Genomic DNA, 56459 nt, shown 5'->3' on the forward strand with positions numbered 1-56459 from the left:
GGCGTTGCCGTCATCCGCGTCGGCGGTGCGACCGAGATCGAAGTCAAGGAAAAGAAGGACCGCGTCGATGACGCCCTTAACGCGACCCGCGCGGCCGTCGAAGAAGGCATCGTTCCCGGCGGCGGCGTCGCACTTCTGCGCGCTTCGCTGGCCATCACCGTCAGCGGCGCCAACTCCGACCAGACCGCTGGCATCGCCATCGTGCGTCGCGCGCTGCAGGCTCCGGCTCGCCAGATCGCGGCCAACGCCGGTGCGGAAGCATCGATCGTTGCCGGCAAGATCCTCGAGAACACGGGCCCGACCTTCGGCTTCAATGCCCAGACCGGCGAATATGGCGACATGATCGCCATGGGTATCGTCGATCCGGTCAAGGTCGTGCGCACAGCTCTCCAGGATGCGGCCTCGGTCGCCGGCCTGCTGGTCACCACCGAAGCCATGATCGCGGAGGCTCCGAAGAAGGAGTCGGCTGGCGGCGGTATGCCTGCCGGCATGCCCGGCGGCGGCATGGGTGGCATGGGCGGTATGGGCGGTATGGATTTTTAAGGTCCACGCACCTCAACAATCTCGATGGGCGGCAGCGATGCCGCCCTTTTCTCTGACGCGGAGCCAAGCCGGATGCCACATCCACAAGGCTACATACGGCGGCACTTTCACGGCGGACACCAATGACTGACTTCATTCTGTTCGCCATTGTCGGCTTCCTCGCCCAGGCGGTTGACGGCGCGTTAGGCATGGCCTATGGCGCGATCTCCTCCACCGTGCTGCTCTCCTTCGGTGTTCCGCCGGCGCAGGCTTCCGCCGCGGTACACGCGGCGGAAGTGTTCACCACGGCCGCTTCCGGCACGGCGCACCACTACCACCGCAATATCGACTGGAAGCTGTTCTGGCGGCTTGCTCCTTTCGGCATTCTCGGCGGCTGCCTCGGCGCCTTCGTGCTGACCTCGTTCGACGGCGACATGGTGAAGCCCTACGTCACGACCTATCTCGCTGTGATCGGGCTCTGGCTGTTCTTCCGGTCGTTCCGCAAGATCCCCAGCAATCCGGTTCCTACCCGTCTTGTGGCGCCGCTGGGCACTGTCGGCGGCTTCCTCGACGCTGCAGGTGGCGGCGGATGGGGCCCCATGGTCGTGACCGGATTGCTCGGCGCCGGCGCGCCGCCCCGCTACGTGATCGGCACTGTCAATGCGGCCGAGTTCCTGATCACGCTAGCGGTGTCCGTCACCTTCATCGTCGCGCTCGTCAGTGGGCACTGGCAGGAAGCGGGGGCGCTGTCGACACATGCAAGCTCGGTGCTGGGGCTGATCGTGGGCGGCATAGTCGCCGCTCCGCTTGCCGGATGGGTGCTCAAGGCGATTGCCGAGCGGACGCTTTTGCGGCTCGTCGGCTGCCTGATCATGCTGCTCGCTTTGTTCCAGACGGCCCAACAACTGGGATTCGTCTGACCTGAGCAAGCGGACTACCCTTCTAAGCCTTCGCTTTGCTTCCGGACATCATGATCGGCGGAACCGAAGTGAATCACGGACTGGAGGCGACTTGCCACCCTGGAAAACCTAACCTGCGCCACGAACAGCGTGTGGCACGCCAGTGATCAACGCGTTTCCCATTCCCGCCTCGCCCGGCCCATCGGTCCCTGCTCGATGCAGTGACTGATGACGGCGGCGACCAAATAAAGCGCTGAGACAATACCTCTTCGGGGCGACATTTATGGCCTGCCGCGGGAAGCTGCCGCCTCTGCGTGCAGGGGCAGCGATTACTCCGGCGAATGAGACTCTCTTTCATCGCGCAAGGTCCAAAGCTGCTGGTACGGTTTCATCGCCTAAGCATGGCCGAAATGCCATGCCGCATAAAGGGAACATGTTGGGCAAACCGAAGCCCCACATGTCTTGCAAGCCGTGCCGCCGGGTGCTCGCTTGAGTAGAGTCCGACGACAATGTTCGTGCCATGGAAGAGCGGCGCCGCTGACAGGCGAAGCCACCTTTCGTATCCGTGCAGCATGTTGGGATCGGCAATCTCGCGACCGTCGCGACATGCTGCTAGGATTCCGTAGGCGAGTTGCTTCTGGCTGCTGATACCGATGTTGAAACCATGCGCAGTTACCGGGTGCATGCCGATGGCAGCGTCGCCGATGAGTGCGGCGCTGGGAGCTCGGAATTTGTGCGCCCAAGTCGTGACCAGCGGATAGGCATGGCGCTTGCTTACCAAGGTCATTTTTCCAAGGCGCCCTCGACACCGGTTCGTCAATTCCCTCAGAAACAAATGGTCGCTGAAGGCAAGCAGTCTATCGGCCTCGTTTGAGCGCAGGGTGAGCAGCAGCGACGACACGCCCTCCGCCAAGGGCAACATCGCTATCGTCTGATGGTGATCGAACCATTCGATTGCCACCTGGTGGTGGGCGCGCTCATGCCGTACCCGGCATATTAGCATGGAGTAGCCAAGCCGATTGATATCGGCGCCTATGCCGAGCAGATCACGAGTGGCCGACAGACGTGAATCGGCGGCAACCACAAGGCTAGCGTTCAACTGCACGCCATCAGACAGCGTTACGACTGCTCCTGTCTGGCTGGTTGTTGCATCTACGACCGAGTGGCCGCACAGCAGCCGCGCGTGATTCTGCAAGTGGATGGTCTTGAACAGCGCGTCGCGAATTCGGCAATTTGGGACCAAAACTCCGAGGGGTTCGCCAGACCCGCTGGGAGGATCGAAACGCAGAGCGAAAGGGCTCGAACCGTTGAGCACGCGGGCGCCGTGAAGCGGTGATTTGTCCGAAGCGGGGATGGCATCCCAGGCGCCGATCTCGCGAAGGATTCTGATCGAGGCGTGGGTCAGCGCGATTTCCCGACCGTCAAAAGGCGGATTGGCGAGAGTATCGATTGAGTTCTGTTCGACAACTGCGACCTTGAGTTGGCTTTGAGCGAGTGATGCGGCGAAGGAAAGGCCGACCGGCCCGGCTCCGACAACAACGATATCGAATCTGTCATCAGCGCCGCCCATCAGCGTGCCATCGCGGCGGCTATCCTCGTGAGACGCTGGTTGAGTTCAGCCTCCTGTCGTGCGCTGCGTTCCAATGCCCGCCGTATCGCCTCAAGGCGCAGGGCGGGAAAATCCGCATGTATCAGCAACGAAGCAGGAAAACGCCTCAAACTCGTACGCGGGTGATCGGACCAGCGCTCGCGTCCGCGCAGCCAAGCACATACCCAGCTAGCAAGCGAGATTGTCACGTCGGCAGTTTTTGACCGACGCGGCGCCCTTATTCCCCTGTATGCAGGGTCGGTTCCAATCAGGTCGTGGAACTCGTCAACCAGAGCACGGACCGGTGGACCGCCCGCCGGACGAATGAGAATATCTGAGGCTTCTGATGACTGCATCTTGTCGGCATTCATTGGTTGAGAAGTGGCCTCCCATACGGCGCTGAATTCAGCTTTCCAGCAGCCACACTTGCATCGAGCCTTTCGCCCGATTGTTCCAGAGATAATATGGCAGAGCGGTTAGCCGGCAGCCCGAAACGATCGGGGGCGCATTCCTGTACAGGCTGTCTCCCCACCCTTGGTCTTCGATACGCTCTGCGGAGGCGGTCAGCGTGACCACGCCATCGAAGAGATCGCCCCGTTCCACCGTTTCGATCCTGGCGTCTCGCGGCAGTTTGAGCTGCTGCACCGCCCCCCCGGGATTGTCGACCTCTTCAACGCAATAAACCAACGGCCCGCGCTTGAGCGCCACCCGGCCGATGTCCTGCTTGACCGAGGGATGAGCATAGATGCGCTTGGGAGAAATCGGTAGCTCGAGGGCGATGATGTCTCCGGCATTCCATAGCCGCGAGATCGCAAGATAGCCATTTCTGGTGCATGCCGTCACGTCGACTGCACATCCCCCGACCGAAGCTTCGGCTTCATGAGCCCAACCGGGAATGCGGAGGTTGATAGTGAACTCGGCCGGTGCGTCAGGGCTGACCTCGATCCTGATCGAGCCGAAAAATGGATAGGCGCTGGTTTCCCGCAGGAACACATTGCCCGTAGCGAGTTGGATGTTCGTCGAAACGCCGCCGTAGAGATGGAAGGCGATTGCGTTTTCACTGGCCGAGACGAAATAGCCTCCGATCGAAGCAATCAGGCGAGACGAATTCATCGTGCAGCATGGGCATGAGTGCCAGGCCCATCTGCTGCGTCGCCCATCGCTCTCGAGCGGATTGGAGTAGAAATAGCGCTCGCCATCGCGCGAAAGGCCGGTCAGCGCGCCGTTGAACAACGCCTGTTCCAGAACGTCGGCGTATCGGCCGTCGAGTTCGAGATGCAGCATGCGATGTGCCCAGAAGATCAGGCCTACCGAGGCGCAGGTCTCCGCATACGCCGTATCGTTCGGCAGGTCGTGATCCTCAGTAAAGCCTTCATTCGCGGCAGCCGGACCCAAGCCGGACGTGATGTAGATTTTCGAGGAGATGACGTCGGCCCAGAGCACCTCGCATGCTTTCTTGAGGCTGTCGTCATTCAGTTCCGCCGCGAGGTCGGCCATGGCAGAAAGCATGTACATCGCTCGGACCGCATGTCCGACCACCTTAGTTTGCTCGCGCACCGGCCTGTGCGACTGGTTGTACTCATATCTTTTCGCCCTGAAATCCCTGGGGTTCTCCCCGCGCGCGACCGCTTCCTGATCGAAGTAGTGCGGCTGACGCCCGCGCTCATTCATGAAATAGGCCGCGAGGTCGAGATGCATTCTGTCTCCAGTCAAGCGATAGAGCTTAACGAGGGCCAGCTCGATTTCCTGATGGCCGCAATAGCCGCGCTTCTGGCCGGGGTTCGGGCCGAATGTCTTGCGCACATGGTCAACATACCGCTCAAGGATGTCCAGGAGCCGGCGCCGGCCCGTCGCGAGGAAGTAGGCGATACCGCCCTCGAGCAGATGTCCAAGATTGTAGAGTTCGTGATTGTCGCGCAGGTTGGTCCAGCGCTTGTCGGGCTCGCGCTGCAGGTACCAGCAGTTCAGATAACCGTCGGGAGCCTGCGCCTTTTCGAGATCATCGACAATGTTTTCGATCCATGCCTCGATGTCGGGATCACGCCTGTGTGACAGCGCGTAGGATGCTGCTTCTATCCACTTACCGGCGTCGGAGTCCCAGAACACCTGCCCGAAATCGTGCTCGTTGCCTGGGACGCTCAGTGGCAGCGACTGGTTCGGCAGTGTGAGGGACAGCAATACACCTTGCTTGCCAAGCTGGACGTGCTGGCTGGGGATGGTCCGTGTCAGCACCGTCTCCAGCCGCTCGCGCCAGAATTGCCCCTCCAGCGCGACATCAACGAACCGAACTGGCTTGAACTCGCTCATTCGAACGCATCGGCTCCTGCAATGACGTGCGCCGGCCTGCTAACGGCTTCGACAATGCCGGCGCCCCCGGCGAACACGGCCAGCACCTGATGCCGCTCAGCTTCCGTCCGGCTAGACATGCGTTCTCCCCTTGAAAAGACTCCTCCATTGAATCAGGGCGATGAGGAGACAGCACTGATCTGGGTCAGCCAGACACGACAAACCCGTGCCGCCGGTCTATTCGCTCCGTTGCACTTGGAACAGGTACATCGCCAGCGTTCTCCGGCCGTGCGAGGTACTTCGTGGCATCAGCTTGCATGGCGGAATGGGCGACGCAGGCCCTTGAGCGTCGGAATCAGCGTTCCGGCCTCTCGTCCCGGTCAATGAGGATACGCTCGGCGGCTCCGTCGAGATCCTCGTATTGACCACTCCTCAAGGCCCACAGGAAGCCAGACAGTCCAAGCCCGCCCAACAACAGAGCCACCGGTATGAGATAGACCAGGATTGTCATGAGGTTTGCGTCAATGTGCCGGTGTGGGAGCGGCTATCAGGCGGAGCAAGTTCTCCTTGGCACGTCTGGCACAAAACCTTGCAGCCTCGACGCATTGCCAATGACAAGCAGTGATGAGGCCGACATCGCGATTGCCGCAATCAATGGTGTTACCTGCCCCAAAATGGCGATCGGGACGGCAATGGCGTTGTAGACAATCGCGATGGCGATGTTTTGCCGGATCAGTCGTCCGGCCTTTCGCGAAACGTCGAGGGCAAGGGAGACGGCCGAAAGGCTTTCGTGCAGGAAAACGAAATCCGCAGCTTTGCGGCCGACATCGGCCGCCGTGGCTGGAACGATCGAGACATGTGCCGCGCCCAGCGCAGGGGTGTCGTTGAGGCCGTCGCCAACCATGAGCACCTTATGGCCGTCCTTCGCCAGGTTTTCAATATACTTGACCTTGCCCGAAGGAAGCAGCGCCGGAACAAAGTGATGTATCCCCAACGTCGTCGCGATCTCGCCGCATGCAGTCCCGGTATCGCCCGACAGCATTTTCACGGAAACTCGGGCGTTGTTCAATTGCTCGATTGCCGCCCTCGCGTCCGGACGCAGCGCGTCCCTGAAGACAAAGGACGCCACGATGATCCCGTCTTTGGTCAGAACCGTTCCGCCGTATCTGCTTTCGCCACCGGTTCGAGCCTTCCATGCAGCCCAACCACGCCGCCCCAGTCGCCAGGTGCTCCCCCTCGCGGTGGCTTCGATGCCGAATCCGGGGTGTTCGCTGACAGCCTTGAGCTTTGGCTGACCGGCGAAACCGGCAGACCTGGCAATGGCCTTCGAAAGCGGGTGACGGGAGTGCGCGGCCATATCGGCTGCGACTGCCAGGAGAGTCGGATCGATGGAAGACGCGTTGACGAGTCGGGGCTCACCGAGCGTAAGCGTGCCGGTCTTGTCGAACACCGCCGTATCGATCGCCGCCAGGCGCTCCATCGCCGAACCGTCCTTGACCATCACGCCATTTTCGAACAGGCGGCGCGCGGCGACCACCTGCACGATCGGCACGGCGAGGCCGAGCGCACAGGGACACGTGATGATAAGGACGGCGATGGCGATCGTCATTGCCCGGTGCCAGTCGCCGGTGGCCACCATCCAGCCGAGGAAAGTCACCAAGGCGGTCAGATGGACCACCGGAGCATAGAGCGCTGAAACGCGGTCGGCGATCCTGCGATAATGCGCGCGACCGCCCTCGGCGGCTTCCATCAGCCGGACCATTTCGGCCAGGAAGGAATCCTTTGCGGCGGCTGTCGCCTCGATGGTCAGCGGGCCTGTGAGATTGAGCGTGCCGGCCTGCACGGTTTCCCCTGACGCCACGGTTCTGGGTGTGCTCTCACCGGAAACCAGTGAACAGTCGAGATCGGAAGAGCCTCGAATAACCTTGCCATCGACGGGAATCCTTTCGCCGGCGGTGATCAGCAGCTGCAAGCCGGGTTTGATCTCCTCAACCGGCAGGTAATCGCGCGAACCATCCTCGCGAAGCACCATGGCGCCCCGCGCCGCCAGCCGTGACAGGCCGTTCACCGCGGTCCGGGCACGCTCGCGCATCACGTGATCAAGCGTGCGGCCGATCAGCAGGAAGAACAGCAGCGATACCGATGCATCGAAGTAAGCGTGGTCGCTATGGTTGATGGTTTCGTAAAGGCTCATCGCATAGGCGAGCGAGACACCAACCGCAATCGGCACATCCATGTTCATGCGGCCGTGACGCAATGCGTTCCATGCGGAGCGGAAGTAGATGCCACCAGCGAAGGCGAGCGCGGGGATGGCGATCAGTGCCGAGACCCAGTGGAACAGGTCGCGGGTCGCACCTTCAGCGCCGGACCAGACCGACATTGAAAGCAGCATGATGTTGCCCGCTGCAAAGCCGGCAACCCCCACGGCCCGGATCAGCTCCGATAGCGTCTTGTCCTTCTCCCCTGCCTCGGGCGCGAACAAATGCGCTTCGTATCCCAGCCGTCCAAGCGCGGCGACAAACGGTGGAACCTCATTTCCGCGCCACCGGATCGCAACCCGTTTCGTCGACAGGTTGACACGTACACCCTCGACGCGATCGAGTTTTCCAAGCGCCCTCTCGATACTCTGCATGCAGGCTGCGCAATGCACCGTCGGGACCGAGAGATCGGTTTGGTGCAGATCGCCGCCAAGCGAGCGGCTCGCCAGCCTGACCTCCTGGTTTGATGGCAGGACGGATATGCTGCTTTCCAGATCCAGCGCTGTTTCGGCGCCCGGTGCACAACAGCTCATTGTAGCGCTCCATGGGAAATTATAATTCGACGGACGTCGCGATAGGGTTCTGCGAGACCAGCATCGGCGTCGACTTGGACAATCCAGACGCCGTCCCTTGGCGTATGCTGGGCGGAAAATTCCTGGCTCGCGGCGAGCGAAAGCATGACGGCTTTGTCCTCGGCCTCGTAGGCGGGATGACGGAACAGGAGCCTGACGCCGTGCAACTGGACCGCTTTGCCGGCGGCATCGCTGAGGCCGTAGCGGACCTCGCCCCGTGCGATGGTCAGTTTGCCGGTCCAGCCGAGTGCGGCCTGCGCGCGCCCTTGCTCGGCTATCCGGTTGAACTGCTGGCTCGCGACATAAGTATTTTCGACGACAAGGCCGGTCCAGCTCGTGCTGGCGAGTGTTGCCATGGTCAGGTTCACACCAACGATCACGCCGAAAAAGCTAAGGATGATACGCAACATATGCCTGCCGGTGAATTTGCGGGGCCTTCGTGCATTGACGCTCATCTAACGATCTCCGGTGCGTTGAACGTGGCCGTGTATTCGTCCGACTCGAAGCTCGCCTTGTCCTCGACCCGGAACTTGAACGTCTGCGCTTGGGCATTGATCTGTTCCGCCGGCTGGCGGACGAAAACCTTCAACGTCTTCAGCCGGTCCGGTTCGACCGGAACGGAGAGGGAGCGATCCGCAGGCATGTCGATCCCGACGACGCTCATCTCGGCATTCGCCAGGCCCTGCATGGTGACGACAATCGTTCTTGGCTCTGGGATCATATTGAGCAGCTTGACGGTGTAACCATTGCGGATCGAACCATCGGATAGCGTGACGAACTGCGGATTGCGGTCGTGCAGAACGTTGACCTCGAGCCGATCGCGCGTCAGCAGCGAGTAGAGCAAGGCGAGACCGACCGCCGACCACGCACTCATGTAGACGAAGGTGCGCGGTCGAAAGATCTTGCGGACATGGAAATGGGCTAACCTGTCGGAGAAAGCGCTGCCGTCTGTCCGCACCAGCGACGGATTCACCGAGCAAGCGCCCCCTGCGGTCGCCGCCGCCATGTTGGCGTTGTAATCGGACAGCGTCGCATACGAGATTAGCCCACGGTCCTTGCCGAGTTTGTTCATTACGCCGTCACAGGCGTCGATGCAGAGCGCGCAGGTGATGCATTCGAGCTGCTGGCCGTCGCGGATGTCGATCCCCATCGGACAGACCGCGACACATGCATTGCAATCAACGCAGTCTCCAACCGGCTGCCCTGCGGCAAGAGCATTCTTGGCATGGCGCGAACGGGGTTCCCCGCGCCAGTCATTGTATGTCACAGTGAGCGAATTCTCGTCGAGCATGGCCGCCTGGATGCGCGGCCACGGGCACATGTAGGTGCAGACCTGCTCGCGCATCAGTCCACCGAATGTGTAGGTGGTTGCCGTCAGCACGCCGATGGTGATGTAGGCGAGTGGCGCAGCGGTGCCAGCGAAGAGCTCGCCAATCAGACATGGCGCATCGGCGAAATAGAAGATCCAGGCGCCGCCGGTCGTTGCCGCTATGGCCAGCCAGATGGCGTGTCTCGATACACGCAGCACAAGCTTGCGCGCAGTCCAGGATCCCGCGTCGAGCTTTATGCGAGCATTGCGATCTCCCTCGATCGCACGCTCTACAGCTAGAAACAGATCGACCCATACAGTTTGCGGGCACGCATAGCCACACCACGCTCGGCCCACCGTGGAAGTGACCAGGAAAAGGCCGATGCCGGCCATAACGAGAAGGCCGGCCACATAGTAGAATTCCTGCGGCCAAATCTCGATGAAGAAGAAATAGAAGCGGCGGTTGGTAAGATCGATCAGCACGGCCTGGTCCGGTGCAAACGGACCTCGGTCCCAGCGCAGCCAGGGCGTCAGATAGTAGATCGCCAGCGTGATCGCCATCACCAGCCATTTGAAGCGACGGAAATTACCCGAGATTCGCTTCGGGAAAACCTTCTTGCGCGGGGCATAAAGCGGCTCACGGGTGTTGGGGGAGTCGATCGCTTCTGCTCCGGGCGGTTCTGTCTGCGTTTTATCACGCACGTAGCATCTCCAGTCCCGCTGCCGCCCGTCGAACAGCCTCACCGTAGGCGGTCCGCCCCGTGTTGATGCAGGTCGAAGCCGGAATGGTGTCGAGGCCCGGCTCGCGCCGGGCCTCGTCGCTTGGCAGGGGGAGGGCCGAGAATAGGCTTCCGTTCCTATTCTCCGCCGCCAAGCGAATGGACATAAACCGCAAGTTCCTTGACCTTGACCTCGCCGAGACGCCCAACCCAGGCCGGCATGACGCCTTGCTTTGGCGCGCGAACCTGCGCGGCAATAGCCGTCTCGCCCGCCCCGTAGAGCCAGATCGCGTCGGTCAGGTCGGGTGCGCCAAGCTCCGTGTTTCCCTTTGCCTTATCGCCATGACAGGCGGCACAATTCTCGGCGAAAACATTGGCGCCGGGTATGACCAATGCTTGATCGCCAACAGCGCCGGAGAGACTCGAGACATAAGCGCTGACCTGTCTAATCTGCTCGGGCGTAATGATGTCACCAAAGGCCGGCATTTCCGAAAGGCGCGTGTCGGGGTCGGAGGCAAAGCGGATGCCGTGCGCGATTGTCTGCTGGATCTGCTCGGCCTTGCCACCCCACAGCCAGTCGTCATCATTCAGGTTGGGAAAGCCCTTCGAACCCTGGGCGCCGGAGCCATGACACTGAACGCAATTGACCTTGAACGCGGCGCCACCGGCCGCGATAGCGAATCCGCGCAACACATCGTCGGCAGCAATCTCGGAGACGGTCTTCGCCTGAAGGGCGGCAACATACTTGCCCTTGGCGACCTCGGCCGCTGCCAGCTCATTCTTGACATCGTTGCGGCTGGAATAGGCGAGCACGCCTCGGGTGGCGGAGCTCAGCATAGGCCATGCTGGATAAGCGATAGTGTAGGCGATCGCCCAGACGATGGTGACGTAGAAGGTGATCACCCACCAGCGCGGGAGCGGATTGTTGAACTCCTTGATCCCGTCCCATTCATGGCCGGTGGTCGAGACGCCGGAGACTTCGTCAATGTGCTCACCGCTCATGATCAGTCGTCCTTGAGAGGGATTTGACCAGCTTCGTCGGCTCGGGTCCTGCTGCCGGGACGGAGCGCAAAGGTGATGCATCCGACGAAGAACAGCACCATAACGAGGAGGCCCCAAGTGTCGGCAAACGCCCGCATGAAGTTGTAGGTCATCACCATTTTCCTCAGCGGTAACCGGCGGCTTCGTCGTAGTTTTTGAAATCGACCAGAGTGCCAAGCATCTGGAGGTAAGCGACCAGCGCGTCCATCTCGGTGACCTGTTGCGGATTGCCATCGAAGTCACCGAGCTTGGCCTTCGGATACCGCGCTTCAAGACCGGACGTGTCGACGTTGGGATCGGCCTGCGCCATGAGATCGGCATTCGCGCTCGCGATCATGTCGTCGGAGTAGGGCACGCCCACACGGCTGTTCGCGATCAGGTGCGTCGAGAAGTCCTTCACCTCGATCCGCGTCTCCCTCAGGAACGCGTAGCTCGGCATAATCGATTCCGGCACCACGGAGCGCGGGTCGGTAAGATGCTGGACGTGCCATCCATTCGAATAACGGTCGCCCACCCGCGCGAGATCCGGTCCTGTGCGCTTCGATCCCCACTGGAACGGGTGGTCGTACATCGACTCGGCCGCCAGGCTGTAATGCCCATAGCGCTCGACCTCGTCGCGGAACGGCCTGATCATCTGACTATGGCAGAGGTAGCAGCCCTCGCGCACATAGATGTTGCGGCCGGCGAGTTCGAGCGGCGAATAGGGCCGCATGCCTTCGACCTTCTCGATCGTATTGTCGAGATAGAAGAGCGGCGCGATCTCGACGATGCCGCCGATCGTCACCACCAGAAGGGAGCCGACGAGAAGCAGCGTGGCGTTCTTCTCGATGGCGGCATGTTTGTCCATCAAGCCCATTTGCTGGCTCCTGATCGCGCAGGTCGGACGGCGGCGGTGGGACGCGGCATCGGTTTCTCCTCGCGCTGGTAACCGAGGATTGTCATGGCGACGTTCCATGCCATGATAAGGGCGCCGGACAGGTACATCGCGCCGCCGATGGCACGCATGATGTAGAACGGATGCATGGCGGCGACAGTTTCGGCGAACGAGAAAACCAGAAAGCCCTGCTCGTCGTATTCGCGCCACATCAGGCCCTGCATGACGCCGGAGACCCACATCACCGCGGCGTAGACGACGATCCCCAGCGTTGCCAACCAGAAGTGCCAGTTCACTAGTCGCAGCGAATAGAGCCGCTCGCGGTTCCACAACTTCGGCACCATGAAATAGACCGCGCCGAACGAGATCATGCCGACCCAACCGAGTGCGCCCGAATGGACGTGACCGATGGTCCAGTCGGTGTAGTGCGACAGCGAATTGACGGCCCTGATTGACATCATCGGGCCTTCGAAGGTCGACATGCCATAGAAGGCTATGGCCATGACCATCATGCGGATGATCGGGTCCGTCCGCAGCTTGTCCCAGGCGCCGGACAGCGTCATCAGGCCGTTGATCATGCCGCCCCAGGAGGGCATCCAAAGCATGATCGAGAACGCCATGCCGAGCGTCTGGGCCCAGTCCGGCAGGGCGGTGTAGTGGAGGTGGTGCGGGCCGGCCCAGATGTAGAGAAAGATCAAAGCCCAGAAGTGGATGATCGACAGCCGGTAGGAATAGACTGGCCGGTTCGCCTGCTTCGGCACGAAATAGTACATCATGCCAAGGAAGCCGGCGGTGAGAAAGAAGCCCACGGCATTGTGGCCGTACCACCACTGCGTCAAGGCGTCCTGGACGCCGGAGAAGGCTGAATAGCTTTTTGAACCCACGAACGAGACTGGCATCGACAGGTTGTTGATCACATGCAGCATCGCGATGGTCACGATGAAGGACAGGTAGAACCAGTTGGCGACGTAGATGTGCGGTTCCTTGCGCTTCAGGATGGTGCCGAGGAACAGGACGAGGTAGGCGACCCAGACGATGGTCAGCCAAAGATCCACGTACCATTCGGGCTCGGCGTATTCGCGGCTTTCGGTGATGCCGAGCAGGTAGCCCGTCGCAGCCATGACGATGAACAGCTGATAGCCCCAGAACACGAACCAGGCGAGATTGCCGCCGAACAGCCGGGCGCGGCAGGTGCGCTGTACGACATAAAGGGACGTGCAAAGCAGCGCATTGCCGCCGAAGGCAAAAACCACGCCGGATGTATGCAACGGCCGCAAGCGGCCAAAGTTGAACCAGGGCTCGACGCTGAGATCGGGATAGGCAAGCTGCAGCGCGATGACCACACCAACCAGCATGCCTACGACGCCCCAAAACACCGTCGCGACGGCCCCGTAACGGATTGGACCGTCCATAAAAGCGGCGGGGTCTATCGGAACTGCAGGCTTGAACTCCGTATTGCGCAACAGGATCGCGGTGAAACCAGCTACGGCGAAGAACAACACCCACATATGCTGGCGGAAAGGTTCATCTACCCCGAAACCGGCAGCCACCAGGGCCGCAAAAGCAAACAGGCTTAGAAGCACGATCTCTGTGCCGAATTTCATCGCAAATCCCGATCTCGAATCCGGCGGACGCCAAATCCGCTGTGCATCAATTGCGCAGCCGCCGCCTGCTCGCCCTGATCCATGTCAGGGCCGCCCGTTTTGTTTCGGGCAGCATCGAGTTCGGCGCAATCAGATGGTGGCGAATGAAGAGGGAACGCAGCGCGGGCTTGCCCGCTCATGGACAAGTGGGGTGGGCTCGGAGCCGGGGCGGGCGTGGAGACGGGCGACACAATGAGGCGTGCCCATTCGTAAAAGCTGGGGCTCTGCGACGAGCTGAAAAGTACTGTCGTGGCTTGCTAAACCTCGCTCGCTTCGAATGGCTCGGGACGGCCAACGCAATCGTTGAGTTGCTTCGTGACGTTCACAGGTTCGAGGAGGGGCAATGTTGCCTCCACCAGCCGATTGCGCGTCGGCCACCTCGGGGATCAATGCTTCGCCGGCGAGCTGTCCGAAACACTCCTGGCGATTGTCAGGTGATCCGAGAGCGAGCGCGGAAGCTATCGGGTTCATGCTGCCGCGGCATCACGAAGGTTGGCGACACATTGCATTCGAACGGGCGTGTCCCTGCCACTAATCGGAGTTGGCGACGCAGACCCCGCAGCTTGGGCCTATCTAAACTGCCGCGCCATTCGGCTGCCGCAACGCTGCTCCAGCCGGCTCATGCTGTCCACGATCACGCGGCGTTTGTTCTCGATCCGGATCACGCCGTCAGCTCGCAATCGCGTCAGCTGGCGGCTCACGGTCTCGTTCGTAAGTCCAAGGAAATCGGAGATGTCGGCACGAGTCAGCGGCAGATCGAACGACGCTGACCTGGCGGCCGGGTCAACACTGGAATCGATATTCCGGGCGATCATGACGAGAAAACTCGCCACCTTTTCCGATGCCGTCTTGCGCCCCAGCGTCACCATCCATTCGCGTGCTGCGTCGAGTTCGTCCAGCGTCTGCCTGAGCAGGCGATGCTCGAGTTCCGGTGATTCCTTCATCATCCGTTCCACGGCTGCCTTCGGAAACGAGCACAGCGTGACAGCTGTTGCCGCTTCCGCACTGATCTCGCTTTCCACCTTGAAGGGGCGTCCCAGAAAATCCGGCGCAAACCGGAGAGCTACGATCTGCTGGCGCCCGTCCGAGAGGCTCTTTGTTAGCTTCACCACGCCTGAAAGCACATTCGAATAGCTGTCGACGGCCTCGGCATCGCCGATCAGTTCGACTCCCGGCTCGATCTTGTGCCGCGACGAAGTCTTGGCGAGCCCAACCAAACGGTCTGGATCGAGCGCACCGCAGACACCACGACGCCTTGCCTCGCAAGAGAGGCAAAGAACGGGAACGCCGGAACTGTGAATGTCTTGCCGTAATGTCATGCCGTTGCTCTACCCCTCTCCCAAGCGCCGACAGGGTAGCAATCTGAGGTAGAAAAATCCTTGCGGCAGTTTGTCCGAGTTGCTGACCGAAATCAGGGCTTTGGCTTGCCAACAAGCCCAGAATTCCAGCGATGCAAACATGGTGGACCACGACATGCAGTCCGAATTAGCTGCCCAGGTTGGCGAGAACGTCCCGCGCTATACCAGTTATCCGACTGCACCGCATTTCCACGCGGGCGTCAATCCGGCGGTTTATTGTGGCTGGCTGGAGGCGCTCAAAAGTGGCGGCGAGATCTCGCTCTATCTGCACATCCCCTATTGCGACAGACTCTGCTGGTTCTGTGCGTGTCATACCAAGCAGACGCGCCACTATGAGCCGGTGACGGCCTATCTGCGCTCGCTACACTCGGAGATCGCGACGGTTGGGGGTCTCGTCAGCGGCAAGGGCCATGTCCGCGCAGTCCACTTCGGCGGCGGTTCGCCCACCATGCTGAAGCCCGAGGACATGGTGGCGCTTGGCGCGATTTTGCGGGACAGCTTCGATTTTGTCCCGGATACAAAAATCAGCGTCGAGATCGATCCAAACGACATGGATGAGGCGCGCCTTGATGCGCTAGCCGAAATCGGCATGACCAGGGCGAGTCTCGGCGTCCAGGATTTCGAGCCAAAAGTGCAAAAGGCAATCAACCGCGAGCAAAGCTTTTTGCAAACGAAGGCTGTCGTCGACGGAGTTCGCTCCCGCGGCGTCGGTTCCGTCAATCTGGACCTGCTCTACGGATTGCCGCACCAGAGCAGGGAGAGCGTCTGTTCCACCGTAGCGCAGGCGCTGACCCTGGAACCGGACAGGATGGCGCTGTTCGGCTACGCGCATGTGCCCTGGTTCAAGAAGCATCAGACGATAATCAAAGAGGCGTGGCTGCCTGGCCCCACGGAGCGGTTGGCGCAATCGCAACTCGCTGCGCGAGCGATTGTGGACAAGGGGTTTGAAGCAATAGGGCTCGATCATTTCGCCAAGCCAGGCGATGTCTTGGCGATAGCGGCCCGCGCAGGGGCTTTGCATCGCAATTTTCAGGGCTACACGGAGGATTGCTGCGAGACACTGATCGGGCTTGGCCCTTCGTCCATCGGCCGTTTTCGCCAGGGCTACGTGCAGAACAATATTTCAACCGCCGAGTACGGAAGTATAGTCGCGCATGGCGGGCTGGCGGTTGTCCGCGGTATCGCGCTTTCCGACGACGACCGCGTTCGCGGCTGGATCATCGAGAGGCTAATGTGTGATTTCGCCTTCTCGGCAGTCGATCTGGTGGAACGCTTCGGCAAAGCCGGCCAGAAGCTCCTTCTCGAGTCGAGTACGATGGCTCTCCACGATCCCGTTCGATTGCTTGAACTGGATGGCGACCGTTTCGTCGTGCCGGCTGAAAGTCGCCCATTCGTCCGAAGCATCGCGGCCAGGTTTGACAAATATTTCCAAAGCGGAAGGGCCAGGCACTCGGTTGCAGTTTGAGCCAAAGAGTGCGGTCGCGGTGACGTGCTCCGCTGTTTGCCTCCATTTGGGAGTGAGCCTGTTCACGTGTGATCTTTGACGGATCGGGTTACATATTCAAGCGGAGTTAGCCCATCGAGGCTCGTGTGCGGGCGGTTCACTCATGCCTCGGTTACTCGGAATCTGAGCCTGCCAGACGCCGCGACTTCTCCGGCTTGCTGGACGTCGGCAACCCTTCTTTTCTGGCCTTGGCAAACGCTCGGTCGCCTTCCAGAAACCCCGCCAGCATGAAAGGGATGAGTTCCGCCACCGTTTCAGACTCGCCATAGGTCTGACGATAAAGGGCAGCATACTCCTTGAGTGCTTGGCCCAACTCCGCGCTGACGGTGATGGTAATCTTCGAAGGTGTTCGGTCTGGAAGCTTTCCAAGTTTCAAGTTGGCCATATTCACTCCCGCTCAACTCGCGTATGGCCGTAGCACCAGATCCTTGTGCACGATGACGCGCAGTGGCCAACCTGGGCGGATGGTGATGGTGGGCTGAACATTGAGGTTCTTCTCGGTGATGCGCTGGCCGGCTTGACTGACGTTCTGCTGAGTGGATTCCCGGATCGCTTTGACCAGATCGCTTTCGTTTTCTCCAAAACTTAACTCGGTGCCGACGCCCAGCAATGTGGCCAGCGCGACTCCCTTGATCAGCTGCCAGGTGTGGAAATCGACCTTGTCCTCGAGCCCGGCATAGCCGGCAGTGTCTGTCGCCGGCAGATTGTCGATTTCGATCGAAGAACCGTCTGGCAGTATTATTCGCCGCCAAACCAGAAGCGCCCGTTTTTGCCCAAAAGCGACGACGCTGTCATAGGTCCCGATCAGCCGCGAGCCTTGCGGGATAAGCAGGATGCTGCCGGTGAGCGTGTCGTGCACGTTCTCGGTGACCTGCGCGACGACAAACCCGGGCAAGTCGGAATTTATGCCGGTGATGAGACTTGCGGCGATCACGCTGCCGGCCATGAGCTGATTTGGCGAAGCTGGCGTCTGCAATGCATGCGGGTTGTAGATCCCGCTGGTGTTGCGCTGGCTGACAAAATCGAGCTTTCGTTGTTGATTGTTCTGATCGCCCTCAGCCGGGGCAACGGAATCTGACGGCCGAGCGGCATCAGATTGCGGAGGCGCCCCGAACGGCTGCTGGGCACTTTTCGCATTACCGCCGATGCCCGCCTCCTTGGGTTGATTTTCAATGCGGAAGAAGACTTGTGATTCGCGCGCCTCAATCGCTTGCTGGGCAACACGCTGCTCCTCGGCGGAGTTGTCCTGCCCTGGCGCGATGCCGAGCTGGCGCCGCCGCTCAAGGATGGGGCGACCGAGGTCGCCCGGCAGTGGTGGTCCAAGCACAGGATGGTTCGGCTTCACTCCGGAATAGTCCTTGGGAAGTGTTTCAAGTCCTTCAGGGGTTGGCTTGCGGTCAGTGTTGTAGAGATCTTCCGCCTGTTCTTTGAAGCGAAGCGCCGGTCCCTGCAGCGCCATCATCGTGACGCCCAGGATGGTACCGGACCCGACGGCAGCGATGGCGATGATCACGCCGCGCCTGAACCGCACGGCCCGGCGGGGCGAGGCCCGTAACTGCAGCTGCTCGGGATCGAGTTTTGGCGGAGCATTGGATGGGGAAGTGTCAGTCATAAGGCCCCTCTCCTCACCTGCTGGAGCGCGCAAAGAGAGATACGCGACGCGGCGGTTGCCGGCCGTCCGTCCTTGTGATGCGCACCACTTGCTGCTGCTTGGTGCCGAGGCGTAGTTCGGCCGCGGCGAAGAGCCGATCGACAATGTAGTAGTTGCCGCGCATGCGGTAGTTGACGAGCTGGTTGTCCCCGTCAGAGCCGACGATGAAGAGTGGCGGGGCCTCTCCCTGGTCTATGCGGCGCGGGAACTCGATGTAGACCTTGCTGCCATCATCGAAGGCTCGCGTCGGTCTCCAGGGCGGTGTGTCGCCCCTAATCGAGTAGCGAAAGCGAATGTTTTCGAGCGCCACGTTCGACGCCACCGGCATGGTAGCCTCGGCCTGAGCGTTACGCTGGCGGAGCGCGACGATTTGGTCCTCGCTGTACGTCCAGGAGATCGCCGCCATAGCGGTCTTATCGGTGCTTTGAAGCTGCAAGTGGTAGGTGCGTCGTTCCGTGGTGATCACCAGATTGGTGCTAAGCCCCGGCGCGAAGGGTTTTACCAGCACATGGGTGCGCTGGTCGTCACCGGTGCCGCTGACGGTATCGCCGATGACCCAGCGCACCGTGTCGCCGGCCGACACGGCTGTCAGTTTCTCGCCCGGCTGTAGGGCGATATCGGTGACGCGCTCCGGCGCGGCATAGAGCTGATAAAGCGCGCCATCGGTGAAGGGATAGACCTGCACCGCATTGACGTAGCCGTACCGGGTGGGTTGCTGCGTCGCCGCCTTGTTGGCGTCGGCGACGCGTTCTTCAGGAGGGCGCTTGTCGTAGGCGATTTTGCCCGGTTCTGGCTGCAACTGGCCGGGGAGCGGCAACGGCCTTGGCACCTCGACTATCTTGACCGGTGTCTCTGGCGCCTTCTCGATTGCCGCTGCTTTGAAGTCGGCAGCATCATACGAGATTTCAGGCGGCACTGGCTTCGATGCGCAGGCCGAGAGAACTGCTGCCGATGCGGATAGGATCAGTGCGGCACGGAACGATTGGGCTCTATTTGTCATCGGCGGGCTCCTTCGGGGAAACGGATGTCGGTGCGGCACTGTCTAGCTCGCGCGACCAGTCGATGGCGTTGATGAATACACCGAGCGGATTGTTGCGCAGCTGATCCGTATTGCTTGGCGGGCGGATCACGATGGTGAGGATCGCGGTCCAGCGCGTGGTGCTGGCAAGGCTGCCGCGCTCAAAGACCTGCTCAGTCCATTTGACCTGGAACGAGCTGTCGGAAGCCCTGACCACACTGGTCACCTGGACGGACACGCTGCGCGTTCCGATCTGACCGAAGGGATCGTTCGCCTTGGCGTACTCATTGAGGAAGAGTGCCGCACGGTCGGTGGCAAGGTCGTAAGCCGCCAGCCAGTTCTGCCGCACCAGCACCGGATCAGTGGAGACGGAACGGACATTCTGGATGAAGCGGCCGAGGTGCCAGGCTATCTCGGCGTCGGAGGGCTCGTAGTCTTGGATAGCCGGCGCGACGGCGCGTGCCTCGCCGAAGCGGTCGACCTCGACGACGTAAGGCACAACACGGCTCTGCATCGACTGCCATACGAGTCCGCCAGAGAGCCCGGTCGCCAAGGCGAGACAGCCGAGGGCCATGAGCCGCCAGTTCCTAGCCTGTACTCGAGATGAGCCGATGCGCTCGTCCCATAGCTGGGCGGCCTTTTGATACGGCGTGACCGGTTCGGGTGTCTTGCCGTAACGTTGAACGGGTCGCTTGAACAGCATCTAGTCGTCCTTGTCGTTGAGAGAGGGATTGGCGCTGCCTCCCGGGCTGTCGCCTTCACGGACAGCCTGCATGGCGGCGTGGCGGTGGGCACGGGCGGTCTGTTCGGAACGCAAGCGCCTTGCCCACGTCGGAGCGGCATTAGGATCTGCAGCGGTTGGGTTTCCAGTCATGGACGCGGTGGGCGCACCACCGGTCGCGGTCCATGCCGCTTCCCGGCCAGCATCGGCGCTGCGCCCGAACGTTCCCGCGGCAGCTCTTGCTGCTCGCATTGCGGCGCCGCCGGCGGCACTGGTCACGCCCTGCAATCCAGCAGCCACACCGGACAGGCCGGTGTGGGGCGAGGTTGCTCGCCCGATCTGCCAGGCCGTTAAAGCAGCCGATCCCATCGTTGTGCCGGCCCGAATTGCGGCGAGACTGCCGCCGGCTGCCATGCGCGCGCCAGCAAATGCCGTGCCTCCGGCAACGAGCGATGCACCAGCAGCCGCCGCAGTCGTGCCAAGTGCGGCGCCCGCGCCAAGCTGCGGCGCGCCGGACACTAGACCCGACGCGATGCCGGGCCCAAAGATGCCGAGCCCAAGCAGCGCCAGCGCGCCCAGCACCTGTGACATCGCGGCGGCCAGGTCCGGCTCCTTGCCTTGCAGCGCAGAAGCAAACTCGCCGAAGAGTGTGGAGCCGATGCCGACGATGACGGCAAGTACCATCACCTTGATGCCTGAAGAGATGACATTGCCGAGCACGCGCTCGGCCAGAAACGCCGATCGATTCCAGAGTGCGAAGGGAACCAGAACAAAGCCGGCAAGCGTGGTGAGCTTGAACTCAAGGATTGTGATGAACAGCTGAATGGAAAGGATGAAGAAGGCGATGATGACCAGGAACCAGGCCATGAGCAGCACGAAGATGGTGAGCGCGTTGCCGAAGATTTCTGGAAAGCCGAGCAGCTGACTTGCCTGATCAAGCAGCGGCCAAGCGCCTTCGAAACCGGTCGCGGCGATGCGGCCCGGGCGCAGGAGATTGTCTGGGGAGAGATTGCCGGAGGACGCGTTGATGCCGAGGCCGGCGAAGGAGCGATAGATGATGTCGGCGAGATTCTTAAAATTATTCAAGATGAAGGCGAAGACGCCGACATAGAGCACCTTGCGGGTAAGCCGGCCGAGAATGTTGGGCTCGTCGCCGATCGCCCAGGCCAGCCCGGCCAGCGTGATGTCGATGCCGATCAGGATGGTGGTGAGGAAGGCGACGTCGCCCGAAAGCAGACCGAACCCGCTGTCAATGTAGCGGATGAAGGTCTCCATGAAGCGATCGATGACGCCAAGGTCGTTCATGCCGCCGCCTTCCTCGTCAGAGTTGGTGATCAGTTGCCGGGATAGGCCGAGCCGGTACCCAGGAAGCGCTTGGTCGTCTCGCGGGCGGCTTCCTCGGACTGCGCCTTGCGCGCGGCATCCTCGGCCTCAGCTCGAAACTGAGTCGCGAGCAGCGTTTGGATCTGCATCTGCTGCTTGGTTGAAAGCGCGATCAGCTGATTGGTGGCCTGGCTTGCCTGAAGCGCACCGGCTGCCCCTTGGCTGCGGTTGACGAGATCGGCAAGCAGGTCGCCGTCGGCGCGGACGTTCTCGACGATCTGCGACTGGACCCGCATGGTCTGGCGGAACGCCTGCATGGCGCTCTGCCAGCGCTCGCGCGCAGCGGTTGCCACATCGCTGACCTTGACCGTGGCCTCGTAGCTTTCTGGATATTGGCTGCGCCACTGGTCTTGAAGCTTGCCCAGATCAAAGCTGAGGCCACTCGCCTGGTCCATCAAACCGTCAATGCGATGGAGCGAACCGGTGAGTTGGCCCACGGAAGAGAAATCCAGACGCTGAAGATTGCGCGCCATGTTCTGCAGCATGGTTGCCTGGTTCTGCAGCGACTGGATCTGGTTGTTGATCTGCTCCAGCGCGCGCGCCGCCGTCAGCACGTTCTGCGCATAATTGGATGGATCGAACACGATAAGGGCGTAGGCCGGCTGCACATAGTCGGCCATTGGCTTGGCGATCAGGGAAACGGTGATCAGGCTGGTGAAAAGACGGCGTCCAATCATGAGGATTGCTCCATGTCTGGTTGAGGGAATTGCTGGAGAAGCTGGGCAGCCCAATCGAGGCCGCGCGCGCTCAGAAAGCGGGAGGCAAAGCTGTCTTGCCCGTCTTCGGACTGGATTTTGTCGATCAGGGTCTGCGTCGCCGGATCGGAAGCGCCGCAAAGCGCAAGAGTGATGGGGCCAAGCCCGAGCTCGAAGAGACGGTTTCCGCTACGTGACTGAAGATAGTAGTGGCGCTTCGGCGTGGCGCGGGCGATCAATTCGATCTGCCGCTCGTTCAAGCCGAAGCGCTCGTAGGCTGCCCGCGCTTGCGGTTCCACAGCACGATCATTGGGAAGGAAAATGCGCTGGGGGCAGCTCTCGATGATCGCCGGCGCGATTGAAGAGCCCGCGATATCAGCCAGCGATTGCGTAGCGAAGATCACCGAGACATTCCGCTTTCGGAGCACCTTCAGCCATTCACGGATACGGGCGGCAAAGAGCGGATTGTCGAGATAGAGCCAAGCCTCGTCGAGCATCAGCAGCGTCGGCCTTCCATCGAACCGCTCTTCAAGACGATGGAACAGGTAAGTGAGCACAGGCCGCACAGCGCCTTGGCTCTGCATCAGCTCTTCCGTCTCGAAACACTGCACATTCGATAAGGCCAGCCGATCATCATCGGCGTCGAGCAGGCGGCCGAAAGGACCGTCGAGTGTGTAGGGCATCAACGCGGACTTCAGCCCGTTGGACTGAAGCAGGACCGAAAGGCCGGTCAGCGTGCGTTCCTGCGCCGGCGCGGTGGCAAGGCTGGTGAGTGCCGACCAGATTGCCTCCTTCACCTCCGGCGTGACGGTGACATTCTCATGGGCAATGAGGCCGGCAATCCACTCGGCTGCCCAACTGCGGGCAGCCTGGTCGCCGATATTGCGCAGGGGCTGGAAGGCGAGCGCACCGTCAGCACCCAGCGCGTGGTGTTCTCCACCCGTGGCAAGGACTGCCGCGCGCGCCGAATTGCCTTTGTCGAAGACATAGACCTGCGCGCCTGCATAGCGCCGGAACTGCAGTGCAATCAGGGCAATCAGCACCGATTTGCCGGCGCCGGTCGGGCCAACGATCAGCATGTGGCCGACATCGTCGACATGGGTTGATAGCCGGAATGGTGTCGATCCGTTGGTCTCTGCGAACAGAAGTGGCGAGGCCTCTCGCTGGGTGACCTTGGCGAGATGCTCGTTCGCTGTAGGACCTGCCCAGACCGACGACAACGGCATGAGATGCGCAAGGTTCAATGTGTGAACGAGCGGCTGGCGAACATTGGCATAGATATGACCAGGCAGCGAGCCGAGCCACGCCTCGACCGCATTGACGCTTTCGCGGATGGTGGTGAAGCCGAGCCCATTGATGATTCGCTCGACCGCGCGAAGTTTCTCCGCGGCGGCTTGATGGTCCTCATCCCACACTGTCACCGTTGTGGTGAGATAACCGAAGCCGACATGGTCGCCGCCCAACGCCTGAAGGGCTGCGTCGGCATCGAGCGCCTTGTTGTCGGCATCGCTGTCGACCAGCGGGACAGGTTCGTTGGTCACGACCTCGCGCAGGATGGCCGCGATCGATTTGCGCTTGGCAAACCACTGGCGGCGCAACCGTGTCAGAGTCTTCGTGGCTTCCGTCTTGTCGAGCGGGATGAAGCGCGTCACCCAGCGATAGGCGAAATCCTGATGATTCAACGCGTCGAGAATTCCGGGCCGGGTGAGATTCGGGAATCCGAGGACGGTAAGGGTGCGAAGATGGTGTTCGCCGAGCATCGGCTCCAAGCCGCCGGTAAGTGGCGCGTCGACCAGGATGCCGTCGAGATACATCGGCGTTTCCGGGACAGCAAGTGGATGGCGGCGGGTCGAGATTGTGCCGTGCAGGTAAGTCAGGGTCTCGGCATCGTCGAGCACGCGCACCTCGGGCATGAAACCGGACAAAAGATCGAGGACCCGGTCGGTCTCGTCGCGAAACCGCGCCAGCTCCTGGGGCCAGTCTCTCCCGCCGCCAGTTTGGTGTGCGTCAACCAGCGCCCTTTCAGCCCTCGCCCGTGCGTCCGGGGGCGGCATGAACAGCAAAGTCAGGTGATAGCGGCTCTCGTAATGCGCGACCTTGCCCTCGAAGGCCGCGCGTCGCTCTTCATCGACCAGCCAAGACGCGGCGTCGGGAAAGGTTGAGTTAGGATAGCCGAGCGCCTCTATGCGCTCGGCTTCGAAGAACAATGCCCAGCCGGAGCCGAGCCTTCTCAACGCGTTGTTTGCCCGGGCGCAGATGCCGACAAGTTCTGCTTCCGTCGCGCTTTCGAGATCGGGCCCGCGGAACCGTAAGGTCCGCTGAAAGCTGCCGTCCTTATTGAGCACGATGCTGGGCGCGACGAGCGCTGCCCAGGGCAGATGGTCCGCAAGTTTGTCGGCTTTGCTGCGGTATTCTGACAGGTTCAGCATGCCAACCATCCCTTCAGACGAAGGTGACGAACGAGCACGCTGGCGAAGTCTGGATCGCGTCTTGTGGCAAAGACCGCCAGCGTGTGGCCGGCAATCCACAGCACCAGCCCAGCGATCCACTGCTGCAAACCGAGGCCGATAGCTGCGGCCACCGTGCCGTTGAGGATCGCCACCGCTCGCGGTGCACCGCCCAGCAGGATGGCTTCGGTCAATGCCCGGTGAACGGGAACCGCAAAGCCCTCAATATGCTGCTCTCCAGCGGCCATCAGACGAGTGCTCCGCCGCCAAAGGAGAAGAAGGAGAGAAAGAAGCTCGATGCCGCGAAGGCGATCGACAGCCCGAAGACGATCTGGATCAGCCGGCGGAAACCGCCTGCGGTGTCACCGAAGGCAAGGGTTAAGCCCGTGGTGATAATGATGATCACGGCGATAATCTTGGCGACCGGTCCCTGTACAGACTCCAGGATCTGCTGCAGCGGCTGTTCCCAAGGCATGCCGGAGCCTGCTGCGCGGGCTGAGACCGTGAGAACAAGCACGAGCGCGGTGGACGAAAGAAAGCGAAGCTTCTTGCACATGAATTGGCCTTTCAAAACTGCTGAAGTTGCGGGAGCGTCAGTTGGGTGACGGCGTAATCGCCGCTGCCGTCGAGACCGTTGACCTCGGCGATGGCGTCAACGCGGCGCGAGGATCCGCGCCCGGCGATGAAGACAATCAGATCGATGGCATCGGCGATCAGACGGCGTGGTACAGTGACGACGGCTTCCTGCGCGAGTTGCTCGATCCGGTAGAGGGCGGAGCGCGCCGAATTGGCGTGAACCGTTGCGATGCCGCCGGGGTGGCCAGTGTTCCATGCCTTCAGCATATCGAGGGCTTCCGCACCCCGGACTTCGCCGACGACGATGCGGTCGGGCCTGAGCCGCAGCGTCGAGCGTACGAGATCGGCAAGCGTCACCGAGCCCCGTCTTGTCCTGAGTGCAACGCAGTCCTTGGCAGCGCACTGCAGCTCGCGTGTGTCTTCGATCAGGATTACCCGCTCGTCGCATTCCGCGACTTCGACCAGCAGCGCATTGGCGAGCGTGGTTTTACCCGACGACGTGCCGCCTGCGACCAATATGTTGCGCCGCTCGCGCACGGCCTTCCTCAGCGCATCGGCCTGCAGCGGCAGCATGATTTGGTCGGCGACATAGTTGGCCAACGTGTAGAGTTTTGCGGCCGGTTTACGGATGGCGAAGCATGGCGCCAGAACGACTGGCGGCAACAGCCCCTCGAAGCGCTCGCCCGAGGGCAGTTCGGCGCTGACGATCGGACTACCCGCATGCGCCTCGGCACGCACATGGGAAGCGACCAGGCGAACGATGCGTTCCGCCTCGGATGGGTGCATATGCACGCCGGTACCGACCCGACCTTCTCCCAGCCGGTCGAGCCGCAGCGCACCGTCGGGATTGACCATCACCTCGACAACAGATGAATCGGCAAGGGCCTCAGCGATTGCCGGGCCCATGGCGGTGCGCAACATGGCACGATGGCGATGGTCGACCTCCGGATGAGAACTCATCCTTCCCCTCCCCCGCCATTATCCGTCCCAAGCGACCGTTTGCCGGAGGCGATCTGGCGGCCCACTTGCTCGACGAAATTGTCGAAGCGCTCCTGGGCAATCGCCTGCGTCGCCCTGTCCGGGACTGGCGTGTGAGCATGAAGCGTGATGGAAAAGCGAATGAAGAGCGCCAGGCTCTCTAGGATCATCTCGACGTCGCGTCTGACATGACCGAGGTCACGAGAAAGACGGTCGAGCCTTACGCCGTAGCGCCGGTCGAGCTCGTTCTCGCCACGCCGCTCGATAAAGGCCTCGACTGCCTTCGCCACGATCGCTGATTTGGTCGTCGATGGATCGCGGTTGAGGTCGTCCAGTTTCTTGCTCAGGTCGGGTTCGAGCAGAAACTGATGACGAATGCGCTGAGGGCTCATGTGGCTCGTTCCAACTGTCCCAGCGCTGTTGCGCGGGCGGGAACGAGCATCGGCGACTTCCTCGAAATTGCTTATGGCCGTTATCTACGCTGATTTGCGCTCTGCCTTCGGCAGCTTCTTTCAGAAGCCGGGTACGATGTCCTTGTTGTCGCCCGTTCCCTCGTTGATGCCATAGGCGCGTGCGGCAGTGGAAATTCGGTCCATCACGCGCCTGTCGGCAACTGCCTCGCTATCATCGTCCGCGGGCTTGAGCAGGTCGTCCCGATCGGGCTCCAGGGTGACGGCTGTATGCTCTTCAGGCAGACCCGGATGTCGCTGTTGCTGGACACCTCCTTCATCTTCAATTGCCTCGCCCGCGCTTTCGCCGCCGCCAGCAAGACGGCGGTCAACGCCCCGCACCTGCCCGATCCAACAGTCCGGGCGCGGTACTGGCCGATCCGCGTAAGCGCCGCCGCGCAATACCGGCGCAGAAAGCACGCGCTCGGTGAAATTTCGATCCTGGTAGTAGCGCAGCTTCTTTGCCCGGATCGGCGGCAGCCCTGAAACCAACACCAGTTCATCGGCTTGCGGCAACTGCATCACCTCGCCCGGTGTCAATAGTGGGCGGGCGGTCTCCTGGCGGCTAACCATCACGTGCGACAGCCAGGGGGCCAAGCGATGGCCGGCATAGTTGCGCATGGACCTCAGCTCCGTTGCCGTGCCGAGCGCGTCCGAAATGCGTTTGGCCGTGCGCTCGTCATTGGAGGAAAAGGCAATCCGCACATGGCAGTTGTCGAGAATGGCATTGTTGTCCCCATACGCCTTGGAGATCTGGTTCAAGGATTGCGCGATCAGATATGCACGGATGCCATAGCCGGCCATGAAGGCGAGCGCGGTTTCGAAGAAATCAAGGCGACCGAGCGCCGGGAATTCGTCCAGCATCATGAGCAGTTGATGCTTCCTGCTCTTCTTAGGATCCCCCTCCAGCCGCTCCGTCAGACGCCTGCCGATCTGATTGAGCACAAGTCGCACCAGCGGCTTCGTGCGCGAGATGTCCGATGGCGGCACGACCAGATAGAGTGACATCGGTCGCTCGGCATCCAGGAGGTCGGCAATGCGCCAGTCGCAGGCTGATGTCGCTGCCGCCACGGTAGGATCGCGATAGAGGCCGAGGAACGACATGGCGGTCGAAAGAACGCCTGAACGCTCGTTCTCCGACTTGTTCAACACCTCGCGAGCTGCCGAGGCCACGACAGGATGGACCTGGGGCTTATCCGCCGCGCCGAGATGGTTGGTCGTCATCATCCGCCGTAGCGTCGCGGCAAACGAGCGTTGCGGGTCCGACAGGAAGGTGGCGACGCGAGCGAGCGTCTTTTCCTCTTCGGCGTAAAGCACGTGCAAAATGGCGCCGACCAAGAGTGAGTGACTGGTTTTCTCCCAGTGGTTCCGCCGGTCCAGCGCGCCTTCCGGATCTACCAGGATGTCGGCGATGTTCTGGACGTCGCGGACCTCATCTGGACCTTTTCGTACCTCCAGCAGCGGGTTATAGCGCGCCGACCTCGGATCGGTCGGATTGAACAGGAGACAGTAGGAGAACTTCGAGCGCCAGCCGGAGGTCAACTGCCAGTTCTCGCCTTTGATATCGTGAATGACGGCCGAGCCGGTCCAGGATAGAAGAGTTGGAACAACCAGTCCGATGCCCTTGCCTGATCGTGTTGGGGCAAAGGCCATGACGTGCTCGGGCCCGTCATGGCGCAGATAGCGATCCTTCAGCTTGCCTAGGAAAACGCCGGCCGGCCGAAACAGCCCTGCCGTCTCGATCTCGTGAGTCGCGGCCCACCTTGACGAGCCATATGTGGTGACCGACCCGAGCTGTCGCGCGCGCCAGAGCGAGCCGGCGATCGCGGCGGCACAGCCCACCAACCCACTGGCGCCGGCAAGCGCACCGGCCTTATCGAAGACCTCGGGCGCATAAGCGTCGAAGTGGAACCACCATTCGAACAGTTTCCACGGCTTGTAGATCTGCCAGCCAGCCGCGACTAACCATGGCGCGCCGAGTGGCGGTTGATGGCCGAGCATGTGGGCGCACCACTGCGTGGCCGCCCATACGCCGAGTATCACGATTGCGAACACGACGGCGATCTGCCCAATCAGCAACTTCGTAGGCGTCATTGGCTTGCTCCGCAGTTCTGGACATGCGGGGCCAAGCATCGCGCGGTGCGATGTGAACTGAAATGCACACTACGCACGACCAGGTGCGATGAGGGAATGGGCAGGATCGCTCAGACTGGAACTTTCGGTGGAGCAAATATGCCCATTTGGCCGCAGACCTGATCTGCGTCTCGTCGACATCCTAATGCCGGTGACGCTTTGAAGTGTATTTCCGATGGACGCATGCCACCTGTGAGCGCGTCACAATCATTCGACGGTGACCGATTTTGCGAGATTGCGCGGCTGGTCGACATCTTTGCCCATGGAGACCGCCGTATGATAGGCAAGAAGCTGTATCGGTAGCGAGAAAATCATAGGTGCGATAATCTCGTCGACGGCCGGCAGCACGATCGTATGCATCGTGTCGAGTTTCGACGCAGCGGCCCCATTTTCATCGGTGATGAGGATAATCCGCCCTCCACGGGCGGCCGCTTCCTCCATACTGGAGACGGTCTTGTTGAAAAAGCGATCATGTGGCGCGATGACGATCACTGGCATGTTCTCGTCTATCAATGCGATCGGACCATGCTTCAATTCGCCAGCCGCATAGCCCTCAGCATGGATGTAGGAAATCTCCTTGAGCTTTAGCGCACCTTCCATCGCCAGTGGGAAACTGGTGCCGCGGCCAATATACAGGACACCATGACACTTTGACAGTTCGCGCGACAGGAGCTCGATATCTGGCTGGATGCTGTTCAGTACCCGGCCCATGACGCCCGGCATTTCGGCAAGGCTCCGGACGAGCGCCTTCACCTCATATTCAGTTAGCGTTCCACGGTCCTTGGCAGCGCCGATGGCGAGTGTGGCCAGAACCGCAAGCTGGCACGTGAAAGCCTTGGTGGAGGCGACGCCGATCTCCGGGCCGGCAAGGATCGGGAAGATCGCGTCGGCCTCCCGAGCGATGGTCGATTCGCGGGAATTGACGACAGCGCCGGTTTTCAGCCCACGCCCCTTGCAGTACCTCAGGGACGCGAGCGTATCGGCGGTTTCGCCGGATTGCGAAATGAAAAGAGCCGCCGATTCGGGCGGCAACGGGATCTCCCGGTAGCGGAATTCGGACGCAACGTCGATTTCGACCGGCAGGCGCGCATAGCGCTCGAACCAGTATTTTGCGATCAGTCCGGCCAGATAGGCGGTGCCGCAAGCCGAGATCGCCAGGCTCGGGATGCTGGCGAAATCTATGCTCGAAACCGTATCGACGCGATTCCCTTCGAAGTTGATGTAATGACCGAGCGCACGGGCGATGACCTCGGGCTGCTCGTAAATTTCCTTCTCCATGAAGTGGCGACGGTTGCCCTTATTGGCCAGGTATGCCCCGGCCGTGGAAGTCTGGCGCGGACGTTCGACGGGATGGCCATCGAAATCGAAGATATCGGCGCCTGCCTTGCCGATAACGGCCCAGTCGCCGTCGACGAGATATGTGATTGCATTTGTGAAGGGAGCTAGCGCCATGGCGTCGGAGCCCAGGAACATCTCGCCGTCGCCGTGACCGATCGCCAGCGGTGGTCCATTGCGCGCCGCCATGATGGTCGACGGATCGTCCTCGAAGAGAATGGCAAGCGCGTGGGCGCCCCTGACGCGCTTCAGCATGGCGTGCATTGCCTCACCCCGCCCCATGCCCTCCCGGCGGTGTCTTGCCAAGAGATGCACGACGACCTCGGTGTCGGTGTCGGTCTGGAACTCGGCGCCCGCCGCCACCAGTTCGTCCTTCAACTCGGCGAAATTCTCGATAATGCCGTTGTGAACGACGGCCACACCGTCAGTAAAGTGCGGGTGCGCGTTGCGCTCAGTCGGTGCCCCATGCGTTGCCCAGCGCGTGTGTGCGATGCCGATGGTGCCACTCAGTGGCTCTTCCTTCAACCTCGTCTCGAGATTGATGAGCTTGCCCTTGGCGCGCCGGCAGTGCAACGAGCCCTCGGTGATGGTGGCAACGCCGGCTGAGTCGTATCCTCGATATTCGAGACGCTTCAAAGCGTCGACCAACCGATCAGACACCGGCTGATGCCCAACGATACCAACAATCCCGCACATGATCGTCTCCGAATTCTTCCCGGTAGCCTCAGCCGACCCGAAGGGCACCGCCCGGCGCTGAGCCTCCTAGTAGAATTAGGTAAAACAGGTAAAATCGATTGTTGGGATGGCTGCCATCCAGCCAGTGGATAGAAGAGGACGTGTTGACCAGCGAGAAACGGTACGCGCGGTGCCGGCTTGCGTCCACCAACCGCCAGTTGCGACGAGTTTCCGTAGTCGGCTGAGGCGTAACGATCCTCGCAATATCCGCTTTTTACATGCTGTTGACTCGCCCAGTTAACGGCCCTTAGATCCACTGACTGCTACAATGCTTCGGGGTTTTCAAAATGCCGTTCAAACGGGTCGGTCTATACCCTGCCGATCTCGATCTATGCCAACGGGTATTCGACCAGATATGCAGTGACGAGCATATCGCCCGCTCATCGTTGGAGGCGGACAATCTCGCCCTGGATATTTTGGTCGCGTTGGAAGAAGAGGCTGACGCGGATGAGGCTGAGCTGCTTGAACTCATCAGATCGAAGCGGCGGGCTACTCGTCATCTCCGCTGAGGGATGCAGTCACCCGGACCTTCCCTTTGCCTGTTCGACTGCCTTGCTGGCCGCCTTGGCAAACTCCTGCATGTTTGCTCACGCGCACTGTCGGCCGTCTGGAACTTGCGCCAAACTCATCAGTTCTGGACAATGCCAAACAGCGCCTGGCAACGACCCTGGCTTCCATCGGCACGCTGACATCCCGGCCGGCGGCCAACGCCCCTCAAGGCGTGGCCTGGAAGCGTCGCAGCGCCCGCGGCAGCGCGGCGGCCAATCTTGACTGCGTCTCGACACGAGGTCGGCGCTTCACCGGAAACGACGCAAGGGCAGCGACAAGCACATGCGCAGGAGCCTGCCGCGGCAGTCACCTGAACCAGCAAGCGGCCGCGGGTGTTCTTCCGCTTTCATCCGGGCTTCGCCGTCAACCCAAAGCGGACAGCTGATGTGCTACAAAAACCGGACTACGACAACTTCGGCGTCGAGCTCCGGCCGGAGTTTCGCCACCACCGGGCCGACCCCCATCTCAAAGAAGTAGACAGCCTCTATAGGGGCGTTTGCGGTTTCGAGTTGGGTTCTCAATGGCAGATAGCTGCGGTGAAGGTGTGGGCTGAGCAATTGCGGGTCGGCCGGAGACATGCGCAGCAGCAGTTCGTTTTTATGTGCCGTTGCTGGGTTATGAATCGGCTGCGCACGGTCGCGGTCTTTTGAGTAGGCAAGGCCAATTTTCGAGGTGTTGGGGCTGCTCATGGCTCCCTCCCGAATTGGGACGGAAGCATGATGCTCGCCTACAGCCGACGATGCTCGTAACGTTTATCGCCGATGTCGACATTGTTACACCCATCGATGCGACGAGCCTCGCCTTTCGGAGCATAATAGCGGTTCACCTCGTCCACCCATCAGCTTGGAAAGCGGCGATACTCTGATGCTCGAAGCGCATGGCCAAACTGCTCGACCTCGTCAGATCGTTCGCGAGCCATTGAAGCGGAGGCGGACTCGTTGCTCGGAATGCCCTTATCCTCATGCCATGTGGAAGGGCATCCACAGCGACAGCAGCCGGGAGGAGCTCGATCCCTTGTTTTTTGTCGAGCTGGTTCAGCAAATGTCCTCGACGTTTGCGCGAGCTCCGGCAAGCTTAACGGCGATCTGGCGCGAGCCCGAGCATATTGGTTAGAATGGGATCGCAATTGGCCACGGGGCGCGCTGTCGTTGGTCCGATAGACCTACCAGAGCTGGTGGCACTCACGCTCTCGGAGCGCCTTGGTCGAACTCTTGCCGGGCCAGTCCAAGGCACACCGCACTCACGCATGGCTGCCACACAAGTTACGAAACGCTAGGCCCACTCCTTTGCCGACCGATGTTCCAAGAGATACCGTCTCGCTGCACTATGCCAGAAATCTCTTTGCCGACATGCCGCTCGAGCACCGGCCGCCACGGGACGAGCACAAACTCGCGCGATTTCTCGATAAGGGCGTATTTGCCGCTGGCGAGCTCAACTGAGCGGCGGAGAGTGCCTTGTACCCGGTCTCCGGGTCGCACTTCAGCATAGGACAGACCGAGCTCTTCCGAGAGCTGATCGGCAACACGGTTCAGTTCACGCTGGCGGAGGATCGAAATCATGTTGGCGCGATAGACGGTGCGGTCCTGCTCTTCATGCGCGAGACCCTGAGCAATCAGCCATTGCCGCCTGCGGGCTTGCGCCTCCCGCACCTCACGGCCAAAGCCGGAGTTGCGCAGGGCCTCCGGTGCATCGGAAACCATTTCCCGGTCGATCCAGGTGGCACCGTCGAACCCGATTTGCTGATCCAGCGGCATTGATGAGAGCTTGTCGACGACAACAGGCACAGCCATGGCTCGCTTGCGCTCGTAGTCGGTGACTTGGTCGAGATGGTTCGGCGCGATGATCCATGTGCCGTCGGCTTCGCGCCTGAGAGTGCCGGTCTCGCGGCGAATGGCTTCCAGACGACGCACATGGGTTTCGGCGAAGCGTTCGCTGGCAGACGGATCGTGCTTCAGGTGGATATCAACATTGTAGCGCCCGCCATGGACGGCAGCGATCTCGACGACGGTGCGGTCAACCTGCCTCGGCCCGGTATTTCTCGGCGTGACACGGACGATGCAGCCGTCGGGCGTTGGTTCGGTGGCCTCGCCTTTGCCGACATCGATGTAGTGGCTTTTCCCGTCCACCCCATCCACAATGAGGTAGTGGCGGTCGTTGATCTCGTCGGCAAGCCCGCGCGCCACAAGGCGGCCAACGAAAGGTTGCGCGAGCTGCCCGGATTGATCGTGGATCACACAGTCGGCTGCACTTCGGGATAGTCCTCTACCCGCAATGTCTCGGTGCATCGTCTTGATTATGTCACCGCGCTCGCCGATGCGCTGCAGTGTCGCTTCGAGCTCATCGTCGAGGCGCCAGCGGCCGGAGCTGATCTCCTCGGCCAGACCCATCCGTCCGAGCTTGCGCAGGCGGCCCTGGTGCAGGGTCTGTCGAAAGGCGTCGCGGCCGACCGGAGAAACCAGTCCGTCGCTGTCGCGGATGCTGAGCAGCTGCCGGTCGATGCTGGTGAAGCGCTCCTGCTCCATTTCCTGGCGCAGGCGGTGCTCGATCTCGCGATCGGTTCGTGGACCGAGATCGAGGCTGACCAGCTCGGCGGTCCGTTCGCGGATTCCGCTTGAGATATATTCCCGCGCGATGACGAGGTTCTCGCCGCGGTCGTCCTTGCCACGGACGATGATATGGGTGTGCGGATGGCCGGTGTTGAAATGATCGACGGCAACCCAATCGAGCTTCGTGCCGAGATCCTCCTCCATCTGCGCCATGAGCCGGCGCGTGAGTGGCTTCAGGTCGTCATACTGGATGCCGTCTTCGGGTGCGACGATGAAGCGGAATTGATGCCGATCGCCATCGGCACGATCAAGGAAGGCTTTGCCGTCGACGCGATCACTGTCGGCGTCGTAGAGCTCGCCAGGCGCGCCTTCCCGGGTAACGCCGTCGCGTTGGATGTAGCGCAGATGCGCACGCGCCCCACCCTGGCCTTTGCCGGCCAGCTTGACGACGCGCGCCTTGACCACCACCCGCCGCTGCCGGAAGGCAGCATACCTGTCGCGTGATTTCAGCAGCGCGGCGGCCGCTCCGCCGCGCCCTGCCCGGCTGCCGTTAAAGCGGCCGCCGCGCTGGGGCCGGCCGCCGGCTCTGTTGATCGCCGCCTGGACCTGGCTGGCGAAGCGTTTGCCTGCCTTCGAGCCGCGTGAGCCTATTCTGCCGAGCTTCGGCCTGAATTCGTCATCCTGCATCGTGGCCTCCCAGAATTTCAAGCAGTGTCAGATACTTGCGTGTCCCACACTCCCGGCTCTGCCAGCAGCCTCCGGGAAAAACGATGTGCAGACAAAGACTTCGCCGCCTCCTGGAGGCAATGCCTTTATCTTGCCTTACGCCGCCCTTCCGCTTTCCGGCTTCCGCACCCGCCCTTTCGGCCCCGCAAAACCGCGTCCCCGCTCGCCGAGTCACCCGCCATTCGGTTTCGTCCGAGCGCGATTGACGCGCAGCGGCACAAAGAGATCGCCTTTCGCTTCGCCGGCGCGAACGCCGTTACGAAGGAAAAAGAGCGAGCGGCCGGAGGGAGCGTTTTGGCTATTTGGCGCCTTGGAGTCCCCTTCGACTTGATCAATGTCGTCCGCCGAAATCCCCGTCCCCCTGAGCTGTTTGAGATAGGCAACCGTCTCCTTGGGCAGCGGCTTCCCACGATTCAAATGCTCTCCGTAGCGCTCGGGTCCTGCGTTATAGGCGGCAAACAGGCCGGGGAATCCGAAGCGGTCAAACATGGCGCTGAGATAGGCGGTTCCGGCGAGAATATTGTCACGCGGATCGTGCGGATCGGCTCCCAGACCGTGCTCGGCACGCATGTCCTCATACGTTTCCGGCATCACCTGCATGAGGCCCATTGCGCCCGCGCGTGAGGTAATTGGGCGGCCGTCGAGCATGGTCTTGCCGCCGCTTTCTGCATCCATGACGGCGTAAATCCAGGCCTGAGGAATACGGAAGCGTCTGCTTGCTTCGTCTGTGAACTCCTGCCACCTTTGAAGGTGCGGAATTTGGGAGATGGCGACCGGCTCAGCGCCGGTCGAGGCGGAACAGGCGCTTGGCGCAAAGGCGATCATGCCGAACATCAGCAGGGTCACTCGGTCCATAGCGGCACGAGCCTCCCGATGACATTTGCGCGCGGCACCGGCCCGAAGTAGCGGCTGTCGAATGACCGAATATCGTCGCTGCCGAGCAGGAACATTTCGTTGTCGGCGAGTGTCCGGCACCCGTTCCACCATGGCAGCGGGCGGCCTCGGGTATCCTTCGCCAGCCGTCGCGCGACGATCTCGCCTTCGATGATGATCGCGTCATTGAAGGCGCAGACATCGTCGCCCGGAACCGCGGCAAGACGTTTTACCAGCGGCACGTTGCGGGGCAGATAGCCGCGTTCGGCGGCGAGTTCGGCGAGCGATTCTGGCGGGCGGGCGAGCACCAGATCGCCCCGAGCCGGCGCTGCAAACCCGAGGCGATAGAGGCCGACGGGCGCGCTGGCAGAGGCGTTCAAGACCAGCCAGGGCCTTGGTTTGACGGTGCCGGCGAAGCCGATCACGGTCAGTCCAATCACGGCAGCGGCGATGGTTTTGCGTGCCTGGAGGCGCCGCAGGCGGCTGCCGATCAGACGGATGGAAGGGCGCCGGCTCATGCTCGGCCTCCCTGGCCGGCTTGGCCGGAACCGGCCTCACCACCCTCGTTACCGGCGTACTGCGGGTGTCCTTTCGACCATCCGTCGAGTTCGTCGATGTGGTAGCGGACATAGCGGCCGTGCTTGCGGAATTTCGGGCCGCTGCCCGTGAGCCGCATCTTTTCCAGCGTGCGCTGGGAGAGCCCGATATAGAAGGCGGCTTGGGCCGTGCTGAGAAAGGGACTGCCCTTTTTGGCGCGGGCCGCGCGTTCGTTTTCGTCGTCCATGGTGATCCTCGTTTCGCTTCGGACAAGCGAGGGCGAGGATGGGCGAGCGAGATCGCCTCCGGGACGGGCGAAGAGTCCGGGGGAGAGTTTTCGCCGCCTTTTCGGGCGGACGGGTTTGGCTGGAGCGCCTGGGAATGAGCCCCGCGCCGGCTGGGGCGCGAGGCTCGGGTCGGCCGATCAGTCGGCCGGGTTCCAGATGATGGCGTAGGTGTCGTCATCGTCCTGGCCGGCGGCGCGGCCGAGATTGGCGTAGAGCTTGCGCGGTCCGAACTCCGGCGCCGCAATAGACAGGCTCACATAGTCCTTGCCGGAGGTTTCGCCGGTGCGGATCCAGCCGGCGCCAACTTCGACCCCTTGCGTCAGCACCCGGAAGTCGGGATGGTTGTCGGCGCTCTTGGCCTGGTTGGGGACGATGTCGATGTCGGCGCGGACGCTGAGCGTCTTGAGCTGGCCCTTGTAGCCGCCGTTTTCCTGCTTGTTGACGTAACCGATCGCGGTCATTTCGAAGTCTCCTTTTGCTGTCGCCGGGGACCATCCCCTGCGATGGCGGACCGTAATGGGCGCGTCCGGACCGCCTGAACCCGACAGGGCCGAAGCGATAGCGGAGGACCCGAGCGGGCAGCTTTTTTGAAGCGAAGCGGCGCGAGGAAGCCGCCGCAGGCGGCGGGGAAAAAAGCTGATCGGCGAGGGTTTCGGGCGGCCGGATCCGCCCATAGGTCACAAGCCAGCCGCAGGGGAATGGTCCTTGAAGAGAGCAGGAGAGCATGGGAAACGCGGTCGCTACAGCCAGGCAGGAGGGGCGGGAATTTACAAGGCCTGCGGCTGATCAGGTGCCCACGCCGATCGAGATCGTGACCGCAGGTTGGGCGCAGATCAGGCATCGGGCGGGCGGACCGATCCATGGGGATCAGGAGTTTGCCGGCCTGGATTTTGGTGCGCGACGCGGGGCAATGGAAGCTCGAACATGCAGCCACTGCGACCGGGGTACAGTGCCGAAGGGCGGCTGCCGAGAAGCCGCGGCCGGCCGTGACGGGCTATTCGCAGACGAACAGCGACCTGACCAGTGCCCATTGATCGGCGGTTCGGAAGCCGCCTCGATCAGTGTAGCTTTCGACCGGGAATTTCATCCAGCACGGCAGCCAGGTCTCGACTTGTCTGCGGCGTTATCGCCCGAAAGAAAGTCGCGGATGATCCTCTTTTGCGTCTTCACCTTTTCGGCGACACTGCCGTCCGCGACATGTTCGCCGCCGACTTCGGCAAGCATGGAATTGGCAATTTCCTTGTCGCGCAACAGATCGAGAATGCGTCGTCCGGTTGCCAGCAAGCGCCAATGTCGACATTCAGATGCTTGCCGAGCGCCTCGATGACGGCGCTGCCAGCTTCAAGTGTCTCGGCCATGACGATGCTGAGAACGCGCACGACATGATCGTCGCGGAGCGCCAGGAGCCGCGCGAAGATGCTTGCCGTGCCGAGGTCGTCGCCATTGCCGCAGCGATTGTGCCATCCTCATCCGGTTGCCCAAGCAGCGCCAAGACCTCGCGCCGTTTTTCGGCGAACGCGGCTTCCGCCCTGCTTCCGGCGAGGCTTGCGGCCACGAGCTCGCTGCAAGCGCGCTACGGTTCGCGGCGAACCTGCCACAGGCCGGAACCGGCTGTCGCATGCGCCACCATCAGGCGAAGTGCTTCGCTCGGACGGTCGAGCAGCCCCAAGCGCACGCCTCTCTGATCAGCCGTGAGAACGTCTCCCATTGCGACACTTCGTCGGAGTCGAGGCGGGCGACGTTCTCGATCAACGAGGCTTCGAGGGCATCGGCGTCCTCGCCAGCCTCCATGATGGCGCAGGGCAAGGGATCGGCTGTACTTCACTCGTCGGCGAGCGATTTCGCGGCGAAATAGCGCGCCGTCCGGCGACGATCTCGAAGCTTTCCGGCGAGCCGTTGGGCCGCACCAGAAGCGGCACGAGGACGCCGCGCGCGCGGACGGACGGCAGAATGTCGGACAGGTCGGGCGCGCGTTTTCCGTGGCGCATGTTGAGGCCGGAAATATTCAGTCGGTCGAGCGGAATATGGGCAAGCTTCCTGTCTTTCTCCTTCGTTTGGGGTGCGATTGTCCCCGCCGGGGAGACCGAAGGCCGATGCGGCGGGGACGGGTTTGCGCCTAGCGGCGCTCTGGCTCCGCCGCGTCTGGCGGAAGCTCGGAATGGGATTTGGCAAGTGCTTCCGCTGCCTGCCGCAGAAGCCGCTCGACTTCGGTGATCTGGCCGGCGCTGCGCGCGGCCTCCGCATAAACGGACAGCGGAAAACGCGCTATGAAATAAAGGTCGCGCTCGATGCCCAGTCCGAGCGGACCCTTGATGGATTCGAGTTCGGCAAGGCTGACGCTGCCGAGTTCAGGGAAGCCGAAGCCGAGGTCGCAAAGGCCGAACAGCGTGTCGCCGTCTACATCGAGTTCGGTCAGGAGCCAGATCGCAGGACCGGCCGGATCGAACAGTTTCACGACCGGTGCGTGGTCGGTTTCGGTGTCGGCAGCGCCGTTGGCGAGGAGCCGGGCGCGCAGTTCATCGGTGATCAGGATCATTGCGGAATTCCCTTCAAGACGGTTCGGGCTGATTGAGTGCGGCTTTTTGAAACAGGCGGATACGAGCGGCTGGTGCGCCGCGCGCGGGCGCGCATCGGCGCGCCGTCAGAGGCGCAAGGCGCTCGCGCATGGCGATGGATCGCGCTCACGCGGCGATCTCGGCATGCGCCTCACCTTCGATCTCGGCATGCGCCTCACCTTCGACGTCCGCATTGAGGCCGAGCAGGAAATCGGCGGCTTTCGAGGCATGACTGGCGGCGCGGAAAATGGCGCGATTGTCCTCGCGCAGCACCTTCAGCCATGAGCCGATATAGTCGGCGTGGCGCACCGTCGGCTCAATGCCGAGACTGCTGCAGACGAAAGCCGCTGCGATTTCGGCGACCAGTTCCTCGCGCGCATAGGTTCTGGAGCCGAATGAGCCTGACAGGTCGCGCGCGAGTCGCGTCGGGTGGCCGGTCCAGTGGCCAAGCTCGTGAAAGCAGGTGCGGTAGTAGTCGATCTGGTGGAAGAAAGCCGGCTGGGGCGGCACCTGGATGGTGTCGCTGCCCGGCATGTAGAAAGCGCGATCGCCGCCAATGCGAAAATCAGCACCACTTGCATGAATGAGCGCCTCGGCTTGCGGGACGATCTGGCGCGCGGGCAGCGGTTCGGCGGCGGCATAGAGATGTTCGGGCAGGTTATCGCACTGCGCGACATTGAAGACGGTGAAGCGCTTCAAAAAAGGCACGGCCTGCGGCTCATCGCCATCGGCCTTGGCCCGTTCCTTCTCGTCCTTTGGGACAAAGCGATCGGCATGCACGATGGTGGTGCCGTGTTCGCCCTTCCTGACATTGCCGCCAAGGGAAAGCGCCTGCCGGAAAGTGAGCCAGTTCTGGCTGGGGTATGAGCACTCGACGACCGCGCCCCACAGGATAAGGATGTTGATGCCGGAATAGGCGCGTCCGGTGGCAGCGTTGCTGGGCAGGCCTAGGATCGCTTTTGCCCTGCCCCACGGCTTGACCCATGGCACCGTGCCCCGCTCCAGTTCGGCAATGATGCGGTCTGTGATTTCCTGATAGAGGCTGGCGCCTGAGCGCCCGCCCTTGCCCGCGCCAGCCCCTCGGCTGCCGGAACGCTTGTTGTTTGCACGCATTGTCTGGTCCTCCATTCGCCAATCGCGCCCTCCCCGGAAGCGGGGTGGGCGGCGAAAGCGACCGGAAAGGCCCGCCGTAGAAGGCGGACCGCATCCGAAGGACCGGAACGAAGAGGAGGACCCGGAGCGGCAAGCGGAGGGTTGCGGGATGCCGCGGCTGGCCTAGAAGGGAGTGCCGCCCACCCCGTGCCACCGGGGAAGGCCACCACAAAAATCGACGCCGGCGGCTGGCCGGCGACCGTCAGCAGCCGACAGGCTGCCGGCGTCAGGGGGCGAAGCCGGATGGCCGAGACCGCCTGAGCCTGTCGAAGAAAAGCGGGCTCGGTGCACGAGCACCCGGCGCGCGCCTTCAGGCGCGCGGGCGCTCAGGACTCTGGTCCCGAGAGCAGTTGATGCGGTCAAAATGCCCATTTTGCAGCTGTGGAAGACTGAACCTTGGCGTTTGCGCGCACATCGGCGATGCAGCTTCGCAGCCCGGCCGTCTCTACCACCCCGGCTATCACTTCGTCGCCGACCACCAACGCCGGCGTGCCGGTGATGTACAGCTCGTTCGCGAGCGCGCGATCGCGTGCGATGGCTTCGGTGATGGCCGGGCCGTCCATATCCCGCTTGAGCTGCTCAACATCGAGGCCGACACGTGCCGCAATGACTAGGGTAGTTCTTTGGTTCACCAAGCCGGGAAAAGCAAAAAGGGCGCGATTGAACGCCTCATATTTGCCCTGTTTGTGGGAGGCGAGCGCCGCACGCGCGGCGAATTCGGAAGCGGGTCCCAGGACCGGGAGCTGTTTACGCACAATCCTCAGATTGGGATCATGCTTGAGGGCTTGCTGGAGAATGAGGTCCATTTCCTTGCACAGCGGGCAGTTGTAGTCGAGGAATGAGACCAGGGGGACGTCGCCCTGCGGATTGCCGGCGACTGGCGAGGCGAGGTCGTTGAGGAGTTCGTCGCGATGCTGCGGAATGAGTCTCCTCAAGTCCGCCGCGAGCAAGGCGTTCATCTCCGAGCCGTTGCAGGTCGTCAACCTATCTGGCTGTCGCCTTAGCGTTCCCAGCACGGACAGGGCGAGGACTAAAAAACCGATTACGGCGACAAGGACGGCGTTTTGCTTTGACATGGGTCGGGCTCCAATCAGCCGTTAACGGGGCAGAAACGGCTGGCCTTTTGGCGTGAAAGTTGGTCGTCGCTTTGGATCGCGTGCCCGGCAGTTCCCGCAGTATCGGCAGTCGCGGGGGGGGCTCACAATGTCGATGCCGGCGCCATCTGGCGGTTGCTTTATGACGGCTTCGCTCCAATGGGCTGACTGCAATAGCTGAGCGGCGTTCGCGAGTTGCCAGCCGAGACCACTGGTCATCACGCCGGGCGATCTGCCCTTCAAAGCCCGAGCGCCGAAGGACCCGCTCGTGAGAGCCTTTGCCAATTGTCCATCATCCGGCTCGCCTGCTCCGGGCGACAACGAGCCTTCCCACTGCGTTGCCGAGAAAAATGGTCAGCACACGGCACTCCGACACAAAGTGGTCGACGCGAAGAATAAGCGTCGCGCCGGCAGCTGGGGCGGTCGGAACGACAAAGAGCGCCGCAGCCAACGTGAGGAGGCCCGCACCGGTAATGCGAGTTGTTCCCTTCGAAGAGAGCAAGGCGACGAAGAGCAGCAGGATCCGACCGCCGATCGACAGATCCGTGTTCGTCGCCTGGGCGAGGAAGAGGGGGGCCAGCGTCATGTAGATATTGGTGCCGTGCAGATTGAATGAATAACCGGCCGGGATGCCGAGGCCCACGACCGAACGCCTGGCGCTCGCCCCTTCAACGGGCGCGGCCCTCATCAGAATGCCGACCAACTTGAACACCGGCGCGAGGAGCGCCTGAAGCAAAGAAAGCACAGGCTTGCCCGTGTCGCCGACCATCGCCAGAGCGATGCCGAACAGCACCGAGAAGAACAGGACCTGCAGGATGTCGCCTTCGGCGAAGGCACCAACGATTGACGGCATCAGCAAGCCGGTCACGAACTGCTCGTGGATCTTCGCCGCATAGCCCTTCACGGCCTGGACATCGAGCGAGGCTGGATTGATGTTGAGGCCGGCACCTGGCTGAACGACATTTGCGACAATGAGACCGACAATCAATGCGAGGCTCGAGAAGGTGAGGAAATAGATCATTGCCTTGCCGGCGACCCGGCCGACCTTCTTGAGATCGTTCATGCCGCCGATGCCGGTTGCAATTGTCAGGAAGATGACAGGCGCGGTGATGATCTTTACGAGCTTAATGAAAGCATCGCCGAGCGGCTGCAGAGCCTCTCCGGTCCCCGGATATAAAAAGCCAACAGCGACGCCAAGGGCGACGGCGGCAAGCACCTGAACGTAAAGCCGCGCAATATGGGGCTTACGAGGCCCGGCGTTCGCGCTGTGGACTTGTGGAGGCAACACCGTTTCTCTCCCTGCCGGATCGGGGCGGGCTCTTCCTCGCTTCAAGCCCTCTCACTAGCGGCGCTCCGGTCGAACGCTGCTGCCATCTCGGGCGCAAGCGCCGTGCCAAGCAGCGGCGGCGCGATAACGCGCAGGACCTCTCACGCAGTGCCGCATTCGCCGCAGGCGCGTGCTCTCTTAAAAACAAGGGCAGACCGTCGGCGGACATGCGGCCTGGCAGCGGCCGAAAGGTCGTCGAGGCAACCTGTTTGCCTTGGTGGCTGCGATCGGGATCTAGATGGTCAACATCTGGCTATGGCTATGTCCAAGCCATCGCCCAGTCGGCTGAGCCTGTCGGATATCAAACACCGCTGTGAACAGGCGATCACTATCGCGATCCGTATAGTCTGGCGCTCCACAGATGGAGTAATCGACCGGCCGGGTTACGGCATGGGCCCTGAGCTGCCTCTTCGCGCGCGATCGTCGTTCTGGCCGCACCGCCCGCGAGCCACAATAAGTCTGTCCCGCCCCTTACAATAATTCATCAAGGCGTCTACCTCGGCAATCACCAGATCGGGCGTGATGTCGAACTTGCAGCGGACTTTGACCGGACAGCGCCGCACTTTGTCCAGACCACATCCCCGACATTCAATAACGCTCATAAGCATGCTGACCAGTGGACCACGGAAACCCCAAATTTCCGGTAGATGTGACGCGGTGAAAATTCCCACAGTAGGGCGGCCAAGCTGGGCAGCGACATGCCCAGTGCCTGAATTGTTCGACACCACGAGCGCGGCCGAATTCATGAGATGATTGAATTCCAATTCTGACAAGTCGACAGCCGTTCGAATCTCCGCGGCCCCACGGTCGCGAGCTGTCATCGCGACCTCCTCAAGCGCTTCCCGGCTTTCGCCACGGCCGACGAGGATCACCTCACGACGGGTAGAAAGAGCAGCGACAAGTTTGCCAAAGTTTTCGATCGGCCAATCGCGCAGGCTGGAATTCGAAAACGGAGCCACGACGATCGGGGACTTGCCTTCTGTCGAACTCTGTCGGCGGCCGGCTTCACTTTCTGCGTCGAAACAGGCCGCTGTCTTTGCGACCAGAAAGAGGAGAATTTCCGACACATGCTGGAGACGTATCTGCTTACGGTCAACGAACCAATCAAGCCATGTGCGAGGGAATTTGTCGGCGATCCCTATTTTTTGGGCCAGCTTGTAGAGGATGGTTCTGCGCAATTTCAGATCGAATGGCGCTATCGCAATATCGATCTGATGCATTCCGTAAGGATCAACTATCGCCGCACGATGCCTGGCGGGGACTTCGAGCAAAATGGGCCTTGTCTCATCCGGGACACGCATATCAATGGCAAGATCAAACTCGCCGGTCAGCAGCGGCCGTATGTCGGCCGCTTTCTTGCGGGTATCGACCTTCGGGTTGCGAGGAAAGAAGTCAAAAGCAACGTAATCGTCGGCGAGGTTGAACTGTTTTGCAGTGTCGATGTTCCAGCTTCCGACCACCAGCGTAATGTGGGCTTGCGCAAAGCGCTGACGCAGGTCCATCAGGGGCGCTAGAGACATCCAAAAGTCCCCGACACGATCAAGCTTAAGCGCCAAAATTCTCATCTTGGCGCTTGACTGTTCCGACTCCTCCCAGCTGCGGTATATAATTTGATTGCCGTCGCGCTTTGTAAAGTATCCCATTGCCATTCCGAAGGTTATACGTATAACACTGCTAGCCCAGTTATGTCTGTGTAGGTTGGATTGCTTGCCGTCTTATCCGCGTGAACAAATTAACGCGGCAAACGACTCTGAAACGACTGGTGATTTGCAGTGTTCGCGGCTGCGAGTGAAAGAGGAGTTCCGGCGTCAGCCCCGGTCAGTCCGGAAGCTTTGCCGACCAGCGACGGCAATGACGGGCGGAAAAATGGGCTGACGAATTTCTTTGCGGGAAGAGGCAGGTGCGGACTGGCCTGAATGAGTTAGGGGTAGGTGACGCCGGCCGTTCAACGGTTCTGAGAGGGGAAGACTCCGCTAAGAAAGAGAGGTCGGACTATTCGAAATCGTCGGCCTGGCTGCAACTCATTCCCAGGACAATTCCAGCGCACGTCTGAGCTCATGCAAAGATTTTCCCCTTTCGGGTCCCTTTTCACGCGACAGAGGCAGGGACGGTCGATGCGTGCCGGTGCTGAGGTCAATGCGAGATTCCGGAAGGTTGAGAAAATCGTTTGTTTCGATGAAGCCCTTCCACGCCATGGATAGATGGCTGCCAAGTTTGCGGCCACAATACAGCGGAGCGGTAGCCTAGCCGCTCCGGTGCGCGCTCACTTTCGAAGCGCCCAGCACCATCTCGGCATCGAGCACCTCAGGAAGTACCCGGCAGCGCCGCCAAATGGCGGCGCATTTCCCGCACAGGCGCGACTAGACGCCTCTCCTGTTTCCCCAGAGCAAAACGTGCAACTGCGGTAACACGCGTGCTTCGAACCACCTGTCGTGTGTCACCTTTTCCACAAGCCACTCCATGCGCTTTATTATTCCGTCCAGGTCGACAGGTGCGTCTTCATTGCCAGGGCGCGGTGGCGTGTGATTGCCGGGTTGCAGATAGACCGGAAGGTGCGGAAATCGCGCCGCGGCGTCTTTGGCGTAGGCGTAGTCATTCTCGTCGAAAACAACGAGCTTGAGCACGATTTGCGGCTTCTGCTGCGCCGCTTCTATGCACGCCTGGAATGCAGCCCAATCGGTACTCATTTCGCTTGACGGCGGCTTTGGGCTGAGAACCAGCACATCAAGATCCGCAAACCAGTCGCTGACCACCGAACCTTGGGTTTCCAGCGCAAAACGGTAACCTTCACCATGGCCTCGCTCGATCAGCGCACCGAAGGGCTGAATGGCCGGATTGCCGCCTGACAGCGACACCATCACTGGCCGGCCACCGGAAAGCCCAACGACGCTTTGCCACACCGCATCGATTGGCATCATCTCCCATTGGTGGCGGAATTGACTGTCCACCGCATGGAGGCTGTCGCACCAGGAGCACCGGTAGTCACACCCGCCGGTTCTGATGAAGACTGTAGGCAAACCGATGAGCACTCCCTCGCCCTGGATCGTGGGCCCAAATATCTCGCTCACACGGATTGCGGGACGCGTGTCCGTCACGGCCGGTATTCCGCCCAGGTTTTCGGGGTTTCGCTCACCCGCACGGCCGCGGTTTCCGGCAGACGTGCCTTGCACCATTCATAGAAATGTCTGGCCAAGTATTCCGCCGTGACTTGCTCATGTCCCAGCACCTCGTTGAGGTGCCGATGGTCGAGGCTCTCGTCGATATAGCGTTTGAGCGGCGCCAGATCGTGATAGTCGCGCACGAAGCCGTGCGCGTCCAGATCCTTCGCCGAAAGTTCCACTTCGACGATGTAGTTATGCCCGTGCAGGCGCGCGCACTGATGATCCGGCGGCAAAGAGGTGAGCTGGTGCGAGGCCGAGAAGTGGAATTCCTTGGTGATGCGGAACATCAGGCGCTTCTCCTCCGCAGCGCCTCGAGCCAGAAGACAGGGTCTTGGTAGTCGGTAGGATCAGCGTGCCCCGCGAGATGAAACGCCTCGCGCCGCTCCACGCAGGTCCCGCACCGTCCGCAGTGACGCTCGCCGCCCTTGTAACACGACCAGGTCTCCGCAAATGGCGTTCCGTGTCTTGCTCCATCCCGGACGATGTGGCCCTTCGTGAGGTTGACGTAAGGCGTGTAAAGGCGAATCTCTGCGTAGCCTTCCAGCGCGCGGTCTTGCATCATCTGGAAAGCTTCGATGAAGGCCGGACGGCAATCTGGATAGATGAAATGGTCCCCACCATGGACGGCCATCGCCACCGCTTCGGCCTTGTGCGCGGTGGCGAGACCGAAGGCAATTGCCAACATGATGGCGTTCCGGTTCGGCACTACCGTGATCTTCATCGTGTCTTCGGCGTAGTGGCCGTCCGGCACGTCGAAATTATCGGTGAGCGCTGAGCCGGAAAGGCCGCGGCCGATTTCGGGGATGTTGATGATCTGGTGCGTAGTGTTCAGTCGCTCCGCGCAGAGAGCGGCGAAGCCCAATTCTTTCCTGTGCCGTTGGCCGTAATCGAAAGACAGGAGGCCGGCGAGCTCGTGCTCCGCTGCCACGCTGTGAGCAAGGGAAACGGAGTCCAATCCGCCGGAGCAGATGACGAGAGTCTTCATCGTGGTATCCTTGTTTTGACCGGGTAAGGCTGCGACCGGAGATTTCTCTGCGCTCCCCCTACCCCAGCGAGTCAACTTTGTGAACCCGGTGGAGTCTGATCGCTGACGTGCCGTGGCGCACCGGGCGCCAACAGCGGGCTCTTTCATGGATGTCCAAACCCAAGCATATGCTCAGAAGGACAAATGCGAAGCGACTCGAGGCATTGCTGGGAAAGAAGCTGACCTATCCAAATCTGCGTTACGGATGCTTGCATAAGCCACACGCGAAATTGGCGAATAACGAGGAAGGAACGGAGTTCGTTAACGGCGGGAGTGCAGAAGCCCAAATTCAAGGACAGTGCGCGCGCCCCGCTTCAGGATCAGTTCGATCTGGAACACGAATCCGCCGTTGCAATCACCCCTATATTGCGCGCAATAGCCTACATGGCGTTGGATGAACTGGATTTGGCGATTTTCCAGATGGCGGTCGAAAGCGTCCGCTCACTCTCCCTAAGCTTCAACGAAAAGGCCGCAGAGATAGCCACGAGGAGCCACGGTGTCCTGGTTTTCGACGTGCGGGTCGATGGTGACTCGGAGGTCCAGCGGATCGCAGCCATCCGATATCGAGCCGACCAGACGGGCGTGGTCGCGTTGGACAGACAAGGCCTTGTTACCCGCTCTTGCATGGTCAATGGCACTTTCTCACATTTCATTTCGCCATTGGAGAACTGGGCCAGCATGCCCCTGTCAATGCAGGCCAAGATCGATGTCACCGTCCATGCCGGTCTCTTCCTAGGCGCCTTGCGAAATGCCGGTCATATGCTTGGCAGCTAGCATATGACCGGAATGCATCTGCGGATTTTTGGCTCCACCTGCGCGTCCGAGCGGCCGGCCACCGAGGCTCTGTGGCGCGCGGATGTGTCCGGGGAGAGCGCAACGATCTGCTGCACACGTTCAAATATACCTCACGTGCACGAGCCGCGCTCATTAGTTACCTTCTCCTTCACGTTACAGGGATTGCGCGAAAATATTCCGCCGGTGCGCCTGCTTGGCGGTTACGCCGCGCTTCTGCAGTTAATCGAGCAGGAAAATCGCGCAATCAGTGGAGATCCACGAGAACTGGCTTGAGGCGACCCGCTACCTCAACATGGATCATCTGCGCGAGCACAAGAAAGAGAACCTGAGGGCACTGGCCGCCTGAGACGCGGCCCGCCATGTCCGCCGCTCCGCTAACACGGGGGCTGCGCGGCGGACACGCCAACGTCACCGCTAATGCCACGCCATCTTTGCAGAACATGACGCACACAACTAAAGGGACGGCATGGCCGACATCGCCGCGACGCGTCGCTCTTAGGCCTACGGCAGCGTTGACCATGCCAGCACTTCTTAGATGGGAGCATGAATACGAACCCCGTTCGGCGAGCTATTGCGCGATTCACCATTCGTTCACTTTGTTAGCGCACGTTCATAAGCGGACATGTTGGTGTAGCTCGTACGTGCCCAAAGCCCCGGCGCATCGACCCAGCGCCGGGGCTTTTTTGGTACCAGAAGGCACCGCTGAGAGGAGCAATCGTCCAGCGGTGCAGGACTTGGCCGCTCTGTGAACGATCCCTGAGTTGCTGCTTTTTTGCGGCGTAAGAAATCCGGGGTTTTACGGCGTCCAAAAACTCGGGTGTCTGCGGCGGGGCGCGCCATTTGGCGTGGTAACGCCGGAATTGCGGATTGCACCTAAAAACTTCCTGGGCCCAGGTCGTGCGGGGGAATCGACCGGAATAGTCGTAAGCTTCGCACTACGCCGTCCGGCCAGCATATCAACCGTGCGTAGCGCCCGCCGGCAGGAGCATTGGTCAGGCTGAGCATCGTTAAGCGCTACGCCGACAGGCCGAGAACCGGTTGCCATAATACAGGTCCGTTCAGACGTCCCCTCCAGCGGATGCGCTTGAGGCTAGCGTGGGAAATCTCGAGAAAACCGGCGACCGCCTCCGTGTTACCAACCGGCTTCGGCTGTCCGATGCGCGTCAACGGCCACGTTGCGAGACGCAGGATCCGTTCCATGCGCGTATCGGTCACTGTCACAATCCGAGTGAGATTATTCGCCAAGCCGAATTCGATCATGCCGGCGAAGAGCTCGTATGTTGCTTGCGCCAGTCCGCCAGACTTAGGCGCTGATGGAGGGAGATCGAGTGCGAAACGACTGCTCTCCCAAATGCGGGCACTCGCGGGCGCCGCAGTCTCACCCAGCAGCATCGGAAAGGTATCGCGCAACATTGTCGGTCCGGTAGTCGGTAAAAGACGGACGCAACCGCAAATTCGCCAGTCGGATCCCTTGAGAAGCAGATAGACGGGGTTCAGGCTGTCAAATGCGTCTGTTTCCATCTCGCTTTCGGTCTGAACTTCCCAATCCAGCCTTTCCTTGAAGACCCGATGCCTGAGCCCGTGCATTTCGTTGAGCTCGTTTGGAAACTCGCCGTAGAGTTCAGGTGTTATCAGCTGCATCATCTGTCGCCTCCGTGCAGGATGTGTTCCCGCTATCGAAGAGCAAAGCCGACATTGATGCAGCCTGTAGACCTTTACAGCTTTCCAACAAAAGGAGGTCAGGATCTCCACTGACGGGAAGCAGTCAGCCGCGCTATGCCCTGGTTTATGGTTCGCACGCCAAGCTTTGCCTTGGCGTTTTCCAGATGGAAGGTCACGGTGCGTTTCGAGACGCCGAGGATCTGGCTGATATCCCAGGCGGACTTACCGCGCGCCGCCCATTTCAGGGATTCGAACTCCCGCGGGGTCAGCGTTATGCCATCCACCACGCAATCTTCGGCGAGCTGGCGCCGGGCATGTATATGAAAGTTGATTGCGACCAGCTGCAATGCTTTTTCGTAGCGAGTGAGTGACCGCAAGAGAGGCGGACGGGACTGGTCGGAAGCGAAGGTCAGCGCCGCAAACCGGCCGCGATGGTCATGCATGGACATGGTCAATCCGCCGCGAATGCCAAAGTGAGCTGCTTTTTCCAGGATTTCTTGCTGCGAGGCCGGCAGACACTGGCGGGGTCGATCCACGCCCCAATCAAAAGTATCCCAGCCTTGCAGCCCGCGCAGGATCACCGGATCATGGCTGTGGTAGCGCAGTTGCAGATAGTGCGATGTCCAGGATGAAGGATAATTTGAAATCAATCGCGGCGTCTGGCCGGAGACCGACGGGTAACTGAAATAGGCGAAGAGCGGAAAGTCGAAGCCGGCTGCGGCGGACGCCATCGCCTCATGGAGGTCGACCGCATCGACGCTTGCAGAGAGTTGCTCGACGAAGTTTTCGAACACGCGATACATCAGCCCTTTGCGCGACCTCCTCGAATGTTGCTCGATGCCAGGCGGAAACCTGGGTCTAAACGACTCTGCATCGATGCGACGCGGACGATTTGGTCGCCATCATCGCCGGCATTACTTTGCTGCTTCCCGGTGAAGCGAACCCCGTGCACCTGGCCGCTTACCAGCCGGGGATGTTGAGACGTTATCGATGAGCCGCGTGTCGCCGAGCCAAGCCGCGACAAGCAAGCGTGCTGGCCGGTCAAGCCTTGCTAGCGGCTGCAGGTCTGTTTCGCCGCGAAGTTCCAGGTACTCGACCTCGCGATAGCCTGTCGCCAGAATTGTTGCACGCGCTTCATCAAGCATGGGCAGGACAGGAGAGCCACGCGCAAGCCGCTCAGCCGTCTCGAGCAAGACCGAAGCCAGCTTTGGGGCAATGGCGCGTTCTGCTGGCGAGAGCCGGCTATTGCGCGACGATAGTGCAAGACCATCGGTTTCGCGGACTGTCGGACATGCGATCACCGTGATCGGGATGTCAAGGTCCCGGACCAAGCGCCTGACAAGCTGAAGCTGCTGGAAATCCTTTTCGCCAAAGAAGGCGAAGTCAGCGCCGGTCTGCAGGAAGAGCTTGGCCACGACCGTCGCCACGCCATCGAAATGGCCGGGCCGGAAGGCGCCGCACGCCCTCGCTGAGAGTGGACACCGAAACGGCCGTGGCGAAGCCCGCTGGATACATCTCGTCTGCATCCGGTACATAGAGCAGATGTGCGCCTGTCGGCACGAGCTTGGCAGCATCTTCGTTTTCCGTCCGAGGATAGGCGGCAAGGTCGGCGGCACTGTTGAACTGCTTGGGATTGACGAACAGCGTCACGACTACCCGCTCGGCCTTCTGAAGCGCGGCCCGCACGAGACTCAGATGGCCTTCATGCAAGGCTCCCATGGTCGGCACAACGGCGACACGGGCGCCTGAGCGACGCCATCCCGCGGCAACAGCGCGGAGTTCGGCAACGGTTCGAACGATCGGCACGCTCATGTGACGTCTCCGGCCTTCGTCTCGTTGGCGTAGAGATGTTCGGCTGCCGGAAAGCGCCGTTCCCTCACGTCGGCGGCATAAGCCGCGATCGCCGCATCGGCCTGGTTGCCTAGTTCGGTGTAGCGTTTGACGAATTTCGGCCGGAAAGAGCCGAAAAGCCCAAGCATATCATCGCTGACCAAAATCTGGCCGTCGCAGGCCGGCGAGGCGCCGATGCCGATTGTGGGGACGGCGATCTCCGCAGTGATGCGCCGTGCGAGCGGCTCGGGCACTTTCTCCAGAACCACCGAGAAAGCGCCGGCTTCCGTGACCGCACCGGCGTCGCGCCTGATGCGCTCGGCATCGTCTCCCCGCCCCTGGACGCGGTAGCCGCCGAGAGTATTGACCGCCTGCGGCGTCAAGCCGACATGGGCCATGACAGGCACGCCGCGCGCGGCGAGGAAGCGGATCGTCTCGGCCATGGTCTGCCCCCCCTCGAGCTTCACCGCTGCACAACCGGTCTCCGCCATCAGGCGCGCAGCGTTGCGGAAGGCCTGCTCGGGGCTTTCTTCATAGGAACCGAATGGCAGGTCTACGACCATCAATGCTCGCACCAGACCGCGGCGCACCGCCTGGCCGTGCATGATCATCATGTCGAGAGTGACGCTCAGCGTCGACGAGAGGCCGTGCAGGACCATGCCGACGCTGTCGCCGACGAGAACGATGTCGCAGTGTCGATCGGCCAAACTGGCGATCGGCGTGGTATATGCCGTCAGGCAGACGAGTGGAGTCTGGCCTTTCCGCATCCGAACATCCAGCGGTGCAATTCCCTTTCGATCACCAGCTGCGCTCAACCCATCCCTCCTTCCCTTGCGTTACCCGCCGCGGGTGTCGCGTTTGGCACATTTTTGTGCAAGTGCGAAGAGCTAAAAATGGGGATGCAGCTGTGCGGTGTTGACGTGCGGACAGCCTCGCTTACATTAAATCGATTAAGGCTCCCGGGCTCGGGTCAACCAGTTTCACGAACATGGACGATCAGGCAACAGGAACCAGGAAAGACAAAGCCGGCAAGGCGGACCAAGTCAAAGTGGACCTGATCGCCGTCGTCGTGGCCGTAAATGAAAGTGACCCCTGTCTCCTAACCATTGGCCAGGCTGACACCCTGCCGTCCGGACCTTTTGCGCTTGAGCACCGGTCGCCGCAATCCGGTTTGAGGGGGTGGGTCGAGCAGCAGACCGGGCAGCCCTTGGGGTACATCGAGCAGCTTTACACCTTCGCCGATCGGGACCGAATCGGCGCCGAACGCCAGCAGCGCGTCATCTCCATCAGCTATCTCGCTTTGACCAGCAAAGAACAGGCAACGGGCTCATGCAAGTGCGGCTGGCAAAGCTGGTACGACTATTTTCCATGGGAGGACCACCGCTCCGGCACCCCGCCGGTGGTGCTGGATGTTGTGCGACCACGCTTGATCGGTTGGGCAGACGGAGCGAGCGACGCGGCCACGCGACGCGAACGCCGGCAGCGGGCGGCGATCGCCTTTGGCTTCGACGACCGTTATTGGAATGAGGAGCTCGTGCTTCAGCGATATGAGTTACTTTATGAAGCAGGCCTGGTCCAAGAGGCCGGAAGAGGACGGGAGACGCCGCTTCCCCTGGTGCCGAGCAAATCCATGGTCGCTGATCATCGCCGTATCGTGGCAACGGGCATTGCGCGGCTGCGCTCCAAGATCAAATACCGGCCCGTCGTCTTTGAGCTTATGCGACCGACCTTTACGCTACTGCAGCTGCAGCGAACCGTGGAGGCGCTCGCCGGCAGGCTCATCCACAAGCCGAACTTTCGCCGCCTGATCGAGCAACAGGAACTGGTCGAGGAGACCGGCGAGACCACTGCGGAGACCGGTGGTCGGCCGGCGAAGCTCTACCGCTTCCGCCACGCCGTTCTCGACGAAAGGGCCGTCGCCGGGACAAAATTGCCGCTGGCGCGGGGTTGACATCCCTTATACTCACGGCAAGTATATGCCGGTTATCTTCAACTAGAGTATAAGCGGGGGCATCAATGAGCGCCGTGCTGCCTACGGCCGCGTTCCTCTACGAGCGCGTCCGGCGCGTGATCCCGCCGATTGAATGGCCGTCTTTCGTGGACGATATCGAAGCCATCCTTGCGCTCAAGCGCGAGCGCAATGCCATCATCCTGGCGCACAACTATCAGACGCCCGAGATCTACCATTGCGTCGCAGACATTGTCGGCGACAGCCTGGCGCTGGCCCGCAAGGCTGTGACAGTCGAGGCGCAAGTCATCGTCGTTGCCGGCGTGCATTTCATGGCCGAGACGGCCAAGCTGCTTAATCCGAAAAAGACCGTGCTTATCCCCGACCTCGGCGCTGGGTGCTCGCTGGCCGATTCGATCACGGCACAAGACGTGCGGCTGATGCGACAGAGTTATCCCGGCGTGCCCATTGTCACCTATGTCAACACCTCCGCCGCTGTGAAAGCCGAGTCCGACATCTGCTGCACCTCGGGCAACGCAAAGGGGGTGGTGGAATCGCTCGGCGCGCCGCGTGTGATCATGCTGCCCGACGAATATCTCGCCAAGAACGTCGCCGCCGAGACGAAGGTTGGGATCATCGCCTGGAAGGGTCGTTGCGAGGTGCATGAGCGCTTCACCCCGGCCGATATTCGCGAACTGCGCGCCGCACATCCGGGTGTCATCGTGCTGGCCCATCCCGAATGCCCCCCGGACGTTGTCACAGAGGCGGATTTTTCGGGTTCCACCGCGGCCATGTCGGATTATGTCGAGCGGGAAAAACCACCCCGCGTAGTGTTGATGACGGAATGTTCGATGAGCGACAATATCGCGATCGCGCATCCCGACGTCGAGTTCGTCCGCCCCTGCAATCTCTGTCCGCACATGAAGCGCATCACGCTGGCTAACATTCGCGTCGCACTCGAGGAGAACCGGCATGAGGTTCGGATCGATCCCGGGATTGCAGGGCGCGCGCGCCGCTCGGTCGAGCGTATGCTTTCCATATGAGCCTCGACGTTCATGACATCGGCGGGGCGCCGGTCATCATCGGCGCCGGTGTGGCAGGCCTGATGACGGCGCTTCATCTGGCGCCGGAACCGGTTGTGCTTCTGTCCAATGCGGGGCTGGGAACCGGAGCCTGCAGCGAGCTCGCCCAAGGCGGTCTTGCGGCAAGTGTCGGCGGCGAGGACAGTCCCGAACTTCATCTTTGTGACACCGTCGCGGCCGGCGACGGTCTCTGCGACTTGACGACTGTGCGGCGAACGGTCCGAGCTGCACCTGAAGCGATCAGGACTCTAGAGCGGTTCGGTGTCGCATTCGATCGACGCGCTGACGGCGCGTTGCGGCTCGGGCTTGAGGCGGCGCACTCGCAGCGGCGGATCGTGCATGCGGCGGGCGATGCCACCGGTCGCGAGCTGGTCCGCGCGCTGATCGCCGCGGCACGGCGCACAGCCTCCATCACTATCCTGGAAAACGTGGAGGCCCGCCGGCTTGTCGTGGAAGACGGGGCGATTATCGCCGTGGTCGCGGCCGGGTGCACGGGCGCAATCGCCTTGCCAACGCGCCGCGCGGTCCTGGCGACCGGCGGCATCGGCGGCTTGTTTAGCGATACGACAAACCCTCCTGGCTCATGTGGACAGGGGCTCGCGCTCGCCGCCTGTGCCGGGGCGGAGTTCGCCGACCTGGAATTCGTGCAGTTCCACCCGACCGCCCTCGAGGGTCCGCGGCGGCCGATGCCGCTGGTGAGCGAAGCGGTGCGCGGCGAGGGTGCTGTGCTCATCGACGAGCAAGGAGAGCGTTTCCTCGCTGAAACCCCCGGGGGCGAGCTTGCGCCTCGCGACGTGGTTGCGCGCGCGGTTTGGCATCAGCTCGCTGTCGGACGCCGTGTGTTCCTGGACGCAAGGCAATGTCTCGGCCTCAGATTTGACAAGCGCTTTCCGGCGATCGCCGATTTGTGCCACCAGGCCGGCATCGATCCCGCGACCGACCCGATCCCGGTGCGCCCGGCGGCACATTATCACATGGGCGGTGTCGCTGTAGACGCTGCCGGCCGCAGCTCCATCGAGGGATTGTGGGCATGTGGCGAGGTCGCATGCACCGGTCTGCACGGCGCGAACCGACTCGCCAGCAACTCGCTTATCGAAGCGGCGGTCACAGCGAGCTGGGTTGCTGAAAGCGTCGCCGACGTATCACACACCCGGCGTCCGCGCGTGTGTTCCGCATTCGTGCCTCGACGGCCAGACGCCTCCGGCATCCGCCCAATCGTCTCGGCCGCGCTCGGCATCATCCGCGATAGCGAGACGCTACGCGACGGGGTGGCGACCCTGTTGCCGATCGCAGCTCACGACAGCGCTGCCTCCGACCCCGCCTTGGTCGCGCTGATGATCGCCATTGCGGCCCTGCGGCGCGAAGAGAGCCGCGGCTCGCACTATCGTTCCGATTTCCCCGGACGCGATGCAGATGCACGCCAGTCACGGCTGACACTGTGCAGCGCAATACAGACCGCCGTCGCACTCAGCTGGCGGGCGCCGATACGGAGCACCCTGACATGAATTCGTTCTCACCCCTTCCCTCAACCCTGATCGAGCCGATCGTGCGCGGTGCTCTTCTCGAAGACCTGGGCAGATGCGGTGATCTGACCAGCGACGCCGTGATCCCGCGTGATCGCACGGCCACCTTGGTGCTCAAGTCGCGACAGATGGGCATCGTTGCCGGTCTCGATCTGGCCGCCTTCGCCTTCATGCTCGTCGAGCCTGCGATCGACATGCACATCTGGCGAGCTGACGGCAGCGATGTCGCGGCGGGCGAGACTATCGCCAAGTTGTGCGGACCGGCGCGAGGCCTGCTCACGGCCGAGCGCACGGCGCTCAATTTTCTGTGCCGCCTGAGCGGCATCGCCACTGCCACAGCGGCGATGGTCGAGGCCGTGCGTGGCCACAAGGCGAAGATCGTGTGCACGCGAAAGACCACGCCCGGCCTGCGCGCGCTGGAGAAATATGCGGTACGCGTCGGCGGCGGCGCCAATCACCGCTTCGGGCTCGACGACGCCGTGCTGATCAAGGACAACCACATCGCGATCGCCGGCGACATTCGCACGGCAATAGAGCGGGCGCGCGCCGCCGCAGGCCACATGGTGAAGATCGAGGTCGAGGTCGAGACCCTTGAGCAGCTCGATACAGCGCTCACACTGGGAGTCGACGCAGTGCTGCTCGACAATATGTCGGTTGAGGACCTTGCCCGCGCCGTGGCAATCGTCGGTGGCCGCGCCATCACCGAGGCTTCCGGTCGGGTGACCCCGAAAACGGCTCCGTCGATTGCTGCGACGGGGGTCGACCTCATCTCAGTCGGATGGCTGACACACAGCGCGCCCATCCTCGACATCGGCCTGGATATGCCGGCGCATCGGCGCGCGCTTGAACTGATGGAGATGGAATGAAAAGCATTCCCCCCTCCGCTGGAGCGCGCCGACGCAGGAACTGCTCCATGCGAGCCTGCATCTTTGTGCGGCGCACCCTTCAACTGGTTCAGGCTCATCGGGCTGATCGACGATCGTAGCGAACCCGAGGAGGGTCGACTGACTCCTGCACGTGCTGTCGGACCAGCGACAAAGCTTTTGACGATGAGGATTGGAACGAACTCGGAGTGCGACGTGAAGCAAGCCATG

The 56459-nt window shown here is 61.5% G+C and carries 56 protein-coding genes and 2 pseudogenes (1 of these 58 running past the window's edge); 11 read left to right on the forward strand and 47 right to left on the reverse strand.

Features of this window, described 5'->3' with window-relative positions; translation table 11 throughout:
* Together AC0L25_RS00005 and AC0L25_RS00010 are read left to right on the forward strand one after the other, a co-directional pair.
* Positions 1–543: TCP-1/cpn60 chaperonin family protein (locus tag AC0L25_RS00005; RefSeq protein ID WP_473593700.1), on the forward strand; the 543-nt coding region annotated here is incomplete at its 5' end.
* 122 nt (positions 544–665) lie between these two features.
* Entirely contained in the window at positions 666–1442 is a 777-nt protein-coding gene (locus tag AC0L25_RS00010; protein ID WP_473491863.1) for a sulfite exporter TauE/SafE family protein, read from the forward strand.
* A gap of 367 nt (positions 1443–1809) precedes the next feature.
* Here the strand turns inward: AC0L25_RS00010 and ubiM are convergent, their stop codons facing one another.
* The 13 genes from ubiM to AC0L25_RS00075 all read right to left on the reverse strand — a co-directional run bounded on the left by ubiM (position 1810) and on the right by AC0L25_RS00075 (position 15030).
* On the reverse strand, positions 1810–2991 hold the full coding sequence (ubiM, locus tag AC0L25_RS00015; protein WP_473491865.1) for a 5-demethoxyubiquinol-8 5-hydroxylase UbiM: 1182 nt from the start codon (positions 2989–2991) through the stop codon (positions 1810–1812).
* Entirely contained in the window at positions 2991–3380 is a 390-nt protein-coding gene (locus tag AC0L25_RS00020; protein ID WP_473593701.1) for a globin domain-containing protein, read from the reverse strand. Before AC0L25_RS00020 ends, ubiM begins: the two co-directional genes overlap by 1 nt.
* 34 nt (positions 3381–3414) lie before the next feature.
* Positions 3415–5316: a glycoside hydrolase family 127 protein gene (locus AC0L25_RS00025; protein ID WP_473593702.1), complete on the reverse strand. Its 1902-nt coding sequence runs from the start codon at positions 5314–5316 to the stop codon at positions 3415–3417.
* Complete coding sequence (locus AC0L25_RS00030) at positions 5313–5435, reverse strand: hypothetical protein (protein ID WP_280174574.1); 123 nt, start codon at positions 5433–5435, stop codon at positions 5313–5315. Before AC0L25_RS00030 ends, AC0L25_RS00025 begins: the two co-directional genes overlap by 4 nt.
* 215 nt (positions 5436–5650) lie before the next feature.
* On the reverse strand, positions 5651–5806 hold the full coding sequence (ccoS, locus tag AC0L25_RS00035) for a cbb3-type cytochrome oxidase assembly protein CcoS (protein ID WP_008871940.1): 156 nt from the start codon (positions 5804–5806) through the stop codon (positions 5651–5653).
* Between the two features lie 36 nt (positions 5807–5842).
* Positions 5843–8086 carry a cation-translocating P-type ATPase gene (locus AC0L25_RS00040; RefSeq protein ID WP_473491869.1) on the reverse strand — a complete coding sequence of 748 codons (2244 nt, stop codon included), beginning with the start codon at positions 8084–8086 and terminating at the stop codon, positions 5843–5845.
* On the reverse strand, positions 8083–8580 hold the full coding sequence (locus AC0L25_RS00045; RefSeq protein ID WP_473491871.1) for a FixH family protein: 498 nt from the start codon (positions 8578–8580) through the stop codon (positions 8083–8085). Before AC0L25_RS00045 ends, AC0L25_RS00040 begins: the two co-directional genes overlap by 4 nt.
* Positions 8577–10136, reverse strand: coding sequence for a cytochrome c oxidase accessory protein CcoG (gene ccoG / locus AC0L25_RS00050; protein ID WP_473491873.1), 1560 nt, complete (start codon positions 10134–10136; stop codon positions 8577–8579). The genes AC0L25_RS00045 and ccoG overlap by 4 nt, the downstream gene beginning before the upstream one ends.
* A 155-nt stretch (positions 10137–10291) precedes the next feature.
* Positions 10292–11155, reverse strand: coding sequence for a cytochrome-c oxidase, cbb3-type subunit III (ccoP, locus tag AC0L25_RS00055; RefSeq protein ID WP_473491875.1), 864 nt, complete (start codon positions 11153–11155; stop codon positions 10292–10294).
* A 2-nt stretch (positions 11156–11157) separates the two neighbouring features.
* A complete protein-coding gene (locus tag AC0L25_RS00060) occupies positions 11158–11307 on the reverse strand; it encodes a cbb3-type cytochrome c oxidase subunit 3 (RefSeq protein ID WP_473491877.1) in 150 nt (49 codons plus the stop codon).
* Positions 11308–11318: 11 nt separating this feature from the next.
* Complete coding sequence (gene ccoO / locus AC0L25_RS00065; RefSeq protein WP_473491879.1) at positions 11319–12050, reverse strand: cytochrome-c oxidase, cbb3-type subunit II; 732 nt, start codon at positions 12048–12050, stop codon at positions 11319–11321.
* Positions 12041–13672, reverse strand: a complete 1632-nt coding sequence (gene ccoN, locus AC0L25_RS00070; protein ID WP_473491880.1) for a cytochrome-c oxidase, cbb3-type subunit I — start codon at positions 13670–13672, stop codon at positions 12041–12043. Before ccoN ends, ccoO begins: the two co-directional genes overlap by 10 nt.
* A 608-nt stretch (positions 13673–14280) precedes the next feature.
* A complete protein-coding gene (locus tag AC0L25_RS00075) occupies positions 14281–15030 on the reverse strand; it encodes a Crp/Fnr family transcriptional regulator (RefSeq protein WP_473491881.1) in 750 nt (249 codons plus the stop codon).
* A gap of 154 nt (positions 15031–15184) precedes the next feature.
* On the opposite strand from AC0L25_RS00075, the gene hemN reads away from it, so the two are divergent.
* Positions 15185–16534, forward strand: coding sequence for an oxygen-independent coproporphyrinogen III oxidase (hemN, locus tag AC0L25_RS00080; RefSeq protein ID WP_473593810.1), 1350 nt, complete (start codon positions 15185–15187; stop codon positions 16532–16534).
* A 151-nt stretch (positions 16535–16685) separates the two neighbouring features.
* Here hemN and AC0L25_RS00085 read toward each other — a convergent pair whose 3' ends face one another.
* From AC0L25_RS00085 to glmS, 13 genes are all read right to left on the reverse strand, one after another.
* Positions 16686–16958 carry a DUF2274 domain-containing protein gene (locus AC0L25_RS00085; protein WP_473491883.1) on the reverse strand — a complete coding sequence of 91 codons (273 nt, stop codon included), beginning with the start codon at positions 16956–16958 and terminating at the stop codon, positions 16686–16688.
* 12 nt (positions 16959–16970) lie between these two features.
* On the reverse strand, positions 16971–18185 hold the full coding sequence (locus AC0L25_RS00090; RefSeq protein WP_473491884.1) for a TraB/TrbI/VirB10 family type IV secretion system protein: 1215 nt from the start codon (positions 18183–18185) through the stop codon (positions 16971–16973).
* Positions 18186–18198: 13 nt separating this feature from the next.
* Positions 18199–19224 (reverse strand): P-type conjugative transfer protein TrbG, encoded by a 1026-nt coding sequence (gene trbG, locus AC0L25_RS00095; RefSeq protein ID WP_065010496.1) that lies wholly within the window; start codon positions 19222–19224, stop codon positions 18199–18201.
* Positions 19214–19945, reverse strand: a complete 732-nt coding sequence (trbF, locus tag AC0L25_RS00100; RefSeq protein WP_008871927.1) for a conjugal transfer protein TrbF — start codon at positions 19943–19945, stop codon at positions 19214–19216. The genes trbG and trbF overlap by 11 nt, the downstream gene beginning before the upstream one ends.
* Positions 19946–21268: a P-type conjugative transfer protein TrbL gene (gene trbL, locus AC0L25_RS00105; protein ID WP_473586299.1), complete on the reverse strand. Its 1323-nt coding sequence runs from the start codon at positions 21266–21268 to the stop codon at positions 19946–19948. It lies immediately after the preceding gene.
* A gap of 29 nt (positions 21269–21297) precedes the next feature.
* A complete protein-coding gene (gene trbJ / locus AC0L25_RS00110; protein ID WP_473491890.1) occupies positions 21298–22023 on the reverse strand; it encodes a P-type conjugative transfer protein TrbJ in 726 nt (241 codons plus the stop codon).
* Positions 22020–24470 carry a conjugal transfer protein TrbE gene (gene trbE, locus AC0L25_RS00115; protein ID WP_473593703.1) on the reverse strand — a complete coding sequence of 817 codons (2451 nt, stop codon included), beginning with the start codon at positions 24468–24470 and terminating at the stop codon, positions 22020–22022. Before trbE ends, trbJ begins: the two co-directional genes overlap by 4 nt.
* Positions 24464–24736, reverse strand: coding sequence for a VirB3 family type IV secretion system protein (locus AC0L25_RS00120; RefSeq protein ID WP_473491893.1), 273 nt, complete (start codon positions 24734–24736; stop codon positions 24464–24466). The genes trbE and AC0L25_RS00120 overlap by 7 nt, the downstream gene beginning before the upstream one ends.
* Entirely contained in the window at positions 24736–25044 is a 309-nt protein-coding gene (locus AC0L25_RS00125; protein ID WP_008871922.1) for a TrbC/VirB2 family type IV secretion system protein, read from the reverse strand. The genes AC0L25_RS00120 and AC0L25_RS00125 overlap by 1 nt, the downstream gene beginning before the upstream one ends.
* 11 nt (positions 25045–25055) lie before the next feature.
* The gene (gene trbB / locus AC0L25_RS00130) at positions 25056–26024 is read right to left on the reverse strand and encodes a P-type conjugative transfer ATPase TrbB (protein WP_473491895.1); all 969 of its coding nucleotides are present in this window, start codon (positions 26022–26024) and stop codon (positions 25056–25058) included.
* Positions 26021–26434, reverse strand: a complete 414-nt coding sequence (locus AC0L25_RS00135; protein WP_473523857.1) for a CopG family transcriptional regulator — start codon at positions 26432–26434, stop codon at positions 26021–26023. The genes trbB and AC0L25_RS00135 overlap by 4 nt, the downstream gene beginning before the upstream one ends.
* Before the next feature lie 120 nt (positions 26435–26554).
* A complete protein-coding gene (locus AC0L25_RS00140) occupies positions 26555–28585 on the reverse strand; it encodes a conjugal transfer protein TraG (RefSeq protein ID WP_473492063.1) in 2031 nt (676 codons plus the stop codon).
* A 246-nt stretch (positions 28586–28831) separates the two neighbouring features.
* Complete coding sequence (gene glmS, locus AC0L25_RS00145; protein ID WP_473593704.1) at positions 28832–30655, reverse strand: glutamine--fructose-6-phosphate transaminase (isomerizing); 1824 nt, start codon at positions 30653–30655, stop codon at positions 28832–28834.
* Positions 30656–30981: 326 nt separating this feature from the next.
* Here glmS and AC0L25_RS00150 point away from each other — a divergent pair, with 326 nt between their 5' ends.
* A complete protein-coding gene (locus AC0L25_RS00150; RefSeq protein ID WP_473491898.1) occupies positions 30982–31203 on the forward strand; it encodes a hypothetical protein in 222 nt (73 codons plus the stop codon).
* Between the two features lie 429 nt (positions 31204–31632).
* Here the strand turns inward: AC0L25_RS00150 and AC0L25_RS00155 are convergent, their stop codons facing one another.
* The 17 genes and pseudogenes from AC0L25_RS00155 to queC all read right to left on the reverse strand — a co-directional run bounded on the left by AC0L25_RS00155 (position 31633) and on the right by queC (position 46486).
* A complete protein-coding gene (locus AC0L25_RS00155) occupies positions 31633–31932 on the reverse strand; it encodes a hypothetical protein (protein ID WP_473491900.1) in 300 nt (99 codons plus the stop codon).
* Between the two features lie 573 nt (positions 31933–32505).
* The gene (gene rlxS / locus AC0L25_RS00160; protein ID WP_473491901.1) at positions 32506–34476 is read right to left on the reverse strand and encodes a relaxase/mobilization nuclease RlxS; all 1971 of its coding nucleotides are present in this window, start codon (positions 34474–34476) and stop codon (positions 32506–32508) included.
* Positions 34477–34686: 210 nt separating this feature from the next.
* Positions 34687–35370: a lytic transglycosylase domain-containing protein gene (locus tag AC0L25_RS00165; protein WP_473593705.1), complete on the reverse strand. Its 684-nt coding sequence runs from the start codon at positions 35368–35370 to the stop codon at positions 34687–34689.
* Positions 35358–35906 carry a S26 family signal peptidase gene (locus AC0L25_RS00170; RefSeq protein WP_473491905.1) on the reverse strand — a complete coding sequence of 183 codons (549 nt, stop codon included), beginning with the start codon at positions 35904–35906 and terminating at the stop codon, positions 35358–35360. The genes AC0L25_RS00165 and AC0L25_RS00170 overlap by 13 nt, the downstream gene beginning before the upstream one ends.
* Positions 35903–36172 carry a helix-turn-helix transcriptional regulator gene (locus AC0L25_RS00175; protein ID WP_473491906.1) on the reverse strand — a complete coding sequence of 90 codons (270 nt, stop codon included), beginning with the start codon at positions 36170–36172 and terminating at the stop codon, positions 35903–35905. The genes AC0L25_RS00170 and AC0L25_RS00175 overlap by 4 nt, the downstream gene beginning before the upstream one ends.
* Positions 36173–36349: 177 nt before the next feature.
* A complete protein-coding gene (locus AC0L25_RS00180; RefSeq protein ID WP_065010508.1) occupies positions 36350–36673 on the reverse strand; it encodes a DUF736 domain-containing protein in 324 nt (107 codons plus the stop codon).
* A gap of 622 nt (positions 36674–37295) precedes the next feature.
* Positions 37296–37496 (reverse strand): hypothetical protein, encoded by a 201-nt coding sequence (locus AC0L25_RS00185; RefSeq protein ID WP_473532471.1) that lies wholly within the window; start codon positions 37494–37496, stop codon positions 37296–37298.
* Between the two features lie 289 nt (positions 37497–37785).
* On the reverse strand, positions 37786–37920 hold the full coding sequence (locus AC0L25_RS00190; protein ID WP_473593706.1) for a hypothetical protein: 135 nt from the start codon (positions 37918–37920) through the stop codon (positions 37786–37788).
* Positions 37921–37960: 40 nt separating this feature from the next.
* Positions 37961–38200, reverse strand: a complete 240-nt coding sequence (locus tag AC0L25_RS00195) for a hypothetical protein (protein ID WP_473593707.1) — start codon at positions 38198–38200, stop codon at positions 37961–37963.
* 128 nt (positions 38201–38328) lie between these two features.
* Positions 38329–38748 (reverse strand): DUF2958 domain-containing protein, encoded by a 420-nt coding sequence (locus AC0L25_RS00200; RefSeq protein WP_473593708.1) that lies wholly within the window; start codon positions 38746–38748, stop codon positions 38329–38331.
* Positions 38749–38893: 145 nt separating this feature from the next.
* Complete coding sequence (locus tag AC0L25_RS00205) at positions 38894–39880, reverse strand: ArdC family protein (protein ID WP_473593709.1); 987 nt, start codon at positions 39878–39880, stop codon at positions 38894–38896.
* 398 nt (positions 39881–40278) lie between these two features.
* Positions 40279–40995 (reverse strand): DsbA family protein, encoded by a 717-nt coding sequence (locus AC0L25_RS00210; protein ID WP_473593710.1) that lies wholly within the window; start codon positions 40993–40995, stop codon positions 40279–40281.
* Positions 40996–41286: 291 nt separating this feature from the next.
* Positions 41287–42301: pseudogene (locus AC0L25_RS00215) on the reverse strand (cation:dicarboxylate symporter family transporter); the annotation flags it as partial.
* A 422-nt stretch (positions 42302–42723) separates the two neighbouring features.
* On the reverse strand, positions 42724–43983 hold the full coding sequence (locus tag AC0L25_RS00220) for a glycosyltransferase family 9 protein (protein WP_473593711.1): 1260 nt from the start codon (positions 43981–43983) through the stop codon (positions 42724–42726).
* A gap of 717 nt (positions 43984–44700) precedes the next feature.
* Entirely contained in the window at positions 44701–45435 is a 735-nt protein-coding gene (queE, locus tag AC0L25_RS00225; protein ID WP_473593712.1) for a 7-carboxy-7-deazaguanine synthase QueE, read from the reverse strand.
* Positions 45432–45788, reverse strand: a complete 357-nt coding sequence (queD, locus tag AC0L25_RS00230) for a 6-carboxytetrahydropterin synthase QueD (protein WP_065010611.1) — start codon at positions 45786–45788, stop codon at positions 45432–45434. The genes queE and queD overlap by 4 nt, the downstream gene beginning before the upstream one ends.
* Positions 45788–46486 carry a 7-cyano-7-deazaguanine synthase QueC gene (queC, locus tag AC0L25_RS00235; protein ID WP_473523870.1) on the reverse strand — a complete coding sequence of 233 codons (699 nt, stop codon included), beginning with the start codon at positions 46484–46486 and terminating at the stop codon, positions 45788–45790. Before queC ends, queD begins: the two co-directional genes overlap by 1 nt.
* A 423-nt stretch (positions 46487–46909) precedes the next feature.
* On the opposite strand from queC, the gene AC0L25_RS00240 reads away from it, so the two are divergent.
* Both AC0L25_RS00240 and AC0L25_RS00245 read left to right on the forward strand, forming a co-directional pair.
* Complete coding sequence (locus AC0L25_RS00240; protein WP_473586349.1) at positions 46910–47299, forward strand: hypothetical protein; 390 nt, start codon at positions 46910–46912, stop codon at positions 47297–47299.
* Between the two features lie 3 nt (positions 47300–47302).
* Positions 47303–47593, forward strand: coding sequence for a hypothetical protein (locus AC0L25_RS00245; RefSeq protein ID WP_473491921.1), 291 nt, complete (start codon positions 47303–47305; stop codon positions 47591–47593).
* A gap of 741 nt (positions 47594–48334) precedes the next feature.
* Here AC0L25_RS00245 and AC0L25_RS00250 read toward each other — a convergent pair.
* From AC0L25_RS00250 to panB, 4 genes and pseudogenes are all read right to left on the reverse strand, one after another.
* The gene (locus AC0L25_RS00250; RefSeq protein WP_473491923.1) at positions 48335–48964 is read right to left on the reverse strand and encodes an acyl-homoserine-lactone synthase; all 630 of its coding nucleotides are present in this window, start codon (positions 48962–48964) and stop codon (positions 48335–48337) included.
* Between the two features lie 95 nt (positions 48965–49059).
* Positions 49060–49785, reverse strand: a complete 726-nt coding sequence (locus AC0L25_RS00255) for a LuxR family transcriptional regulator (RefSeq protein WP_473491925.1) — start codon at positions 49783–49785, stop codon at positions 49060–49062.
* A 111-nt stretch (positions 49786–49896) separates the two neighbouring features.
* Positions 49897–50794: pseudogene (panC, locus tag AC0L25_RS00260) on the reverse strand (pantoate--beta-alanine ligase).
* Positions 50791–51627 (reverse strand): 3-methyl-2-oxobutanoate hydroxymethyltransferase, encoded by an 837-nt coding sequence (gene panB, locus AC0L25_RS00265; protein ID WP_473593713.1) that lies wholly within the window; start codon positions 51625–51627, stop codon positions 50791–50793. The pseudogene panC and the gene panB overlap by 4 nt, the downstream one beginning before the upstream one ends.
* Positions 51628–51800: 173 nt before the next feature.
* On the opposite strand from panB, the gene AC0L25_RS00270 reads away from it, so the two are divergent.
* The 5 genes from AC0L25_RS00270 to bioB all read left to right on the forward strand — a co-directional run.
* Entirely contained in the window at positions 51801–52763 is a 963-nt protein-coding gene (locus AC0L25_RS00270) for an NUDIX hydrolase (protein WP_473491928.1), read from the forward strand.
* 65 nt (positions 52764–52828) lie between these two features.
* Entirely contained in the window at positions 52829–53803 is a 975-nt protein-coding gene (nadA, locus tag AC0L25_RS00275) for a quinolinate synthase NadA (RefSeq protein WP_473593714.1), read from the forward strand.
* Entirely contained in the window at positions 53800–55347 is a 1548-nt protein-coding gene (locus tag AC0L25_RS00280; protein WP_473593715.1) for an L-aspartate oxidase, read from the forward strand. The genes nadA and AC0L25_RS00280 overlap by 4 nt, the downstream gene beginning before the upstream one ends.
* Positions 55344–56231 (forward strand): carboxylating nicotinate-nucleotide diphosphorylase, encoded by an 888-nt coding sequence (nadC, locus tag AC0L25_RS00285; RefSeq protein ID WP_473593716.1) that lies wholly within the window; start codon positions 55344–55346, stop codon positions 56229–56231. Before AC0L25_RS00280 ends, nadC begins: the two co-directional genes overlap by 4 nt.
* 183 nt (positions 56232–56414) lie before the next feature.
* Positions 56415–56459 carry the beginning of a biotin synthase BioB gene (bioB, locus tag AC0L25_RS00290; protein ID WP_473593717.1) on the forward strand. 966 nt of this gene lie beyond the right edge of the window, so only the first 45 of its 1011 coding nucleotides appear in the window; it begins with the start codon at positions 56415–56417; its stop codon lies off the right edge, out of view.

Source organism: Mesorhizobium sp. WSM4813, assembly GCF_055811555.1.

Coding starts and splice junctions, on each gene's coding strand:
- AC0L25_RS00255 (WP_473491925.1), bottom strand. CDS start 49,785: ATGTATCGCGTGTTCGAAAACTTCGTCGAGCAACTCTCTGCAAGCGTC.
- AC0L25_RS00250 (WP_473491923.1), bottom strand. CDS start 48,964: ATGATGCAGCTGATAACACCTGAACTCTACGGCGAGTTTCCAAACGAG.
- AC0L25_RS00140 (WP_473492063.1), bottom strand. CDS start 28,585: ATGACGCCTACGAAGTTGCTGATTGGGCAGATCGCCGTCGTGTTCGCA.
- AC0L25_RS00120 (WP_473491893.1), bottom strand. CDS start 24,736: ATGGCCGCTGGAGAGCAGCATATTGAGGGCTTTGCGGTTCCCGTTCAC.
- trbG (WP_065010496.1), bottom strand. CDS start 19,224: ATGACAAATAGAGCCCAATCGTTCCGTGCCGCACTGATCCTATCCGCA.
- AC0L25_RS00195 (WP_473593707.1), bottom strand. CDS start 38,200: ATGCGCCACGGAAAACGCGCGCCCGACCTGTCCGACATTCTGCCGTCC.
- AC0L25_RS00045 (WP_473491871.1), bottom strand. CDS start 8,580: ATGAGCGTCAATGCACGAAGGCCCCGCAAATTCACCGGCAGGCATATG.
- trbF (WP_008871927.1), bottom strand. CDS start 19,945: ATGCTGTTCAAGCGACCCGTTCAACGTTACGGCAAGACACCCGAACCG.
- AC0L25_RS00280 (WP_473593715.1), top strand. CDS start 53,800: ATGAGCCTCGACGTTCATGACATCGGCGGGGCGCCGGTCATCATCGGC.
- queD (WP_065010611.1), bottom strand. CDS start 45,788: ATGTTCCGCATCACCAAGGAATTCCACTTCTCGGCCTCGCACCAGCTC.
- AC0L25_RS00240 (WP_473586349.1), top strand. CDS start 46,910: ATGGCGTTGGATGAACTGGATTTGGCGATTTTCCAGATGGCGGTCGAA.
- AC0L25_RS00205 (WP_473593709.1), bottom strand. CDS start 39,880: ATGCGTGCAAACAACAAGCGTTCCGGCAGCCGAGGGGCTGGCGCGGGC.
- AC0L25_RS00155 (WP_473491900.1), bottom strand. CDS start 31,932: ATGAGCAGCCCCAACACCTCGAAAATTGGCCTTGCCTACTCAAAAGAC.
- rlxS (WP_473491901.1), bottom strand. CDS start 34,476: ATGCAGGATGACGAATTCAGGCCGAAGCTCGGCAGAATAGGCTCACGC.
- AC0L25_RS00030 (WP_280174574.1), bottom strand. CDS start 5,435: ATGTCTAGCCGGACGGAAGCTGAGCGGCATCAGGTGCTGGCCGTGTTC.
- AC0L25_RS00170 (WP_473491905.1), bottom strand. CDS start 35,906: ATGAGCCGGCGCCCTTCCATCCGTCTGATCGGCAGCCGCCTGCGGCGC.
- AC0L25_RS00150 (WP_473491898.1), top strand. CDS start 30,982: ATGCCGTTCAAACGGGTCGGTCTATACCCTGCCGATCTCGATCTATGC.
- AC0L25_RS00020 (WP_473593701.1), bottom strand. CDS start 3,380: ATGAATGCCGACAAGATGCAGTCATCAGAAGCCTCAGATATTCTCATT.
- AC0L25_RS00165 (WP_473593705.1), bottom strand. CDS start 35,370: ATGGACCGAGTGACCCTGCTGATGTTCGGCATGATCGCCTTTGCGCCA.
- AC0L25_RS00190 (WP_473593706.1), bottom strand. CDS start 37,920: ATGGGAGACGTTCTCACGGCTGATCAGAGAGGCGTGCGCTTGGGGCTG.
- ccoN (WP_473491880.1), bottom strand. CDS start 13,672: ATGAAATTCGGCACAGAGATCGTGCTTCTAAGCCTGTTTGCTTTTGCG.
- AC0L25_RS00085 (WP_473491883.1), bottom strand. CDS start 16,958: ATGGCCAACTTGAAACTTGGAAAGCTTCCAGACCGAACACCTTCGAAG.
- AC0L25_RS00270 (WP_473491928.1), top strand. CDS start 51,801: ATGGACGATCAGGCAACAGGAACCAGGAAAGACAAAGCCGGCAAGGCG.
- AC0L25_RS00025 (WP_473593702.1), bottom strand. CDS start 5,316: ATGAGCGAGTTCAAGCCAGTTCGGTTCGTTGATGTCGCGCTGGAGGGG.
- ubiM (WP_473491865.1), bottom strand. CDS start 2,991: ATGGGCGGCGCTGATGACAGATTCGATATCGTTGTTGTCGGAGCCGGG.
- trbB (WP_473491895.1), bottom strand. CDS start 26,024: ATGAGTTCTCATCCGGAGGTCGACCATCGCCATCGTGCCATGTTGCGC.
- nadA (WP_473593714.1), top strand. CDS start 52,829: ATGAGCGCCGTGCTGCCTACGGCCGCGTTCCTCTACGAGCGCGTCCGG.
- AC0L25_RS00220 (WP_473593711.1), bottom strand. CDS start 43,983: ATGGGATACTTTACAAAGCGCGACGGCAATCAAATTATATACCGCAGC.
- queC (WP_473523870.1), bottom strand. CDS start 46,486: ATGAAGACTCTCGTCATCTGCTCCGGCGGATTGGACTCCGTTTCCCTT.
- ccoO (WP_473491879.1), bottom strand. CDS start 12,050: ATGGGCTTGATGGACAAACATGCCGCCATCGAGAAGAACGCCACGCTG.
- AC0L25_RS00090 (WP_473491884.1), bottom strand. CDS start 18,185: ATGACTGACACTTCCCCATCCAATGCTCCGCCAAAACTCGATCCCGAG.
- glmS (WP_473593704.1), bottom strand. CDS start 30,655: ATGTGCGGGATTGTTGGTATCGTTGGGCATCAGCCGGTGTCTGATCGG.
- AC0L25_RS00040 (WP_473491869.1), bottom strand. CDS start 8,086: ATGAGCTGTTGTGCACCGGGCGCCGAAACAGCGCTGGATCTGGAAAGC.
- AC0L25_RS00010 (WP_473491863.1), top strand. CDS start 666: ATGACTGACTTCATTCTGTTCGCCATTGTCGGCTTCCTCGCCCAGGCG.
- AC0L25_RS00245 (WP_473491921.1), top strand. CDS start 47,303: ATGACCGGAATGCATCTGCGGATTTTTGGCTCCACCTGCGCGTCCGAG.
- AC0L25_RS00060 (WP_473491877.1), bottom strand. CDS start 11,307: ATGACCTACAACTTCATGCGGGCGTTTGCCGACACTTGGGGCCTCCTC.
- AC0L25_RS00180 (WP_065010508.1), bottom strand. CDS start 36,673: ATGACCGCGATCGGTTACGTCAACAAGCAGGAAAACGGCGGCTACAAG.
- hemN (WP_473593810.1), top strand. CDS start 15,185: ATGCAGTCCGAATTAGCTGCCCAGGTTGGCGAGAACGTCCCGCGCTAT.
- AC0L25_RS00175 (WP_473491906.1), bottom strand. CDS start 36,172: ATGGACGACGAAAACGAACGCGCGGCCCGCGCCAAAAAGGGCAGTCCC.
- AC0L25_RS00135 (WP_473523857.1), bottom strand. CDS start 26,434: ATGAGCCCTCAGCGCATTCGTCATCAGTTTCTGCTCGAACCCGACCTG.
- trbE (WP_473593703.1), bottom strand. CDS start 24,470: ATGCTGAACCTGTCAGAATACCGCAGCAAAGCCGACAAACTTGCGGAC.
- trbL (WP_473586299.1), bottom strand. CDS start 21,268: ATGAACGACCTTGGCGTCATCGATCGCTTCATGGAGACCTTCATCCGC.
- ccoP (WP_473491875.1), bottom strand. CDS start 11,155: ATGAGCGGTGAGCACATTGACGAAGTCTCCGGCGTCTCGACCACCGGC.
- AC0L25_RS00210 (WP_473593710.1), bottom strand. CDS start 40,995: ATGTCAAAGCAAAACGCCGTCCTTGTCGCCGTAATCGGTTTTTTAGTC.
- trbJ (WP_473491890.1), bottom strand. CDS start 22,023: ATGATTGGACGCCGTCTTTTCACCAGCCTGATCACCGTTTCCCTGATC.
- ccoS (WP_008871940.1), bottom strand. CDS start 5,806: ATGACAATCCTGGTCTATCTCATACCGGTGGCTCTGTTGTTGGGCGGG.
- AC0L25_RS00075 (WP_473491881.1), bottom strand. CDS start 15,030: ATGACATTACGGCAAGACATTCACAGTTCCGGCGTTCCCGTTCTTTGC.
- AC0L25_RS00125 (WP_008871922.1), bottom strand. CDS start 25,044: ATGTGCAAGAAGCTTCGCTTTCTTTCGTCCACCGCGCTCGTGCTTGTT.
- AC0L25_RS00200 (WP_473593708.1), bottom strand. CDS start 38,748: ATGATCCTGATCACCGATGAACTGCGCGCCCGGCTCCTCGCCAACGGC.
- nadC (WP_473593716.1), top strand. CDS start 55,344: ATGAATTCGTTCTCACCCCTTCCCTCAACCCTGATCGAGCCGATCGTG.